Source organism: Flavobacterium araucananum (assembly GCF_002222055.1).
GTDB lineage: Bacteria > Bacteroidota > Bacteroidia > Flavobacteriales > Flavobacteriaceae > Flavobacterium > Flavobacterium araucananum.
Genome location: NZ_MUGS01000015.1, coordinates 230,685 through 275,738, shown reverse-complemented (window position 1 = coordinate 275,738; position 45,054 = coordinate 230,685). Strand labels below are relative to the sequence as shown.

Sequence of the window (45,054 nt, the reverse complement as noted above, 5' to 3'; positions counted from 1 at the left end):
TAAAAATTATTTTCTTTGGATTTAGCACCTTTTAAAGATTTTGTAAGTCTTTCAATAAGTTCTAATTTTTTAGAAAAACTTAGTCCTTCAAATAAATCTGAGTAGCTTTCAAGTATATTTTTATCAGTGACGGTCATTTTATTCCAGTTAAATTAATTTTTAAATATAAGCAAAATTAAGCTATTTTTCCATAATAAACATAAGAACCAACACCAATAAAAAGACATCCAATTTGTAATAGAAATTTAAAACAAAATTACTTTTTATCCAATTTCCCGGATGCTTTTGCTGCATTATAATCCTGTACCATTTTTAAAGTATGCTTTAAAGATCCGGTATCTGTCCAATCTTCGTGACCAGGAATAATATATATTGGATTTTTGAATTTTGCTTGTACTTTTTTGATTGATTTCTCCCATTCTTTTACATCAGAATCTGCAAGATATCCTAAATCTGTTGCGCTTGTACTTTTAATAAAACAGGCTCCGTACAATACTTTTTCCTTATTAAACCAAACTACAATATTATCCTGTGCATGACCTTTGCCCGGGTAAAAAACTTCAAAAGTATGTTGCCCAACAGTAAATGTTGTATCATTTGGAATTATGAATTGGGCTCTTTTTTTATTTTCTTTTTTAAGAATTTCATCCGTTAGTTTTATGGTATATGTTTTTACTCCTTTTTGTCTGTAAAAATCCAACCCTCCGGCTCTGTCATCATGCGAATGTGTTGCAAAACACATTACAACATCCTGATGATGTTTTGCCTTAATGGTATCCAACAAAGGCTGAAATTGTGTCTCATCCCAAGGCGCATCAAACAATACAACTCCTTTATTGGTAACAAGATACAAGGCATTGGCAGAAATCAGGGTACCGTTATAATCATGAAAGGTTTTATAAACATAAAAGTCACCTGTAAGATGACTTATTTGTAATGGCGAATTCTTAGATTGTCCAAAACTATTGGATAATATTCCTAAGAATAAAACTATCGATGCTAATTTTCGCATTTTATTTTTATAAAATTAATTCTTTACTCTCGTCCAATATTGAGTTCTTCCCATAATAGAGATTCCAATATAACCGCGAAGTTTTAGCTTATCGGCAGAATCAAGCGTAATATAACATTTGTATTTTTTTCCGTTTGTAGGGTCTAAAATTGTTCCTCCGCTGTATTCATCACCATCTTTTTTAAGTCCGTTTATGATCACCAGACCTAAAATTGGTTTATTTTTATCGGCACCATCACATTTTACACATACGTCTTTTTTATGATCAGCACGAAGTATCTCTGATACCTTGCCATAAAGTTTTCCTGCTTTTTCGTAAATCTCTACAACTGATTTAGCCTCACCTGTTTCATCATCAATTGTCTTCCATTTTCCAAGAACACTCTGGCTATGAATTGTTCCTAATGTCAGGAAAAAAACACCAATCGTTAACATCCAATTTTTCATAATATTATTTGTTTTTTTGTTTTAATTTTCTGACGGTAGCATTCAATTCGAATCCCAAAAGCAGAATCATACAGTTTATCCAAATATAAAACATTAGAATTAATAATGTTCCAATTGAGCCATAAAGTTCATTATATTTTGAGAATTTTATAACCCAAATCCCAAAAAAGAACGAAGATATAACAATTAAGATGGTCGTAAAAACAGATCCAATGCTAATAAATGATACTTTATTGTACTGTTTTGTACCATAACGCAATAATATAGAACAGGTTACCAAAATCATGGTTACCACAAACAAATAACGACCTAAACTAATGAGCGGAATACGATCACTGAGGACATCCTGAATAATTGTTTTTTGAATAAATACCTCAAAAACTACAATCGTTGCCACTGTTACAAATAATATAATGGTCATGACAAAAGAAATTGCCAGTGCCACTAAATATTGACTAAAAAAACCTCGTTTATCAAACACGTGTTTCGAAGATTCGAAACCACTTAAAATACCATTAATACCATTTGCCATTAAAAAAATAGAAAGCAAAAAACCTGACGATAATAAACCGGAGTGACTATTGTTTAAAATATCACTAATAATTTTACTAATTGCATCATAGGTATTTGGAGGAACACTTTGCTGTACAAACTGCAAAAAATCGCCCTGAAAATTGTCTATAGGAATAAACGGAATTAAGTTTAAAATAAATAATGCAAAGGGAAACAATGCCATAAAAAAACTAAACGAAACGGCACTGGCATGGTACGAAAATGCACCTTCGATAATACCCAGAATATACATTTCGAGTAAATCGTATAACGAAAAACCCTCTAGCCAAGGCAGTTTTATTCTTTTTAAAAACCGGGCTAAATAACGTACTACAGGAATTTTTTCAATCCGGTCTTCTATCTCTTTAGACATATTTATCTTTGATTTTAGATTGTTGAGTTCAGATTTTAGATTCCAAACATACCTTAGTCATTTTTCTAACCCAACTCTTAACTTATAACTTATTAAAAAGCCTTCAAACTCAAATCCATATTATAAACAGAATGTGTCAAAGCTCCTGATGAAATGTAATTTACACCACATAAACCGTATTCGCGAATCGTTTTTTCGTTGATATTTCCGGAAGATTCTGTTTGACACTTACTGCCAATTAATGCAACAGCAGTTTTAGTATCTTCATAATTAAAGTTGTCAATCAGGATTCTATGCACTCCGTCGCTTAAAAGAATTTCACGAATTTCATCCAGATTTCTGGCTTCGACTATAATTTTCAGGTCTAAATTATTCGCTTTCAGATACTCTTTTGTTTTATTGATTGCCAAAGTAATCCCGCCGGCAAAATCAATATGATTGTCCTTTAGCATTACCATATCATAAAGGGCAAAACGATGATTTTCGCCTCCTCCAATTTTTACAGCCCATTTTTCTGCTGCTCTGAAATTTGGGGTTGTTTTGCGCGTATCCAATATCTTAGCACCGGTTCCTTCTAAAAGTTGCACATACTGATCTGTCTTTGTTGCAATGGCAGACATACGTTGCATGGTGTTTAAAACTACTCTTTCTGACTTTAAGATCGACTGAGAGCTTCCTGAAACTTCAAAAACAACATCACCATACTCTACATGCGTTCCATCTTCGATGTAAGTCTTGATTTTTAGTTTTGGATCTACATATTCGAAAATCATTTTTGCAAGCGCAACACCCGCAATAATTCCCTGATCTTTTACTAACAATTTAGCTTGACCGTGTGCCGTTTCCGGAATACATGCCAGTGAACTATAATCGCCTGTGCCTACATCTTCCCGAATTGCGTTGCTAATTAATAGTTGTAATTCCGTTTGAAATTGTACTTCGCTAATCATTTTTATTAAGTTTTATAAGATGCTAAAGTAGGATATATTTTGTGGATTTGAAAGTTAACCATCTCCAAAAAAATATTGAGCCTGGAAATTTCAATTTAAGTTACAGGTAAAACTCATGTTTTTTTAAACACATAGAAACATAGCATTCGAATTCGTTAAATAGGCGTTTCACTAGCATTAATTCACATAGCCAATGCGCTCCGCTATGTGTTAAAAATCTAGATTTTTTTTTGACATCTTTATTATATAATTTTAAATTCTATGTTTCTATGTGTTTAAAATTTCACGTAAAATCTATAATTTTTATTAGAAACATTAAATACCTTTGAGGTTCAATCAAACAAAATCATGGGTTTAATTAAAGATATTTATTCGGTTAGTTTTTACGAAAAATTTGGACAGGCTGTTGCCGAAGTGCATTCAGCTTTTGATAAACAAAAATTTATTAAAGCCATTTACGAAGACGATTTTGCCCAAAAAGAATGGAAAGACCGCATGAAACATACCACAGTTGTATTGCATCAGTTTATGCCTGAAAATTTTCCTGAAGCAGTTGCTACAATTGATAAAATCATCGAAAACCTCAAGAAAAACAAGTTTACTGACGGAAATCTGGCTTTTATATTTTTTGCCGATTATATCGAAACGTATGGTTTAGACGACTTTAAAACTTCTGTAAAAGCCTTTGTTTCGATTACTCAATTTATAAGTTGCGAATTTGCTGTTCGACCTTTCATTTTAAAATATAAAGAAAAAATGATCGATGAAATGGTTCAATGGTCCTTGCACGAAAATCATCATGTACGCCGACTTTCCAGCGAAGGAAGTCGCCCGAGATTACCGTGGGCAATGGCAATTCCGTTCCTCAAAAAAGACCCTGCTTCTATCCTGCCAATTTTAGAAAATCTAAAATATGATCCCTCTGAATATGTACGCCGAAGTGTTGCCAATAACTTAAATGATATTGCCAAAGATAATCCTCAAATCGTACTGGAAATTGCCGGAAAATGGCGCGGTACAAGTCCGGAAACAGACGCAATTATCAAACATGGCGCTCGAACTTTGCTAAAACAAGGACATCCTGAAATTCTAAGTCACTACGGTCTGGAAAGTATCAATATTGAGCTTTCTTCTTTTGAAATTAAAACACCAATAGTCAGAATTGGAGATTATTTGCAATTTCAATTTTACTTGAACAATAAAAACCAAGAAGCCAAAACTGTTCGTTTAGAATACGCCGTTCATTACAAAAAAGCAAAAGGGCATCTGGCTAAAAAAGTCTTTAAAATTAGTGAGAAAAGCTATCAGCCCAATCAGTTCGTTAAGGTCGACAGAAATCAATCTTTCAAAATCATAACTACCCGCGTCTTTCATACCGGTATTCATCAATTGTCAGTTATCATTAACGGAACTGAAAGTGAGGTTCTGGAGTTTGAACTAATCGACTGATAATTTACGAAACATAAAAAAACATATATAACCTAAAAACCACGAAATGATATTTCCTGACTATTTAAAAGAATTTGAAAATGATCTCTTAAAATACAAATTAGATTTCATTAAAATCGATGCTAAACCCTTAAAACCAAAAACTATTTTAAGTTTTACTGAAAGTAAATTTTTAGGAAAACCATACCTGCCAATTGGTGCAGAATATCCAAAAGACACCGCAGGAAAACCAATGATTTTATTGGCTCAGCTTAATTTTTCGGAAATTCCGCCATTAGAAAATTATCCGGATAAAGGCATCTTGCAATTTTATATTTCAGGAGATGAATGGTATAATATGGAGGAATATAAAATACTGTATCATACCGAAATAGAAAATCATGAAACTAATTTTGATTTTTTAACCGAAGAATTATACGAAGACTCTCCTGTTTATTGCGAACATAGTCTGGCTTTTTCAATAGAGGAAGAATATGGCGGCTCGCAGGATTTTCGCTTTGATTTTACTTTTAATGGTTTAGAATATTATGAATTTGAAGAAAAATTAGATAAAAAACAAAAAAAGGAACTTGAAAAATTCTTTGCCAAAGAGGGGCACAAAATTGGAGGTTATGCTTATTTTACCCAATCTGATCCAAGAGAATATGACGAAAAATCAAAAAATGATATTTTACTTCTTCAAATTGATACTGATGACGAAATCATGTTTGGAGATAGTGGTGTTGCCAACTTTTTTATAAACAAAGAGGATTTAATCAATAAAAACTTCGAAAAGGCTTATTTTAACTGGGATTGTTGCTAATAAAAGGAATTAAATCAATGCCATGAAAATTGAGCCGGTGATTTTTCTTATTTTTATAACACGGTAACAAAAAAACAACTTTTCTTAATCTAAATTAAGTTACAGATTTCTATAGCAACTGTAATTTTGTTTTCAAATCAAAACAAACGAATCATGTCAAATATCAGTTTAATAATCGAAGAACGTGCTGCCAATATTGGAAATTTTATGGTGGGCAGGTTATTGCCTTTCCGCGAAAAAAGAGCTGTTGGACCTTTTGTTTTCATAGATCACATGGGACCTGCACATTTAAATGAATATCAAAATATGGATGTTCCGCCGCATCCGCATATCGGACTTTCGACTTTGACTTTTTTGTTTGAAGGAAGCATTATGCACCGCGATAGTTTAGGAACAGAATTAGAGATAAAACCCGGAGCAGTAAACTGGATGACAGCCGGAAAAGGAATTGTACACTCTGAAAGAACACCAGAATATTTAAGACATTCGGATAAAATGCTTCACGGATTGCAGATTTGGGTAGCATTGCCAAAAGAGTTGGAACAAATGGACCCTAACTTTACGCACGTAGAAGCAGATGATATTCCGGCTTGGCAAGAAGATGGTGTTTCATACAAATTGATTGCCGGAGAAGCTTTTGGCAAAAAATCACCCGTTCCCGTTTATAGTCCGCTATATTTTATTGAAATTAAAAGTACCGAAGCTAAAAAAATAAATATCGGAAGTCATTTATTTGGCGAAAGTGGTTTGTATATTCTTGAAGGAAGTATCAAAAGCGGTGAACACATTTATGAGCCTAAACAAATTTTGATTACGAACGATAGTACTTTGTGCGAGTTTGAATTGGCCGAAAACTCTACGGTTTATATCTTTGGAGGAACGCCTTTTCCTGAAGAACATTTTATCTTTTGGAATTTTGTTTCTTCAGACAAAAACTTAATCGAAAAAGCCAAAAAAGACTGGACTGAACAAACTTTCCCGAAAGTTCCGGGCGAAACTGAATTTGTACCATTACCTGAACCTAGAATTAAATAATATATGGATACTATAGCAGCACAAATTGATACACGTTTGTATCGAACGGAAATAAAATCAGCAAGCGGAAATATCCTAATCGCCGATGAACCTCAGGAAATTGGTGGTAAAAATTTAGGACTGAATCCAACCGAACTTTTGGCCGCGTCATTAGCTTCCTGCACAGTAATTACGTTACGAATGTACATCAATCGCAAACAGTGGAATGTGGAGGAAATAAATGTCAAAATTGATTTTGAAAGAGATTCTGATCGAAATGTATCATTATTTACAAGAAAAATTGAAGTCATTGGCGAAATAGACGATACTCAGAGACAACGGTTAGAAACCATTGCCAACAGTTGCCCCATACACAAAGTATTAACCCATTCTATCGAAATTAAAACAACATTAATATAATTTACCATGGATATTACACAAATAAACGATACCAGAAAAGGCTATTTTGAAGCTTTAGAAGACGAAAAACAAGCTGGCTTAATGACGTATACCTGGGCTGGAGATTCTAAATTTATCATAGACCATACTGAAGTAAATGAAGGTTTTAACGGAAAAGGTGTGGGTAAAAAACTAGTTTTAGCTGCTGTAGAATATGCCAGAACTAATAATGTAAAAATTATACCACTTTGCCCTTTTGCAAAAAGCGTTTTTGACAAAACGGAGGATATCCGGGATGTACTTTTTTCTTGAGGCTCAAAGTTAAAAAGGTTCAGAGGTTTTATATAGAGACGCACAGCAGTGCGTCTTTTTTATTTTAATGAGAGATACAAACAATTCTCATAAACTTTGCAACTTTGTCCCTTTGAACCTTTGCTCCTTTTTAACTTTTTAACTTTGAACCTTTGAACCTTAATTAAACAATAATTTTAAAATCTCCTCTAAAACTTGTACATTTGCATGTAATTTAAACTTAGAGTATGACGAGGATAATTACACTTTTCTGTTTTTTCATAGCACAAATCGGCTTTTCTCAAACAGCTGAAAATTATTTAGAAAAAATTAGAAATAACGAAGCTCTCTTAACAGCTTTTTTTCAACAAATGCCTAAGGGCGGAGATTTACACCATCATTTTTCAGGGTCAGTTTATGCAGAACCTCTTTTGGAAAGAGCCATTGCAGAGGATTTTTATTTGAATCTGGAAACGATGGAAGTATCAAAAACAAAACCTTCAAAAGGAAACTGGCAAACTTTTTCGTCTCTTAAAAACGATGGAAAACTTTCGTTTTACGAACAACAAGTCATGCAAACCTGGTCTGCCAAAGATTACAATGGTGTTTCTGTACCTTCTGACGATTTATTTTTTGACTCTTTTCAAAAATTCGAATCTACTATCAAAGGTCATTTTGCCGAAGGTATGCTTGAACTAAAAAAACGCGCACTTGCTGAAAATGTGAGTTATATAGAAACACAATTATCGACAATTCCGTGTGATATGAATGTTTCTGATTTAACAGATTTTAACTCCAAATTGCGTCAGGCAGCTGCTCAAAAAGACGAAAAAGCAGTTCTGAAACTTTTGGACGAATTGTATAAAGCAATTCAACAAAAAGAGGCTAAAAAATATGCTGTAGAATTCAATAACAATTTTATAGCCAAATTGCATAAAGATTTAAAAATTGATGATGACCGTTTTACGATGCGCTATCAAAATTTTGTGCTTCGTTTTATGGATCCCGTTGATTTATTCAAAAACTTAAGCATTGCTTTTATCTCTGCAAACGACAGTAAATTAGTGGCAGGCGTAAACATCGTTTCTCCGGAACATGGAGAAAATTCGATGAAAGATTATTGGTTACACATGGTCATGTTTAAATATTGCCATTCGAAATTTCCGGATGTAAAATATACGCTTCACGCAGGCGAATTGACTTTAGGATTGGTACAGCCGGAAGAATTAACCTGGCATATAAACGATGCTATTTATGTTGCCGGAGCCAACAGAATTGGCCACGGAGTAGATATTGCTTACGAAGCAAATTCATACGATTTATTGCGCTATATGGCAAAAAACAATATTCCGATTGAGATTAATCTAACCAGCAATGAATTTATTCTGAAAGTAAAAGAAAACAGACATCCGTTTACACTTTATAAAGAATTTAATGTGCCAATCGTAATTAGTACTGATGATGCAGGAATTTTAAGAACCAATATGACGGAACAATATGTTTTATTGGCAAAAAGATATCCTGATGTTTCGTATGCTATCCTAAAAAAATACGTTTACAACAGCATCAATTATAGTTTTATTCAGGATGCGGCGGTAAAGAAACAATTAGTAAAAGATTTGGATGCAAGATTTAAAACTTTTGAAGATAAATTTTCGAAGAACTAAAATGTTTAATCGTTGCGAAGGCTGCACGCAGATTTAAACAGATTAAAGCGGATTGCCACAGATTTTTTATTTCTGAATACTTAAAATAAAATCTGCCTAATATGCTAAATCTGCGAGAAAAAATTATCTCACGCAGATTTAGCAGATCACCCAGATAAAAAATCAATACTTTATATGATTTTAGAAGCCGCTTTTCTTTACGTAAAACCAAATTTAGCAACTCAATTTGAAGCTGATTTTGCAAAAGCAAGTCTATATATTTCGTCAATTGAGGGTTATTTAGCACATCGTTTAGAGAAATGTCTTGAAGTCGAAAACAAGTATCTTTTATTGGTAGAATGGAATACCCTTGAAGATCATACCGTAGGTTTCAGAACTTCTGAAGCTTATCTGGAATGGAAAAAAATGCTGCATCATTATTACGAACCGTTTCCTGTTGTAGAACATTTTGAAACTGTTTTCATCAATAACAAATAGAGATTTATTTTGCCACAGATTAGAAAGATTTTCACAGATTAATTTAAAAACAAACTAAAAAAAATCCTTTTAATCCTTTTAATCTGTGGCAAAAAAATAATTAGTGCAAATTCGTGCAATTTGTGGCAAAAAAACTAACCAATGAATATCAAACTTATCGCAATAGGCAAAACAGATAACAAATCGCTTCAAACTTTGATTGACGATTATACCAAACGTTTGTCTTTTTATATCAAATTTGATCTGGAGATTATTCCGGATATCAAAAACGTAAAGAATTTATCTGAAAGCCAGCAAAAAGAAAAAGAGGGCGAGTTGATTTTGTCCAAATTAACGCCTACAGATCAGTTGATTTTATTGGACGAAAACGGAAAAAACTTTTCAAGCGTTAGTTTTTCTGAAGAATTACAGAAGAAAATGAATTCCGGAATCAAAACGCTGGTTTTTGTAATTGGCGGACCCTACGGATTCTCTGATACCGTTTACAACAAAGCACAAGGAAAAATTTCGCTTTCGCTAATGACATTTTCTCATCAGATGGTGCGTTTGTTTTTTATCGAACAATTGTATCGCGGGTTTACTATTTTAAGAAACGAACCGTATCATCATCAGTAAAAAAGTATTCTGTCGCAGTTTTTAGTATTCAGTTTAAAAGATATACTCTTCGGTAACTCCAGCAAATGATTCTAATTTTTGAACTAAAATCCTATCCTGAATATAAACATCAAAAATCATGTTTTTATCAAAACAAAATTGCACTTTAGGTTTAACTGCAAAATCAAGACTTGCAATATAATTTAATAGTTCTTCTTTTTTAAGCATTTGTTTGTTTACTTCAACTGTTTGATTCTTCTTAAAAAATATAACCAATCCTTCTGACTTAGGTCTCTCTGTTTTATAATACACTTTTGTAAAAGGTAAAAAAGCTAAATTTTTTCCAATAGAATCTGCATAAGAATAATAGTTTTCGGCTTTTTCGTTTTTATGGGCTTTTTCTGCTCGCTTTTTTTCCTGTAATTTCAGAACTTCCGGAATCACCAGTTTTAAAGGTAAACGCTTGTCGATATTAAAAATCCAATTGGTCGAGATAATACTGTTTTTTCTATTTACATCGGCAATAGTATCTTTTCCTTCGGTTTTAAAAAAGATGTAAATTGGTGAATGATCCTGAACATCTTTCACAACAGAAACATTTGTTTTTGGCAATAGGACATCTTCTTTTTTTCCGCATGAAAAAAGAAGGAAAGCTAAAATTAGAGTGATGTATTTCATGTTTATTATTGTTTATTATTGTTTTTCCAGCATCTAATTTGTCATTCCGATCCTGAATCGGGATCGAAATGAAAATGATTGTGGTTATTTGGTGTAAAACTAAAGTTCCTTACAGTCTTGGTTTAAAACTTTGACAAAGATATAGAGCATTATTTTAAAAGCATAGCCCACGGTTTCAACCTTGGGAACGCAATGCAAATCCGCAATACATATCCGTAAGCAAATTTCCTTCACGATGTCTCCCAAGGTTGAAACCTTGGGCTATGTTGAAATATGTCCACAATCTTGTCATTTCCAACGAGTAATCTTCGCAATCCCGAAGCTTCGGAACACAAACAAAAGTAAATCTTTGTCGATTTAGCAACGGAGATTTCTCGTTCGGAATGACAAATCTGTCGTTTAATTTTTTAATTTCTCAAACAAAGTAATACATTCCATAGCTTCTTTTACATCATGAACACGCAATATTTTGGCCCCTTTTGTTACTGCAATCGTATTAAGAACCGTTGTACCGTTTAAGGCTTCCTGTGCTGTATTATTAAGCGTTTTGTAAACCATCGATTTTCTGGAAACACCAGCCAGAATTGGTAATTCTAACAAATTAAAAAGTTCCATTTTTTGTAAAACTTCATAATTCTGATCGGTTGTTTTAGCAAATCCAAAACCGGGATCCAAGATCAAATCATTGATGCCCAGGCTTCTTGCTTTTTTTACTTTTTCTGAAAAATAAAAAAGCATTTCTTTTACAATATCATCATATTGGGTCAGACTTTGCATCGTTTGCGGATTTCCACGCATGTGCATCATAATATACGGAACATTGTAATCTGCCACAACATCAAACATTTTATCGTCTAATTCTCCCGCTGCAATATCATTTATAAGTGCCGCACCACTTTCTATGCTTGCTTTTGCAACTTTGGCCCTAAAAGTATCTATCGACAATAAAGTCGACGGAAAGTGCTTTAAAATTAATTCTATTGCCGGGACAATTCGATCAATCTCCTCTTGTTCAGTTACAAATTCGGCACTTGGTTTACTTGAGTAAGCACCTATATCTATAAATGTAGCGCCCTGAGACAGCATTTTATCTACTTGTAAGATAATTTCTTCTTCCTTTTTATATTTTCCTCCGTCAAAAAAGGAGTTTGGCGTAACATTCAAAATTCCCATTACTTTAGGAATCGACAAATCGATAAGTTGCCCTTTGCAGTTAATTAACATTTTGTTTGAAATTTTTATTTGTTTCAGGTTTAAAGTTTCACGAATTTTGTTTCAAGTTTTTTTGTTTCCTGTTTCCTGTTACTGAGCTTAACCAATCTGCTTAAACCTGAAACCTGACACGAGGCTGAAAGCCGAACTGGCGAAGCAAACTAGAAACTTTTTTCGTAAACTCGTTAATTTTATCCTTATTTTTGAGGAAATTTTAGCAAATATACAGCAATAAATGAAGAATACTTCCCTTGAATATGATAATGTAATTACGGTTTGCCGTACTTTATTTATAAATAAAATGAAAGATTATGGTAGTGCATGGCGTATTTTGAGACTGCCTTCACTAACGGATCAAATTTTTATAAAAGCGCAAAGAATCAGAAGCTTGCAAGAAAATGAAGTTCGTAAAGTTGACGAAGATGAAAAAGGAGAATTCATCGCAATTATCAATTATTCGATTATGGCTTTAATACAATTAGAACTAGGTGTTGTTGATCAGCCTGATTTGGATCTTGAAAAAGCAACTGAACTATATGATGCCAAAATTAAATTGACAAAGGAGTTAATGGAAGCTAAAAACCATGATTATGGCGAGGCTTGGCGCGATATGCGTGTAAGTTCATTGACTGATTTAATCTTGCAAAAATTACTTCGCGTAAAACAAATTGAAGATAATAAAGGCAAAACTTTAGTTTCTGAAGGCATTGATGCCAATTATCAGGATATGATCAATTATTCGGTTTTTGCACTCATCCTAAATCCATTAAAATAATATTCCGCCACGAATTACACCAATTTTCACAAATTAATTAGTCAAATTGGTGTAATTCGTGGCAAATAAAAACATTTTAAAATAAATTCCATGAAAAACATCATTACCCAATTCTCAAGATTATTTGTCGGCGTTCTTTTTATAATTTCAGGATTAATTAAACTAAATGACCCGGTTGGTTTCTCATATAAATTAGCAGAATACTTTAGCGAACCGGTTTTTAATATGCCGTTTTTAGAGCCATTGGCTTTAGGATTGGCGATCTTTTTGGTAATTCTTGAAGTAGTTTTAGGCGTTATGTTATTGGTAGGTTACAAATCAAAACTTACGATTTGGTTTTTATTACTTCTCATTGTTTTCTTCACATTCCTTACTTTCTACTCTGCTTATTTTGATGTAGTAAAAGATTGTGGCTGTTTTGGAGATGCATTACACTTAACTCCTTGGCAATCTTTTACAAAAGATGTTGTCTTAGTTTTCTTTATTGTGATTTTATTTATCAATAAAAAGTTAGTAAAACCTTTGTTTTCAAATGCTGTAACAAACATCCTTACTTTTGCAAGTGTTGTTTTAAGCATTTTTATGGCAGTTTGGGTTTTAAATCATAATCCTATTAAAGATTTCCGTCCTTATAAAGTAGGAACAAATATTGAGAAAGGAATGGAAATTCCGGAAGGGGCACCAAAATCTGTAGTCGAAATGATTTTTATCTACAAAGTAAAAGGTGTTGACAAAGAATTTACAGAAAAAGATCTGGCAAACATCCCTGAAGGTGCAACGTTTGTTGATCGTAAAGACAAAGTAATTACAGAAGGTTATGTACCCCCAATTCATGATTTTACAATGGTAAAAGAAGATTCTGACTATAAGGAAGAATTATTGAAAGAACCAAAATTATTGGTTTTTGTAACGTATGACCTGGCTTTATCTAATCCTGACGGAATGAAAAAATTAGAAGGTTTAAGCAAGGATGCCAAAACAAAAGGTTACAAAGTAATTGCAATGACGGCTTCCGGAGCTGAAGAAATTGCAAAAGCCAAAAAACAATATGGCTTAGATATTGACTTTTACTTTTGTGATGCAACGGCTTTAAAAACTATCGAAAGAGCGAATCCTAGTATTGTAGTTTTACAAAATGGAACAGTAATCCAGAAAGTACATTATAACGATATTGATGATTTGAAACTGTAAAATTTTTCTATAAAGTATAAAAAATCGGTAAATTATAATAGCATAATTTACCGATTTTTTTTATCCAAATCTGACGTTTTTTTGCTTCTAAAATTCACTTTTCAATAAAAAAATATCCCTTTTTTCATCTCTGCCAAAAATCATTTCTTGAAATTTTCTAAAAAATCAAGTTTTCTGACCCTACTATTACGATTTCATTCCGCTTTTTTTAACCTAAAAATCTTGTTTTGTGATAAAATAAAGTGCTCTTCAAATTTTGTTAATCTCCATTTCTCATTCGATTTGTTTGTTTAACTTTGTTCGGAATCTTTTATTTTTTGAAATCGTTCTGATTCGAAATTATAAAAATAATAGATTAGAGACCGTACCAAAATTCAAATTAAAAAAGCAAATAGTACCTACTTATGAAACAAATAGCCTTAATTGTAATTGCATTTATTACTTTTTCATGCTCACAAGCTCAGAAAACAAGTTTTTCTAAAGAAGCATTATCTGAAAAATTATTAACCGTTGATGGAGGTCAGACTTCTTTCAAGGACATTTTAAAAAAATACAAAGGAAAAACTTTGGTTATCGAAGTTTGGGCTTCGTGGTGTGGTGATTGTGTAAAAGCAATGCCAAAAGTAAAAGAATTACAAGCAAACAATCCAGATGTTTCCTATTTATTTCTTTCGGCAGATAAAACGGCAGATAAATGGAAAATTGGAATTGAGAAACACGAATTAAAAGGGGATCATTTTATGATGAATGATGGCATGAAAGGTGTTTTTGGAAAAGCAATAGATTTAGACTGGATTCCGAGATACATTATCGTTGATAAAAAAGGAAAAATAGTATTGTACCGTGCCATTGAAACGGATTTTGACAAAATCAATGAAACTCTTAAAAGCCTGAAATAAAATTCGATATCAGGACAAGAATAAAAACAAAAAAAAGAATAAAATAAAAACTACTAAAATGAGAAAAAAGATTGTTGCAGGAAACTGGAAAATGCATAAAAATGCAGAACAAACTGAAGAATTATTAAACGAATTAATCGCTAAAATACCAGCTCAAACTACTGCTCAGGTAATTGTTGCTCCAACATTTGTAAACTTACAAGCGGCAGTTGCTAAATTAAAAAACACAACTATTGCTGTTTCTGCTCAAAACGTTCACCAAGCAGAAGGTGGTGCTTTTACCGGAGAGATTTCTGCTGATATGCTGACTAGTATTGGTGTTAAAACCGTAATTCTTGGGCACTCTGAGCGTAGAGCTATTTTTCATGAAACAGATGCTTTAATCGCGAATAAAGTTGATACTGCATTGAAACATGACCTGACAGTAATCTTTTGTTTTGGAGAAGAATTAAAAGACCGTCAATCAGACAATCATTTTAATATTGTTGAAAACCAATTACGTGACGGATTATTTCATATTGCAAAAGAATCGTGGGCTAATGTTGTTTTAGCATACGAGCCTGTTTGGGCAATTGGAACAGGAGAAACTGCTTCGCCGGAACAAGCACAAGATATGCACGAATTCATCAGAGAAACAGTACGTAAAGCTTTTGGAGCTCAAATTGCCGACCAAGTTTCTATCTTATATGGTGGTTCTGTAAAACCGGATAATGCTAAAGAAATCTTTGGTAAACCAGACGTAGACGGTGGTTTAATTGGAGGTGCTGCATTAAAAGCAGATGATTTCTTAGCTATTGTAACGGCTATCTAGATTTTAAATTTATTATCTGCTCAATTATAAAAGCGTTCGTAAACCGAACGCTTTTTTTGTGCCTTTTTTAACCATATAAGTCCTGTAAGAGAATTTAAGCCCGACTTTGAGCAAAAACTTTAAATGAACTTATATCATTACATGGTTTAAAAATTTAATTTATAAACGCCTTCAATAGCGGACAATTGTATTTTTTGAAAGTGGGTGTCACTTTATAAACCGAATAAAAATTAACCAACTCCTGCCCTGCCTTAAACGGATTTTTTTCTTCTTCTTCTGCCGAAACTATATTTGCATAATGATTGTAATAATTACATTCGAATATCATTAAACTCGCCAGAGCTTTTTCGTTATTATTTTTAGACATTTTCAATGCTTTTTCATAATACATTTTGGCCATCGTTAAGCTGTAATAATTGCCATTTTGATACGTTTTTTCATTTTCAGAGTTGTCTCCGTAAACATAATCTACATACGATTCGCCTGATGTCCAATCGTAGGCCACCATCATCCAGGAATTTCCTAAATAAGAAACATTAAAATAAGCATGTGCCAATTGTAAATTACTTGCTGCTGTATTTTGTTTTTTTAACTGAATTAGTTTAGCAATAAATTCTGTTTTATTAAAACGATAATCAAATTTGCGTTCACTATCTTTTTGCAGAATTTTAGGGCTAAAGGGATCTTCGTTCAAATAATCTTTAAACGCATAGTTCTTCTCCCAGAAATCATTTGGCATACTCGAAAAGGTTTTATAAGCCAGCTCTAAATTATTGTTTCTAAAAGCAATTGTTCCTTTCAGATCTTTGTAATAATTTATATTTGGAGCAATCGTTCCCGAGCAAATATATTTTTCGAAAGGGGTTTTATCTTTTTTCTGCTGTAGGGCTATTAAACGATCTACATCTTCTGTCGTGGCATTTCGATCAAAATAGCCAACATAATTGTAAAAATAAGGATTATCATAAGCCGAGTATTCTCCTTCGTTTTTAAGGTCTGATTTCATCATCAATAATCCTGCTGTAACCCTATCGTTTTGTTTGGCAAAATCTGCACTTGCAATTCGGTACAAACTGTATAGATTTTTAAACAATCCTAAATCTGTTTCTACTAAACTCTCTACAGAATCAAAGTACTTAAAAAGTTGGTTTTGAACCTTCTCACTTTTCAAATCATCTTGTTTTAAGGAAACTAAAGCCAATTGAATATTTTTTTGCATCCGGATCGATGCATTGGCTTTATCAGAGATCATATTGGTATATTTTTTTCCTGACTCAATATCATCATCCATGAAACAAAGCTGTGCAATTGCTGCTGTAATATATGCTTTCTGATCGTCTGAAGTTTGCTCGCGAATAGAAATCAAAAAGTACTCTAATGACCTTAAATACAAGATATCTTTACTTAAATTTTCCTCTTTTGCTTTAGCATAATCTCCGTACCAGTCAGTGCCTTCAAATACAACTGATGGACTTCCGTTATTGGTGTATTGTGGTGTAAAAATCCAATCTTCCAGTTTATTGATCTCTCTTCCAATCAAAAAACTCAAATTAATACTGTTAGGACTCAACTTATAAACTTCTTCAATTGTTTTTAAATCCGGTGCAGGATTGCGAAAACTTTCAATTGACAAAATCACACTTCTTTCTTCGTCATTTTGTGCAAGAGCCAAAGTTTCTGTAGTTAATTTCCAATTGTAATGCTGTAGAACTGCAAAAGATTTTTCTTCGCAAGTCGCAAAAACTTTGCTCAACAAATAATTCTGCAAAGTAAAATCATTAATGCATAAAGCTTTATAATACAAAGCCCAAGGCTCTAAAATAGTATTTTTATTGTCTGCAAAATAAGTGTCATACAAACGAATTACTTCCTTTTTATCCTCTGCATAAAAACTATATCTCAAAATCAGAAAAGCATATCGCTGTTTTAAAAAAGCATCTTTTGCCGATTTTATTTTGTTTTCAAAATCACCTAACTCTGCTGGTTTATGATCCTTGCTTCCATATCCAACCTGGTTCCAGGATTCCCACTTTACATCTGTATTACTATTATATTCCAGCTTTTTAGCAAATACGATATAGTTTAAAAAAGCTTTGTTTTTTGACTTTAATAAAGCTTCGACAAAAGTATTTTTTTCAAATACTTTTTTGAGTGATTTCGTTTCGTAAGCGGTTTCAAATTGTTCTCCGTCTGTTTCGTACAAAATAGTATGCACATCTTTAAGATCAATCGTGTTTCCTAATTTTTTCTTCCATTCTAAACAATTCAGTTCCTGATCGACACCGGAAATAGTATTGGTCGAATAGTAATAATCTGCCGCATAATAAAAAGGCGTTAATTTAAAAAAGCCTTCTCTTTGTGCTTTAAACAAAACTAACCTGCTGGTTTCCGGCGAAACACTCCAACCACAGGCAAAAGAAACCTGAAAGCTTAAAACTAAAAGTAAACTGCTAAAAACGCGCATAATAGCGGGATATATTTTGGGTTCCATAATCGTTGATGTATTTTTTATCAAAAGAGAAAAAGGTAACTTTGGTTTGATTGTCAATCTTAATTTTACTTTTTACAATGTCAATCATTTTCTCAAGTTCCTCCTCAGAAATTTTTTCGATCCTGATTTCATCACCATTTCTCAAATACGTTTGTCCTACCAGAATGTCGTCTTGCAAAACATATTTAGTATCTGATGCTTTTTTTAATTTAATGCTATCACTTCTTAGCTGATCATAATCTGATAAAATTCCTTTAAACTGATTTCCTCTAAAAACAACTGCCCAACTATAAAGCGGTAAAGCAATATCCAATTTCAATTTATATTTATCGTGGGTAATATATTGCGCTAGTTCTTCGCTGGTTCCTATAGAGTTTTTGGTATTAAAATCTTCCGGTTTTGTCAAATTATAACACATTAGCAAACCTTTATCCACTGGTGGAGTTCCTGCTTTATCGGCGTATTTATATTGCCAGAGTCGAATTGTTGCCGAAACTTGTGCCGTTGGAAATCCTTTTTTGATTTGCGTTAATAAATAAAAATAATTCTTTTTGGACTTCTCTGTCCAATCGCAATCAATTAAAATCTCTTTAAAATCAACTTTCAATTTTGCCAGTTCAAGTGATTTCACCGAGTCATAATTCAGGCGTTTATAGTCTTTATTTTTATAATAATCCTTAGGATATACAATTGCATTGGCACTATTATCTGCTTTTGTTTCATTTATTTTTACGCCAATTTGTTGTACGCGCTGCGCAATTCTGGCCGCCAAACTGTCTAATTGTTTCGTATTAGCCTGCAAAACAACTTCATTTGTTATAAAAATACTTGGTGTTATTTGAGGGTTGCTCTCGTTTAATCTTATATCACGAATGGTTGCAACCGGCAAAGGTTCTTTGGCATACGGATTCCAATCGACATCAAAAAAGCGCACATACAGGTGTTTTACCTCCAAATTCTTCATCAATGAATCTTCTTCTTTCTGGAAACTCATATCGGTTTTCCAATAACAAAAAGAGCGTATAACCTCGTGTTCATTCTCGCAACTTCCTGAACTTAACACCACAAAAAGCAAAATAAAAATGATATTCTTCATATTTTAAAACCGTTCAATTTTCAATCAAAATTAACATTAATCTTCGTGAGAATATGATTTATTTATAAACAACTTCTACTTTCGATTCTTACCTTTGCAAAAAAATTATTTATGTCGAATATATATTTAGGATACCATTTTACAATTGAACCAAAAGAACCGGGTTCAGAAATTTTAATTGCTGAATTAGGCGAAAAAGCTTTTGAAACTTTTACAGAAACTGAAAATGGGATTTCGGCTTTTGTAAAGAAAGATTTATGGGACGAGAACATCTTAGATGACATATATATTTTAGAATCAGAAGAGTTTAAAATTGAATATACGATTGAAGAAATCGATCAGGTAAACTGGAACGAAGAATGGGAAAAGAATTTTGAAGCGATTGACGTTGACGGAAAATGCCATGTTCGTGCTCCTTTTCATCCAAAAACAGCTGCTGAATTTGATATCGTAATTGAACCAAAAATGAGTTTTGGTACCGGTCACCATGAAACAACACACATGATGATTCAGCATTTGCTTGAAATTGATCTTGAGGGTTTAAAAACTCTTGACATGGGTTGCGGAACAGCTATTTTGGCTATTTTGGCCGAAATGAAAGGGGCTCAGCCAATTGATGCAATCGATATTGATAACTGGTGTTATTTGAACTCTATTGAAAATGCAGAACGCAATAATTGTAAACACATTACCGTTTACGAAGGTGATGCAGCTTTGTTGGCAGGCAAAAAATATGACTTGATTATTGCAAACATCAACAGAAATATTTTGTTGAACGATATGCAAAGTTATGTTGATTGTTTAAATCCAAAAGGAACTTTATTATTAAGTGGTTTCTACGAAGAAGATATTCCTTTTATCGATGCATCATGTACGGAAAAAGGTTTAACGTATGTTAAAAAATTTCAAAGAAACAACTGGGTTGCATTAAAATACGTAAATTAGATAGTTGATTATCTGTTTATTAAATTGCCACAGATTAAAGGATTAAAATGATTTTGTTTCCCGCAAATTGAACACATTAAAGTAGATTTGGTTAGATTTTATTAAATTTGATTTACTGAAATCTGCATAAATATTTTTAAACCTGCGTGAAATTTGTATTAATAAAAATTTGTTCGAATCTTTTTAATCCGGCAAAAAAATTAGTAATTACAACAGTACAAAAACTTAAAAAAATGAGTACTAAAGAAAAAGTAAGAGAAAGAGTTCGCGAGAAGGAAGCAACAAGTTTCAATAACGAAATCATTGTTTACAACGACGATGTAAACACTTTTGATCACGTAATTGATACTTTAATGCGTGTTTGCAGTCATACGCCTGAACAAGCAGAACAATGTTCCCTAATTGTACATTACAACGGAAAATGTACCGTAAAAACAGGTCCAATGGACAAATTAAAACCTCAATGTACACAACTTTTGGAAGCCGGATTAAGCGCCGAAATTGTTTAATTACAAATAATTTAAAAAACATTCTATTTTATTCTATATTTGAATAAAATAGAATGTTTTTTTTATGGAAGAATACGGAAAGATATTAATTATCGCTACGCCTATTTTTTTAGTATTAATTATAATCGAAAAAATATATGGCATTTACAAAAAGGACGATACCGCTCCTTTGATCGATAGCGTATCGAGTATAAGTTCCGGTATTACCAACTCTGTAAAAGATGTTCTGGGATTAAGCCTGACTTTTATTTCTTATGAATGGATTGTTTCTAAAATTGCCATCTATCATCTCGAAGCGAATATTCTCTCTTATTGCATCGCTTTTTTTGTCATTGACTTTTATGGCTATTGGAGCCATCGATGGGCGCATCAAATTAATCTTTTCTGGAACAAACATGCTATTCACCATAGTAGCGAAGAATTTAATCTTGCGTGTGCTTTACGTCAGCCAATTGCCAGTCTGGTCAATTTGTTTACTTTTTTATTGATTCCGGCTGCTCTATTGGGCGTTCCCGCAACAGTAATTGCGATTACTTTACCGCTGCATTTATTTTTGCAATTTTGGTATCATACCAAACACATCAAAAAAATGGGTTTCGTAGAATATATCTTAGTCACACCTTCGCATCACAGGGTGCATCATGCCATAAATCCGGAATACTTAGACAAAAATCATTCGCAAATTTTTATTTTTTGGGACAAACTTTTTGGTACTTTTCAAGCTGAATTAAAAGATGTTCCTCCAGTATTTGGAATCACAAGACCTGCAAATACCTGGAACCCAATCCGAATTAATTTTCAGCATTTGAGCTTATTAATTAAAGATGCCTGGAGAGCCGAAAACTGGAAAGATAAACTCACCATTTGGTTTAAACCAACGGGGTGGAGACCTGAAAATTTTGATGAAAAATATCCGGTAAACAAAATCGACAATGTTTTTGATTTTGAGAAATACGGCACGCAAAACTCACAAAAACTAATTTACTGGTCTGTAACACAAGTTTTAATTACTCTTTTATTTGTTACTTACTTATTCGATAATATTGCTAAAATTGGGCTGCCAAATATCTTTATTTACGGATCATTCATTTTCGTAACAATTTATAGTTACAGCGAGTTGATGGACAAAAGCAAATATGCTGTTTTTTGGGAAGGTTTACGTCTTATTATTGCAATTGCAATTATAGCGCATTATGGAGATTGGTTTGGCTTAAACCATGCTTTTTCAATGAGCAATTATATTATTTTAAGTTACCTTAGTATGTCATTTTTAATTGCGATTTACTTTGTGACAATTGATTTTAAAACCACTCAAAACCAAATAATAAATTCATAAAAACCGCTTATGAAAAACACCATTTTTTTTAAAATCTATATTATTTTTAGTATCGTTTATTTACTTATTTTATCTTCCGGATATGAAAGTTTAGATTTATTTTTAAAACCGGCTTTGATCCCGTTATTAGGTTTTGGAGTTTATTTTCATCAAAAATTTCCATCTCGAAAAACACTTTTAATCGCTTTACTATTTTCCTGGATTGGAGATGTCATTTTACTTTTTGCAGATATAGCCGAAATCTATTTTATTTTGGGTCTCGTTTCTTTTTTAATTTCGCATATTGGTTATTGTGTGCTCTTTAACAAGCAAATTACAGGAGAAATCCAGATTAACAAAGCTCTTTTTGGAATTGGTAGTCTGATAATCGCTTTTTATTTAATAGGAATGGTTTTAGTTTTAATGCCCAATTTAGGCGATTTAAAAATACCTGTAATTATTTATGCTGCCGTAATTTCGACAATGCTTTTATTCGCCTTCAATGGCTATTTGATCTGGAAAAAACCCGGAGGATTATATGTTTTTCTGGGAGCTGTTTCATTTGTTGTTTCTGATAGTATATTGGCAATCAATAAATTTGACACCCCAATTATAAAAAGTTCATTTTTTATCATGTTAACCTATCTTGTGGCACAATATCTGATTGTAGTTGGTATTTTAAAACTGAATTCAAAAAAACAGAATAAAACAGATTTGTAATGATTTTTTCATCACAGATTTAGCTTATTTCTAATTCACTTTTATTAGTAGAAACTATAACAAAAATAGCATTCACACCAATTATAGCCTATTATCGATGATGTTGTAATAATTAAAATCATCATAATTTGTAAAATTCATATCAAAAAGAAAAAACACTTTTACATTTGTATTACCAATATTGAAACCATGAAAAAAATTGCTCTTATTATCATTTTATTAATTACTGCAACTTCTTGCGTGAGTACTAGATCGACTTTGAAAAATGTTGACGATAATGCTCCTGATTTAGTTTTGAAGAAAGATAATACATTTGCAATTACACTTTTTAGTACCGATAAAAAATACGGTTACGATCCTGATTATCCCGTAAATATCTTTTTTAGAAATACAAAAGATGAAGCTTTAAACGAAACTCGTTTTCTAAATGCTTTAGCAGGACCAAAAGGAGAAAAAATTACTTATACACGTTTAGAGACCTGTTGTCCTTTTCCTACCAAAAGAAGCGACATGGGCGCTGGCTTTCTAAATGTCTACGAGCTAAAATGGGACGGACAAAAAAAACCGATTATCCTATATCTTAATATCTATGAAAAAGGAATTTTGATGGTTCCTCTGGGATTAAGCTTAAAACAGTAATGGTTTTATTAATGCGAAAATAAAAATTACAAAAAAATGAATTGGATCATGGAATGTTTTTTTTATGCTAAACCCTTTGAAGACTTGTAGTAAAAATAAGGTATTCGGCAGATTGGCTGTAATTGTATGTTTAGGTTTTTAGTTTACCTGTCTTATTTTGATAGTTTTTAATACATATTATGTCTTACAGAGGCTGTTTTAATTGAGTCTAAAATTTACTTTTGAAACTATTAATTACAAGCCTTGACAAAAGCACGGTAATCATTTTTTAAGAAAGGCTGTTTTTACTGGTTCTTGCAGAGATAATTCCTTAGACGTTTGGAGAGATTTTTATAGCAACTAAGAAAAAAATAAAGATCTAAAGTAAAATAATCAGGTAGCACTTTCGATAAGGATAGCTTCTTAAAAAAAACTTAAATCTTAATCTGCTATTCATAAATCATAACTACCTTTGCACTGTCAAAAAATCATATTATGAACATACAACATATTCCACAAATTAAGCATACTGATAGCGGGAACTTCTTTTTATTGGCGGGGCCTTGCGCTATTGAAGGAGAAGAAATGGCACTCAGAATTGCTGAAAAATTAGTTGGTATTACCGACAAACTTCAGATTCCTTATGTATTTAAAGGATCGTTTAAAAAAGCCAACCGTTCCCGAATTGACAGTTTTTCAGGAATTGGTGACGAAAAAGCATTAAAAATATTAAGAAAAGTTTCAGAAACTTTTCACATTCCAACGGTAACAGATATTCATACAAATGAAGATGCTGATATGGCGGCACAATACGTAGATGTTTTGCAAATTCCTGCATTTCTGGTACGTCAAACTGACTTAGTAGTAGCTGCAGCTAATACAGGGAAAGTGGTAAACTTGAAAAAAGGACAATTTATGAGTCCTGAAAGCATGAAACATGCCGTACAAAAAGTATTGGATTGCCATAACGAAAATGTAATCGTTACAGATCGTGGCAGTATGTTTGGATATCAGGACATGATTGTTGATTTTAGAGGAATTCCTACTATGCAACAATATGCTTCTACAGTTCTGGATGTTACACACTCTTTGCAACAACCTAATCAAACTGCCGGTGTTACGGGCGGAAGACCGGACATGATCGAAACAGTTGCCAAAGCTGGTATTGCTGTAGGTGTTGACGGTATTTTTATCGAAACCCATTTTGATCCTGCAAATGCAAAAAGCGATGGTGCTAACATGTTACATTTAGATTATTTTGAAGGCTTAATGACCAAGTTGGTGGCTATTAGAAAAACAGTTAACTCATTTTAAATTTTTAATACTATTTTCATTGAAAACAAAAATTTTATTTTTCTTCTTATTGTGTTTCTCGATAAACACTTTTGCTCAGGAAGAAATAGCAGTACAAAAATACACGGCACATAACAAAGGGAAATTTTTTATTTCCTGGGGAGGAAACAGAGACAGTTATACTAAATCTGATGTTAATTTCAGAGGTAAGGATTACGACTTTACAGTTTCGGATATGAAAGCTCATGATAAACCAAAAGGATGGCATGTTGATTATGTTAATCCGGCAAACATGACGATTCCGCAAACTAATTTCAGAATGGGATATTTCATTAGCGACCACTACAGCGTTGCTATTGGCTGGGATCACATGAAGTATGTAATGACCCAAAATCAAACGGCTAATGTTACTGGTAATATTAATTTACCTGCTGATCAGGCTGGATCTTACTACAACGGAAATTATAATAATACACCCGTAGATATGTCTCAGCATGGTGCTATCGAAGGTGGTTATGATAAAGGTGTTGCTCAGGGAAATCCTCCTGCTTTTTTAATGTACGAACATACAGATGGTTTGAACTATATTAATACAGAGGTTTCCAGACATGATGATATTTCTAAATGGTTTGGTTTGCCAAATACAGATAAAGTTCAGATTAACTTAACTGAAGGTTTAGGTGCAGGACTTTTATATCCTAAAACAAATACAAGTCTTTTAGGAAAAGAACGTCATGACGATTTTCACGTTTCAGGATATGGTTTATCTGCAAAAGCGGGGATAAACTTTACCTTCTTCAAATATTTCTATATTCAGGGTGAGCTAAAAGGCGGTTACATCAATATGCAGGATATTAGAACTACAACAAGTAGTGATGATAAAGCTTCGCAAGATTTTTTCTTTTTACAAAGAATTATTGCAGTTGGTGGAATTTTTAGAATCTAATATTTCTTAAAAAAATATTATACAAAAATAGTTGTCATTTTATTTGGCAACTATTTTTTTTATCTATTACTTTGTACTTCAAAGTACTTTTGAATTGTTTGTAATGCTTTAAATAATTAACTATTTTGGTCAGCATAATAAAGTACTTTTGGAATTCAAAAATAAAAACATGAAAAAACAAAAATATCTATTTCTGGGAGTTACTTTTCTGCTAAGTTTTGGTCTTGCACTATTTGTAGCAATATCTGTTTTTCCTAACAATCCGTTTTCTAAGAAAACATCAGAAAATGTACTTGCCAATAAAATTCAGGATGGAGATCTTATTTTTCAGACTTCAGAATCTAAGCAATGTGAAGCGGTACGAATTGCTACAAATTCAAAATTTTCGCATTGTGGTATTGTTTTTTTTGTTAACGGAGGACAATTTGTTCTTGAAGCTGTTCAGCCTGTCAAAATTACACCTGTTGAGGAATGGATAGCACGTGGAAAAGGTCATAAGTATGTAATTAAAAGATTAAAAAATGCCGAAAAAGTTTTAAATGAAGAAACTCTTGAAAAAATGAAAACATACGGCAAGCACTTTTTAGGTAAGGAATATGATGCTTATTTTGAATGGACGGATAACCGCATTTATTGTTCTGAATTGGTCTGGAAAATCTATAAAAATGGTGCCGGAATTGAATTGTGTACTTTAAAAGAACTCAAAGATTTTAATCTGGGCGATGCAAGAGTTCAAAAAATATTAAAGGAAAGATATGGAAACGATATTCCGCTAGAGGAAAAAGTTGTTGCCCCATCTGACCTGGTTGATTCAAATTTATTAAAGACTGTTATAGACAATTATTAAGATTGTCAGGAATTACAAAAAAGCTGATGCACTATAATTGGCTTTTTTATTTATCATTTAACTTTGAGTTTCAAAGAACTTTTAAAAACACTTTATGAAAGATATTCTTCTCGAAAAAATATATGAATGGACTAGTAAACCATATCAAAAATATGTCAAAAAAAATACGCCGTGGGAAATTGATCAGGCGCAATTACTGCAATTTCCTAAAGACAGCTTAGGATTTGGCTTAGGTGTTTTTTTGGAGAGAAATCATTTTGACATTCAGCCAAAACTTGAAGATCATGATATAATCCATGTTTTAACGAACACAGGTGTTTCGGTAACAGAAGAAATAGGAATGCAATATTATCTTTTGGGGAATGGAAAAAAAAGCATCTACCTGTTTCTGGTCATGCTTTCCGGAACACCTTTTTATCCCGCACAGTTTTTTTATTTTTTAGAACAATATAAAAAAGGGAAACGAGCGCTTCCTTTTTACTATCTGGATTTTTCAAAAATGTTATTAACCCCTATTCCTGCTATCAGGGCATCTTTTAAAATTTAAACTTATGAAAAATAGTATTCACGAACCATTTGAAGAAACAAATTCAATTGAATTAGCTATTGGGAGCTTTATTATAAGCACATTTTTTTTTACACTTTACATGATTACAAACGAAAACCCGAACATATTAATTATTTCGTGGCCTTTTGTTGCATCAGCAATTGTACTAAACACAATTATGTTGATTCATTTAACGGATAGATTTATTCACTTGACGGAATTTCGCAAAAATATCGCGTTTAAGATCCTTATTTTACTTTCTAACATTCCGATAACGTTTTTATATTATTTGGCTGTAATGAAGCTTTAAGTTTAAAAAAAATAATCACTTCAAGAAATCACTGCTTCGGAATTTTTAGTTATTTCAAACACAAAAACATTCTTTTTTAAGTCTGTAAACAAAAAAAGCTACAAGTTTGTACTTGTAGCTTTTAGGTATTTTTACTTTATAATTTTAATTTGCTGTTGGAAGCACAATTCCGTTTTGATCTATTAAATACATTAATGTTGTCATTGTTGCAGCACCAAGTTCTAATTCTCTTTTATTAATGGCATCAAATTTATCGTTTGCTGCATGATGATAATCAAAATAACGTTGTGAATCTGGTTTTAAACCTGCTTTAACAATCGCTTTAGAAGTTAAATGTCCGATATCTGAACCTGCGTGACCAATTGTAAAACTGTGTACTAAATAAGGCTCAAAAAGATCTCTGAAATCTTTAATCTTTTTATAATTCGTATCATCAGCTTCTATAGAAAATCCTCTTGGGCTAAATCCTCCTGAATCGCTTTCTAAAGCAAAAATATGATTTTCTTTATTTTGTTTTGAAACCTCTTCATATTTAGCACCACCTTTGCCACCGTTTTCTTCATTCATAAACAAAACAACACGAATTGTATTTTTAGGTTTGTAGTTTAGGTTTTTCAAAATACGAACTACTTCCATACTTTGCACCACTCCTGCTCCATCATCATGCGAACCATCTGCTAAATCCCAAGAATCTAAATGTCCCCCAACAACCATAATGTTTGATGGATTAACAGTTCCTGTCATTTCACCAATTACGTTATAAGACAAAACATCCGGCAAAGTCTCGCAAGATTGTTTGAAATAAAATTTCAGAGCCGGATTTACTTTTAATGATTTGCTCAACAATTCTGCACCATTTGTACTAATTGCAGCCGTTGGAATATATTGTTCTTTTGGCAAATCGCCATAACTCTGAGCTCCAGTATGTGGGAAATCATCTAAACGTAAATTCATCGAACGTACAATAGTCCCAACAGCGCCAAATTTAGCTGCTTCTTTGGCACCGGCAAATCTTTGATCTACACAAGCTCCGTATGAAACAAAAGTTTCGATATTTTCAGGATTCATTGGTCTGTTAAAGAACACAATTTTACCTTTTACTTTTTCTCCTAAAGTCTTTAATTCATCAATACCCTGTACTTCTACAATTTCTGCAGTAAGACCTGTTTTTGCTGTTGCAACTGATCCTCCTAAAGCACAAATTGGCACAGTCGTTTTTACTTTTCCGTCTAAAATATAAGCCGTTTCTTTTTCGCCACGAACCCAATGCGGAACCATTACTTCCTGCAAATAAACTTTATCAAGCCCTAATGTTTCAAGTTGTCTTTTTGTATACTGCACTGCTTCTTCGGCACTTTTTGAACCTGATAAACGACTTCCGATATCGTTAGACAAATATTCTAACCAAGTATAACACTTCGCTTCTGTTAGCGCTTTTTTATAGAATAATTTAATGTTCTTTTCGTCATTTGACTGTGCTGACTGTGCAAAAGACGTTAATCCGTTTACTATTAAAACGGTTAAAAGAATGGTTTTTTTCATAGGGTTTATAGCATTTTGGGTTGTTACGCAAAGGAACAAAATTCTTTATAACTGCCACAGGTTTTATTTAACGATTTCTAAAAATAAAATTAAAAATTATTTTACCTCTAGTAATTCATTTTTTATACCAATTCCGTTTTCATTAAAAGCTTCAATCGTAAAATAATATTTTGTTCCTTTATCTAAACCTCTAAAATCATACGAGCTTTCATCATAAACCATAATACTGTTGTATAATTTGTCAGGCGTAATTCCGTAATAAATATTATAACCAATTGCAGCTGCTTGTTTTTTCCATGAAATCATCGCATTACGAGGATCTGATGTATTTCTGTCGACTTTAAAATCAGAAACTACAGTTGGTTTTTCTGATAATCCGTTTCCAAAAACCCTAAAGTCCGATACAGCAAATAATCCTGACGCGTTATGGATATTTTCCATTTTAATGTAACGTGCTTTAATTGCTTTTGTTAATTCAAGATAATCATGCGGAACATCCTTTGCGTTTCTGGATTTATCGACTACCAATTTCCAGTTTACAGCATCATCAGACATGTAGATTTTATACTGATAATAAATATCCATTGCTTTGTTGTACTGCGTTGCTTTATGATCTGCATAGTTAATCTGCAAGGCATTTATTTGCATTTGTCTCCCTAAGTCAAGTTGCAGCCATTCACCGGGATGATCTGTTTTTGCAGACCAATAGGTCTGAATATTTTCATCGGTTAAATTCGAAGCACCATAACAAAACTTCTCGTATACTTTTTTACCACCGTTGTCTACTCTGTGCGTTTCAACTTCCATACATTCTTCTGAAGAAGAAACTGTAACCGGTTTTTTATACGAAAGTAACATCCATCCTGATGAAGCACCTTTTTCCTGATTGCGCTTTTTGGTGGATAATAGTATTGGAAAATCGCCATAAGAAGTGATAGAATACATCACATCGTCTTTGTCAAATCCTGCGGGAAACATATCAATACGACGCTCAAAACGATCTTTTATCGAAATTTTGCACGTTCCGGTATTCCAATAATTTCCGTAATTATCTGCAAAAGTATTTCCATGTCCTGCCCCAATTACAAATCCACCGGGTTTATAGGACATTGGGTTGTGTTTTTGATATTCAAACGGTCCCAGGGGACTGTTTCCAACATGAACTCCATTGGCATATCCTTTATATTCTGTTGCCGGAGCACCGTATTGCATATAATATTTGCCATTGTGTTTGGTCATCCAGGCTCCTTCAATAAAATTTCCCCAGGGAGCAGGTTCCATATCATTATTTGGACCAAAACGTTCCCATCCGTGAGAGGAAGGATCAAGACCAACTACTTCTTTTATTTGGCCATACGGACGCTGAATATCTTCGACTTCTGTTGCTTTGTATAATTTTTCATAATCTGCCTGATTTCCTTTTGGAAGCCAGGTTTTATAATCTACTTCTACACCCACAAGTGGCAATTTTCCGCTTGAGCCGTAGTACATATATACTTTTTTATCATCATCCTGAAAAATAGCAGGATCCCAGGTTGGCAGCATTGCCTTATCAACATGTCGCAACCATTGTCCTGATTTTGGATCTGCCGTTTTCCAGATTGGGTGATCTCTTTTCCAGGTAGACCCAACATAGAATAAAGTATCATTTACAACCCAGGCAGCAGGTGCACACTGATCATCATCTGCAGGTTTTCTTTGAAAACTTCCGTATACAAATTTCCAATCAGACAGGTCTTTACTCCAGAAATATCCAGCCTGATTGGTCGCAAATAAATAATATTCGCCTTTGTAAGTAATAATTACAGGATCTGCACTCGAACGTCTGGATTCCGGAATACCATTATGATTTTCGGTCGTGTAATTGTACCCAATGTTTACAGGATTACAATATGTTGATGCTTTTTTATTAGGATCAAACCATTCCGTTTTTCCGGGGATCGTAGTCTTTTGTGCCCATACAGATGTATTGCAAACCAATAAAAGCAACAGAAGCGGTACTAACGATAGTTTATAAATTTTTTCCATTTTTATTTTTTGATTTTTATTCGTTGTTTGAGCAATTCGGGTTCGTTGGTGGTGATGTAGTCAAAATTATTTTCGATAATCCAATTCATTTCATGAGCATCATTAACCGTCCAGACATTTAGGGTCATCCATTTTTTTAAAATTAAATTTTATAAATTATAACTATTTACTGTAATTTTTCAGAATAAAAAGCTAAAAAAAGCCCTTCGCTAACCAAAGACGAAGGGCAATTAACTAATTAACAAACCAATTATTATTTAGCCAATTCAAAACTAACTTTCTTATCGGCATTTGAGTTTCCTCCAACGAAAACATCAAATTGACCTGGTTCTGCTACGAATTGTAAATCAGAATTATAAAATTTTAAATCTTCAACTGTGATATCAAAAGTCACTGTTTGTTTTTCACCTTTTTTAAGTGCTATTTTTTGGAAATTTTTTAGTTCTCTCACGGGTCTTGTTACAGATCCAACTAAATCCCTAAGGTATAATTGTACAGTTTCTTTTCCGTCATAATTTCCTGTATTGGCAACATCAATTGTTACTTTTAGTTTTCCGTCAGCATTCATTTTATCTGATGAAATTTTCAGGTTCGAATAATCAAAAGATGTATAGCTTAAACCAAATCCAAATGGAAATAATGGTTCGTTTCTTTCGTCTATATAATTAGATCTGAATTTTTCGAATTTACCTTCTGTATTCGAAAGTGGTCTTCCTGTATTTTTGTGTGCGTAATAAATTGGCAACTGACCAACGCTTCTTGGAAAAGTTGATGTTAGTTTTCCTGAAGGATTTACATCTCCAAATAAAACATCGGCAATAGCATAACCTGCTTCGCTACCAGCAAACCAAACATTTAAAATAGCAGGAACCGTTTCGTTTTCATCTTTTAAAACTAATGGACGTCCGTCGAATAAAACCAAAACAACTGGTTTTCCTGTTTTTAATAAGGCATTCAGTAAATCTTTTTGTGCTTGTGGAATTTCTAAATTTGTACGGCTGCTTGATTCTCCACTCATTTCTGCAGATTCTCCAAGTGCAGCAACAATTACATCTGATTGATTGGCTACTTTAAGAGCTTCTGCCAATAATTCTTCTTTTGAACGTCCGTCGCGGTGTAATGTTTTTCCAAACATTGTTGCATTGGTTTCAAAAGTTTCATCATAATCTAAGTTACTTCCTTTTGCATATAATACTTTTGTAGCTGTTCCTGCTACTTCCTTAATTCCGGCTAAAAGGGAAATCGCATTTTCCATTTTTGTAGCAACACTCCATGTTCCCGGCATGTTTTCTTTTGCATCAGCCAATGGCCCTATTAGAGCAATTGTTCCTGACTTTTTTAGTGGCAATACCTGATTCTGATTTTTTAATAAAACCAATGATTGAGCCGAAATTGATCTGGCTTCTTTTCTGCTGCTTGCCGTAAAGATTTCCGTTTTTGCTCTTTTTTCATCACAATATTTATAAGGATCCTGGAACAATCCTAAATCATATTTAGCTTCCAGAATAAGTTTAACAGCATTGTCAATTGTTTCTATTGTTACTTTTTTCTGATCCAGAGATTTTTTCAAAGTTCCTAAGAAGCCTTCTCCTACCATATCCATTTCTACACCTGCATTTAGAGATAAAGCCGAAACAGCTTGTAAATCTCCCATCCCGTGTTCGATCATTTCGGGAATTCCGGTAAAGTCAGTTACTACAAAACCTTTAAAACCCCATTGTTTTCTTAAAACATCAGTCATCAACCATTTGTTTCCGGTTGCAGGAATCCCGTCAACTTCATTAAAAGAAGCCATAACTGAACCTACTCCGGCATCGACAGCGGCTTTGTAAGGAGGAAAATAATCATTAAACATTCTGAGATGACTCATGTCTACCGTATTGTAATCACGTCCTGCTTCTGGTGCACCATATAAAGCAAAGTGTTTTACACATGCCATGATAGAATTGTTTTTAGAAAGATCATGTTGTTGGTAACCATTTACCATTGCTTTTGCAATTTGGCTTCCTAAATAAGGATCTTCACCAGAACCTTCAGAAACTCGTCCCCAACGCGGATCACGAGAAACATCGACCATTGGAGAAAATGTCCAGTTTATACCATCTGCACTTGCTTCCTGAGCTGCAATTTGTGCACTTCTTTCGATAAGGTTCATATCCCAGGTGCATGATAATCCCAGCGGAATTGGAAAAGTTGTTTCGTAACCATGAATAACATCCATACCAAAAATCAACGGAATTTTTAAACGGCTTTCTTCTACTGCAATTCTTTGTACTTCCTTAATCTTTTGAACAGATTTAATATTGAATAAACCTCCAACTTTACCTTCAGCAATTTTTTTAGCCACATCAGAACTGTTTGCCTGTCCTGTAGTAATATCTCCAGATGTTGGTAAATTAAGCTGACCTAATTTTTCATCTAATGTCATTTTCGACAATAACTCCGCTACAAACTCCGATTTTGGTTTAATTTTTACTGTACTTTTAGTATTCTTTTTCTGGGCATAACCCAAAACAGCACATCCTAAAAATAACAAGACTAATTTGTTTTTCATGTGTATTTAATATTTGATTTTTTATGGAACATGGAATCGCTTTTCTTCATTTTATTTCTAATTTGGACTCATAACGATTTCATTCTATATTCTATATTCTATATTCTATATTCTATATTCTATATTCTATATTCTATATTCTTTATTTACCCGTATTTGCTTTTTTCTGTTTAAACAACCAGTCATAAATTTCAGGATTGTCATAAACTCGTGACCAACTGTCGTGACCTGCATCATCAAAAATGGTCAACTGAACATCCTTGGCATTGCATTTTTTTAATTCTTTATAAATCGTTATTGCATAATCTACTTTTACCACATCGTCTAATAATCCGTGAAAAATTCTGGTAGGAATATTGGCAATTTTACAGGCACTTTCTAGCTCTATCAAATCAACAAAACCAGAAATAGGTATTAATGCGGCAAATTTATCCGGATATGAAAGTGCCAGATTCCATGCTGCCCAACCTCCGGAACTCAAACCTGTAACATATATTCTGTCCGGATCGATTTTGTTTTCTTTTTGAATTTTTAAAATCAATTCATGAATAGATTCAATATTCCAGTTTTCATCTTCTTTGCATTGTGGTGCCAGAATATAAGCATCGACCGGATGCGTTTTTAGATACTTTAAGGGACCATGAATTTTTACTTTTTCAATGTCTGTTCCTTTTTCTCCATCTCCTGAAATAAAAACTATCAATGGCTTTTTATCTTTTGTATTGGCTGGTTTGTGCAATGCATAACCTAATTCATAATTGGTTACTACAATCGTTTTTATTTTTCCATTTGTTTCGCTTTGCGCAAAACCTAATACAGAAAACAAGAGAAATATTAAAGCTAGTTTGTACTTCATTTTAAATTATGTTAAAGTCCATATTTTCCGGAATGAAAACCAAGTTTTGTTAAACCTTGCTTTACTTCGGGTGCATTCATGAATAATTTCCATAATAAACCTGTACGGTAATTTTCGATCATAACTACTTCCGGTCCCTGATCGATTGCCAAATAGCGTTTTACAACCCAATTGTTGTTTTGCAGACTTAATGCATCATAAAAACCTGCATCTCCCCAAGTTTCTTTTTTATGATTATCATATAGATTACGAATTACAGCCATAGATTCTTTTGGTGTATAGACAATCGAACTTATTGCAGCCGTAGGCGACATAACACCCTGATCATTACTCGGCATATGGGCATTGTACCCTATTGATCCATCAGGATTTCTGGAATACGAAGCGCTTAATCCCCAATAATTGGCACTATAACCCTTCTTAGGATTTTGTATACAATATTCATAATTGATTTTGGTCTGATTCACGTTCAGATCCCAATAATTTGCATACTTATCTGTTAATTGATTTGGATCAAGTCCTACATAAGAATAGTGCGCCCAAAACAGGGGTCCGCCAAATTCTTCTGCTCCGTTATGTTTTAAGACTAACGGAATATTATATTTTGTTTTAGCACTAACAATTGCACCACTTCTTGCCCAGCCTTCATGATAAACTTTTGCGTCGATTGTATGGGTTGGCGAAGATGCTGCCATTACATACGTAATCAAACATTCGTTATATCCCTCAAGCGGAAAATTCATTTGCCAGTCATAAGTAGGCGACCAATGCCAGTACAACACCTTTTTATTGTTTGTATACCATTGCCAGTCAACACCTTTCCAAAGTGCATCATATTTCTGAGCTACCGCTTTTTCGTTCTCAGAACCCTCTTTCAGATATTCACGAACTGTAATCATTCCCGCAACCAAAAATGATGTTTCGACTAAGTCTCCACCATTATCCTTGGTTCCAAAAGGCTTTACTTTTCCTGTATTTCCGTCGATCCAATGTGACCATGCGCCATGAAAACGATCTGCTTTGCCTAAAAAATCTGCAATTTTGTTTAGTCTCTCTGTACCTTGCTCTTTAGTGATAAATCCTTGAGACATACCGGAAACAATTGCCATAAGTCCAAAACCTGAACCTCCGGTTGTTACAATATTACTATCATTATCAGGATAAACTCCGTCCGGATGATAACGCTCTCTTGCTAATCCAGAATTTGGCTCAGCATAATCCCAAAAATATTTAAAAGTTTGTTTTTGAACTGTAGCCAAAAGTTGTTCATCTGTTAATTTTACAGCAACTGCATTTTCTCCTTCTTTTTCTTTTGATTTATCTGAATTTGATCCGCAACCAAAAAATGTAAAAACTAATAATAAAACTGAAATTTTAACCATCATAAAAAATTTAAAAACAATTAATAAAAATCACTCCTTTCAAAATAAGGAAAGGAGTGATTTTGAAATTTTAATTAGTAACCAGGATTTTGTTGAGATAATCCGTTGGCTTGTATTATGAATGTTGCCGGAATTGGGAACAATTCATTTTTACCTTCTGTGAATGTTCTTCCGTTAGGAAAAAATTCATTTTTATCTGCTGCAAAAGCTGCTTTAGCTTGTCCTGTTCTAACAAGATCAAAAAATCTGTCGAACTCAAAGGCTAACTCTACTCTTCTTTCTTTCCATATTGCAGTTCTAACAGCTGCCTGTGTAGTTGCAGGAGTATCTCCTAAACCAGCTCTGTGTCTGATTTGGTTTAATAACGGAATAGCGTCAGAAGTTTGACCTAATTCGTTTAATGCTTCAGCTTTCATCAACAATACTTCACCATATCTTAAACATTTGATATTTGCATCAGTTTCCCATGCATCAGTAAATGCTGAAGAATATGCTTTGAAATTGTACATAGCATTTTCTACTGTTGCCGGAACTACTCTGCCATCGTATAAAGTTGAGTTTCTAAAAATAATAGTAGCCTCTTTTCTAACATCACCTGCTTCGTAAGCGTTAAGCAAGCTTTCTGACGGAGTATTGAATCCCCATCCCCATCCACCGGCACCACGAGCACCCTGAACGTTAGAATATCCTTGAATTCCTCTAGTTGGTACTGCACCATTTCCGTTGATTTCAAACAAAGATTCAATATCATTTTCACCTTCTAATCTGAACATTTTAGCGTAGCTTGGGTTTAATGCATATCCTGTAATCAAATTACAGTTGTCAACAACTTGTTGCCATTTCTTTTGGTACAAACTAACTTTGGCCAACAAAGCATAAGCTGCTCCTTTTGAAGCTCTCTCTTTCTCATCAGATGAATATGCTGTTCTTAATGGTAATACTGCAATTGCATCTGCTAAATCTTTTTCAATAAAAGCATATACTTCAGCAACTGGCTTACGCGTAAGCAACATTTTTTTATCTTCTTCAGAAGTTGGGTTTTGTAAACGGTCAACAATTGGAACTCCTCCGTAACATTTTACTAAAGTAAAATACATGTAAGCTCTTAAAAATTTAGCTTCTCCCATTAATCTTTCTCTTAAAGCCGAATCTGCTTTATCTAATTTAGGAAGTATCACTAATGCCTGGTTACATCTGTTGATTCCATCATATTGAGCAGTAAAAGTACTTTCTGCAGATGGGTTTGATGAGTTATAACTTAATGCATCCAAAACATCTTTATCTGTTCCTCCGTCTCCTGGTGATGATCCTTTGTCAGCATCATCAGATGTAATACTGGCTAAACCAATCCAGCCAAATGAGCTCATGTCCCAATCCAGAAACTTGCTGTAAATTGAAGTGACAAATGTTTTTGCTCCATTGTCAGTGTTATACAATTCAACATCTGTTGTAGGTATAGCCTGTGTTGGATTAACATCTAAAAAGTCGTCTTGGCAACCTGCAAAAAACAATGCTGACAGCACGAACATTGATATATATATCTTTTTCATAATATTAAAATTTTAAATTAGCACCAAGAACGAAAGATCTTAGAGTAGGATAAGCATCAAGCTCGATTCCTTGAGTTCCGTAAGGATTACCATCACCATTTAACTCAGGAGAAAATCCAGAGAATTTTTGAGTAATAAATGGATTAATTGCGTTTACGTAAATTCTGCAATAGTTTACAAAACTTGTGTCATTTAAAGGAAGTTTATATCCTAAAGTGATGTTATTGATTCTAAAGAAATCACCTGATTCTAAATAGTATGTAGAAGCATAAGGAACTTCATTAAATGGTTTAGGATTAGCTGCAGTTGTATTGGTTGGAGTCCAGTAATTGTTTGTTAAAGAAGCCTCAACATTTTCGCCTGTAAAACGTTGCGCTTTTTTACCATTATAAACTTTAGCACCACCTGTACCGTATCCGTCAACAGAGAAATCAATATTTTTATAGTTTAATCCTAATGATACACCGTAATTGCTTTTTGGCAAAATCGAACCTACATATTTTTTATCTTTAGTAGCATCCAAAGCAGTTTGAACTACTTTATCACCAGCTGCATTATAGTACAACATTTTACCATTTGTCTGATCAATTCCTGCATACTCGTAGAGATAGAAACTACCTAATGGCTGACCAACAGAAGTTTTGTTTAATATTTTGGTATCCTGACCATTTCCTAAATTTCCTCCAATAATTGGCGAAATATCAAAATCTTTTAAAGCAGAAAGCTTATTTTGGTTTTGAGAAAAGTTTCCACCAACCCAGTAGCTTAAATCTTCACTAATTTTATCATCCCAACGTAACGAAAGTTCGTAACCTTTGTTAGAAACTTCTCCAACGTGAGCAGGACTTGCTATTGTCAATCCTGAAGGGATATAAGGTTTTGTATTTAAAATTACGTTACTTGTATTTTTGTCATAATAATCAACACTACCTTTTAATCTGCTGTTTAATAATTCGAAATCAAGACCTACAGAAGCTTCTTCTGTAATTTCCCAAGATAAACTTGGATCGATTTGTGAATTAATTGTAGTTCCCGGATACAAGATTGAACCGCCTAAATAACCGTCTAATCCTGAAGCATAAGCCTGACTGTTTAATGGTACATTTTGGTTACCCAATTTACCCCAGCTACCTCTTAATTTAATTAAATCAACACCTTTAATATTCGATAAGAAACTTTCTTTTGTCATGATCCAACCCAGACCAAAAGATGGAAAAGTTCCCCAACGGTAATCTTTTGCAAAATTTGAAGATCCGTCACGTCTAATAGTTCCGGTCAATAAATACCTGTCCATTAACTTATATTGAAAACGACCAAAATAGGATGCTAACCTGCTTTCGTTATACGTTACGTCATATAAACTTGTAATATCTGATACATACTCTACACCATGCGCATCTTTAGAATTATACAAAGACCAATAGTTAGAATTTGTACTTACGTTTTTTCTTGCAATAGACAAAGTTTCTCTGGGTCCTTTTACAGAAGCCTCCATACCTGCAGTTAACTCAAGATCATGAATACCTCCAAAAAGTTTATTATAAGTAAAGTAGTTAGATAAGTTCCAATTAAAGTACTGCTCTCTACCTCTTGTCAATAAATTTACAGGATCACTTTTATGACTTTCTACATAGTCTGCAGCAGTTGTATTAGGGTTTGCTGCCATCCAGATCCCTTGTTTATCTTCATAATTGTATTGTTTCCAGGAATAGTATTCTCCATTAAATTGTGACGTAAATTTTAATCCTTTTACAATTTCATAATCTAATTTTAGACCACCTTGTAATGTTACGCTTCTTTGTTGCTCATTATAAAAATCTAATTGAGCCACAGGATTACCAACATTATTAAATGAAGAACCAATTTGATTCGCTACACCACTTGCATTAACACGTGATACACCATATTGTCCGTCAGAAAAACGTACAGGAACCAAAGGAGATTGTTTGTATGCATTAGTAAAAGCACCTAAAGGTTTTGGAGCAGAATTAGCTGAAGTAAAACTCAAGTTTTGAGTTAATGTTACTTTTTTAGAAATTTTAAATTCATTGTTATTTCTAAAAGTAGTACGGCTGTAGTTTAAACCATTTAAAATAGCTTGTTCTTCATAATTACCAGCACTGAAAAAATACTTCACATTTTCTGAAGCTCCAGAAATAGAGATATTGTTTTGAGTATAAGTTCCGGTTCTTGTAATTGCATCAAACCAATTTGTATTAACCGGTTGATTAGCAGCAAAAGTATTTGTACCTAAAGCCGCATTAGAATATGCTGCATATTGGTTAGAATCTGCCATTTTAACCTTTTTTAGAGGATTTCTAATACCGGCAAAACTTTCAATTTCTACAGATACTTTATCACCTTTACCTTTTTTGGTTGTAATAATGATAACTCCATTCGCTGCTCTGGTACCGTAAATTGCTAAAGATGAAGCATCTTTAAGAATTTCATACGAAGTAATATCGTTTGTATTGATATTATTGATATTCTCCGTTGGCATTCCGTCAACAATATACAAAGGAGATCTTCCTCCTAATGCAGTACCTAAACCTCTAATAACTACAGAAGGTGTACTACCTGGTAAATCAGATGAAATAACCTGAACACCAGCAGCTTTACCCTGAATAGCCTGAGAAGCATTTAAAACTTTTGTTTTTGAAATTTCCTCAGCTTTAATAGATGTAATTGCCGAAGTATTGTCAATTTTCTTTCTGGTACCATATCCAATTACTACGACATCTTTTAGAACAGTATCTCCTGCTTCTTTTAATGTGATGGTCATTGGAGCAGCGGTTGCAGGTATTGATTGAGCTTCAAAACCTAACATTGAGATCTTTAGTATCTCACCCTCTTTGGCGTTTATTGTAAAATTTCCGTCGAAATCAGCATCAGCAGAAGCTCTGGAATTTGAGGCAGCAACAATTGCTCCCGGAATTCCCATTCCACTACTGTCTACTACTTTTCCTTTAATTGCTTGTCCAGACATGTAAGCCGGAAGTAGCAAAAGTGCTAAAAAGCTAAAAATAAAATTTTTCATACAGTTTGTAATCGTTTAAGTTAGTAGAGCCAAATTAAACAATTACAACGTTGTAGTACATCAAATACCACTACTACACAGCTACATCATTATGTTAAATTACAAGTATATAGCAATGATTATCAATACTATAAATGTTAATTTTATTTTATTAACATAACGTTATGATGTAGTAATGATGTATTACAATTATGTAAAAAAAGACAAGTAAAAATATAATATCTTTAAAAATCAAATACAAATCTTACAGACTTAATAAAAATTTTGAGAGGTTTTCGTCCTGTGTGAGGTTTAATTTCTTTCTTAAGCGATATCTGTGCAATTCTACCCCTCTAAAAGAGATATTCATCATAGGTGCAATTTCTTTTGAAGAGAGGTTCATTTTAAGATAAACACAAAGTTTTATATCTTTTGGAGTAAGGTTTGGAAACTTTTTAGAAAGGGTAATTATAAATTCGTTGTGAATTTGATTCAGGTTTGTTTCAAAAATTTCCCATTCATGTTTATTGACTTCATTTATCTTAATTGCTTTTCTAATTTCGCTTTTAAGTTTATTAAAATCTTTTTCAGAATCTAAAATTCCCTGAATGTTATCAATCATTTCGGTTTGCTTTGCAATAGACAATGATTTTCCTGCAACCTCTGATGATTTTGTTTGCAATTCGAGTTCTAGAATATGTTTTTGATATTCCTGAACATTCAGTTCATTTTCAGCTTTAAGTTCCATCTCCAGAATTTCACGCTGATGCTTTAGTTCTTCTGCCTGTAACTTTAGTTTTTGCATATAACGAAGTTTATTCCACTTGTAATAGAAAAACAAGACCGCTCCTATAATCAGGAAATACAATAAGATCATCCAGAATGAAAAATACCAGGGTTCTGCAACTCTAAATTCGAAGCTGGAAACTTTTGTATAAGTGGCTCCATCATGTTTGTAAACCAATACAGAATGATAACCACTGTTTAGATTATTTAATACAATCAGACCATTAGAAATTGGCGTAAAATCTTTACTATCGAGTTTATAAAATAAATTAGGTTTACTGGCACCGTAAATTCCCGATATCACATTAATTTTAAGTTCCGTATTGTATTTAATTTTAGAATCATTAGCAGCCAAATTGCCTTCATTAAATGCTTCTATCTTAACATTAGAATTTTGTTTGTTTTCATATTTTAACTGAAGAGAGATAAAACCATCATCGAGATTTAACAAATAATGATTTTGAGTTTTAAAAATTCTCAAATTATCATTGATTAAGGTCCCTTTATAATATTTTTCCTGAATGATGTTCCAGACAAAAGTATTTCCCTTTGCATAAATGTGATACAAAATTCCGTCCTGAAGAACGACAAAATGATCTTCGTCGATTGAAACTACATCTGTTATATTTTTAAAATTAGAATTAAACTGGTCATTCTCTTCAAGAATATTAGAAATTGAATTATAGGTATACCACAAATTATTAATCAGGAAAAGAATCTCGTTCCTGAATTCAAAAATCTTGACTCCAAAGTCATTCTTGATTTTACTTTGTTGTGTAATATTTTCGACTTTTTTTGTTTTAAAATCATCATCGTAGACCACACGATATAAACCACGATAATTATCGGCAGCCCAAATTTCATTTTTTTTATTCTGGGCAACGTATTTTATAGGCTTCGAAAGATCTTTTATAACTCTGCTTTGCGTAAGCTTCGACATATCATCGTAAACCAGAACACCACTGTAAGTAGACTGAAAAAAAGTATTATTAATACTGCTCTTAGATAAATTCCATCCTCCGTTTATATTATTGATCTTAGACAATGAACCATTTTCATAACAAAAAGTTCCGTCATTATGACCTATAATATATTTATTCCCAATTTTACTAATATTCCATGCCTGTCCCTGTGTATTAGGTAACATTTTAAATTTGCCCGAAACAAATTCAAATATGCCGTGGTTCGAAGCAATCAAATAGCCTTTATCAATTGCTGCAACTGAATAAACTGAGCCTAAAATTCCCGAATTATCATAAAAAAAAGAGATTGGAGAATTTACTTCTACATGAGCAATTCCGTTATCCAAACCAAGCCATAAATCATTTTCTTTATCCAATCCAATACTCAGAATCGAGTTGTTCATTAACACATTATTCCTATCGATGTTTTTATAGGTATCCGTATTAAAATCATAAATAAAAACCCCTCTGTTTCCTGAACCTACAACCAGTTTATTGTCTTTAATAAATTTGGCTACATTAATTGTTGCCGCTTTTAAAGTTTCATTCAATGGATTATTCCAAGGTCTTAAACCTTCTTTTTCGACAATAAAAATTCCTTTTTTCTGGGTAAAAATATACGTCTTGTTTTGATATTTTTCGATCGCATGAACAACAGTATTCTTTAATACATTCCAGCCTTTTGGATTTGTTATTTTGGAACCATCCATTCTAAAAAGACCTTTTTCGACAGAGGCAACATAAACATTGTTATTGACTACGAAACAATAGGAAATTAAGAACGGAAATTTAATTTTTTGAATGTGTTTTCCATCATAAATAAAAACATCATTAAAAGATTGAAAATAGATCGAATCCTTAAACCTGAAAATTTTCCAGATTTCTTCATTGTCTTTTTCATCAAATAAACGCAGGTTTTTTGTAATCGAGACATAATGCATCTTACCATCTTCCCTGTACCAATAGCCAAACTCTTTGTAAGATCCGGAATATATTTTATCGCCTTCGATCATGATCGATCTGATAATAGTTTTATTAGGCAACGCATATTTTTCCCAAATTACACCATCGTATCGCAATAAATAATGATTATTGGCAAAATACATGGCGTCATCTTTACCCTGAACAACATTCCAGATCTGATTATCGCCCTGATAATCTGATTTATTATAATTTTCGACAAAAGGAAGTAATTCTTGCGCTTGAATTTGAGTAGCAATGAAAAAGAAGAAAAGTAGTTTTAAAAGTATCGATTTCAAAATAAGGTATTTTATATTCAAAGATACTGACAAATATTTAATCTGAAAATATAAAAAAGCTCCTCAATTAAGGAGCTCTTTTAGTTCTGTTTTGTACTTAAAAACAAATTATTGCTATATCTACTGTTTAAAAAAAAGTAGCCCGGTTTTAAAATCAATATTTTCTTTTTCTAATTTAAAAACTAAGCCTGAGTTTGCAGCTTGTTCAACATAAAATTCATCACCTTTATTTATTTTATTCCAATGTTCTTTTTTAAATGATTTCTCTCCTATTCTCCAATCATCAAAGATAATTATATGTGATTCGCTATTATCCTCACTATCAAAGAAATATTCTTTCTTCTTTACCTTTACTAAACCAACGTATTTTTGCTTCTCATTTAAATCATTGTAAAAATTAGTATCTGTAAGTGACCCTAATAAAAGAAAGGCATGTATTACAATTACAACTATTTTAAAAAACTCAAAAGTTGAATTAGAAGTATCAAAACCTACGCTTAAATAAACGATTAACAGAATTAAAAATGAAACAATCGAAATCCAGATTCTGAATTTTGACTTATTCTTTTTTTTGCTTTTTACAGCTTCTATATCAGCCTTTGTAAGCGGAATTTTGGTTAAGGGCATTTACAAGGTTTATTATTTTTTAGCACAACTTATAATAAAAAATTAGTTTTGAAGTAAATTATAAACCTGATTTGCAATTTCATACTCTTCATCTGTAGGTATCACCAAAACTTTTGTTTTTGAGTTTGGAGTATTAATTTCCCGAAGTGTTTTAGAACGAATTTCATTTTTCTCGTTATCCAATTCAATTCCAAAATAATCTAAATCAGTACAAACCAATTTACGCATAAACGATGAATTTTCGCCAATTCCTGCTGTAAAAACAATGGCATCCAAGCCGTTTAAAGCCGCTGCATAAGCACCAATGAATTTTTTAATACGATAAGCGTTCATCAATAAAGCAAGCTCACAATCTTTATTTCCTTTTGCTGCTTCTGACTCAATATCACGTAAATCACTATATCCCGTAAGACCAAGCATTCCGCTTTGTTTTAGCAAAATTGAGTTGACATCTTCTGCTGAATATCCCAGATTTTTGACCATATAAAAAATTACTGACTGATCGATATCTCCGGCACGGGTTCCCATTATTAAGCCATTTGCAGGCGAAAATCCCATTGTATGATCGATACTCTTTCCGTCTTTAATTGCAGTCATACTAGAGCCATTTCCTAAATGGATGGTAATGATTTTAGAACTTTTTTCTAAATATTCGATCGCCTTTTCAGACACATATTTATGACTTGTTCCATGAAAACCATAAACTCTGACTTTATTCTCTGTTAAGAGATAATTTGGAATCGCATATTTATGTGCTTCAACGGGAATCGTCTGATGAAAAGCCGTATCAAAAACAGCGACTTGTTTTGCTGATCCAAAAATTTCTTCGGCTACATTAATTCCTACCAAATGCGCTGGATTATGCAAAGGAGCCAATTCTGACAGTTCTTTTATTTTATCCTTAACTTCATCTGTAATGATGGTTGTGTCTGAAAAATAACTTCCTCCATGCACTACACGATGACCTACTGCACCAATTTCTGATGTTGATTTGATAACTCCTTTTTCCGGATTTAAAAGCAAATCAGCTACTTTTTGTAAACCTACTTTATGGTTAGGAATTGGAAGCAATTCTTCTAATGAATCCACAGAAGTTTTAAACGTTACATTTGAAGTCTCTAAACCAATTCTATCAATCATACCGGAACAAATTACTTCGTTTGTGGGCATAACCATTAATTGATATTTTATTGAGGAACTTCCTGAGTTGATAATTAATATTTTCATTTTTTTTATTTTTAGCCGCTAAGACACTAAGTCGC

At 32.9% G+C, this 45,054-nt stretch carries 41 protein-coding genes; 22 read left to right on the top strand and 19 right to left on the bottom strand.

The genetic code is table 11. From position 1 onward, the window contains the following. Nucleotides 1-256: 256 nt before the first annotated feature. The 4 genes from bla-B1-FLAV to nadC all read right to left on the bottom strand — a co-directional run bounded on the left by bla-B1-FLAV (nt 257) and on the right by nadC (nt 3,334). A complete protein-coding gene (gene bla-B1-FLAV / locus B0A64_RS11195; RefSeq protein ID WP_089479602.1) occupies nt 257-1,012 on the bottom strand; it encodes a subclass B1 metallo-beta-lactamase in 756 nt (251 codons plus the stop codon). Between the two features lie 15 nt (nt 1,013-1,027). Next, nucleotides 1,028-1,459 (bottom strand): DUF2147 domain-containing protein, encoded by a 432-nt coding sequence (locus B0A64_RS11190; RefSeq protein WP_089479601.1) that lies wholly within the window; start codon nt 1,457-1,459, stop codon nt 1,028-1,030. Between the two features lie 4 nt (nt 1,460-1,463). Then, entirely contained in the window at nt 1,464-2,384 is a 921-nt protein-coding gene (locus B0A64_RS11185; RefSeq protein ID WP_089479600.1) for a YihY/virulence factor BrkB family protein, read from the bottom strand. Nucleotides 2,385-2,476: 92 nt separating this feature from the next. Beyond that, the gene (gene nadC / locus B0A64_RS11180) at nt 2,477-3,334 is read right to left on the bottom strand and encodes a carboxylating nicotinate-nucleotide diphosphorylase (RefSeq protein ID WP_089479599.1); all 858 of its coding nucleotides are present in this window, start codon (nt 3,332-3,334) and stop codon (nt 2,477-2,479) included. A 348-nt stretch (nt 3,335-3,682) separates the two neighbouring features. Between nadC and B0A64_RS11175 the strand changes: the two genes are divergently transcribed. The 8 genes from B0A64_RS11175 (at nt 3,683) to rlmH (ending at nt 10,048) form a co-directional block, all read left to right on the top strand. Then, a complete protein-coding gene (locus tag B0A64_RS11175) occupies nt 3,683-4,783 on the top strand; it encodes a DNA alkylation repair protein (RefSeq protein ID WP_089479598.1) in 1,101 nt (366 codons plus the stop codon). A gap of 46 nt (nt 4,784-4,829) precedes the next feature. Beyond that, entirely contained in the window at nt 4,830-5,585 is a 756-nt protein-coding gene (locus B0A64_RS11170) for a YwqG family protein (RefSeq protein WP_089479597.1), read from the top strand. 153 nt (nt 5,586-5,738) lie between these two features. Continuing rightward, nucleotides 5,739-6,620, top strand: a complete 882-nt coding sequence (locus B0A64_RS11165) for a pirin family protein (protein ID WP_089479596.1) — start codon at nt 5,739-5,741, stop codon at nt 6,618-6,620. A 3-nt stretch (nt 6,621-6,623) separates the two neighbouring features. Next, on the top strand, nt 6,624-7,019 hold the full coding sequence (locus B0A64_RS11160) for an OsmC family protein (protein ID WP_089479595.1): 396 nt from the start codon (nt 6,624-6,626) through the stop codon (nt 7,017-7,019). Nucleotides 7,020-7,025: 6 nt separating this feature from the next. After that, the gene (locus B0A64_RS11155) at nt 7,026-7,310 is read left to right on the top strand and encodes a GNAT family N-acetyltransferase (RefSeq protein WP_089479594.1); all 285 of its coding nucleotides are present in this window, start codon (nt 7,026-7,028) and stop codon (nt 7,308-7,310) included. A gap of 227 nt (nt 7,311-7,537) precedes the next feature. Further along, entirely contained in the window at nt 7,538-8,956 is a 1,419-nt protein-coding gene (locus tag B0A64_RS11150; RefSeq protein WP_089479593.1) for an amidohydrolase family protein, read from the top strand. A 174-nt stretch (nt 8,957-9,130) separates the two neighbouring features. Then, a complete protein-coding gene (locus tag B0A64_RS11145; RefSeq protein WP_089479592.1) occupies nt 9,131-9,433 on the top strand; it encodes an antibiotic biosynthesis monooxygenase family protein in 303 nt (100 codons plus the stop codon). Nucleotides 9,434-9,574: 141 nt separating this feature from the next. Then, on the top strand, nt 9,575-10,048 hold the full coding sequence (rlmH, locus tag B0A64_RS11140) for a 23S rRNA (pseudouridine(1915)-N(3))-methyltransferase RlmH (protein ID WP_089479591.1): 474 nt from the start codon (nt 9,575-9,577) through the stop codon (nt 10,046-10,048). Between the two features lie 33 nt (nt 10,049-10,081). Here rlmH and B0A64_RS11135 read toward each other — a convergent pair whose 3' ends face one another. Beyond that, on the bottom strand, nt 10,082-10,705 hold the full coding sequence (locus B0A64_RS11135) for a hypothetical protein (protein ID WP_089479590.1): 624 nt from the start codon (nt 10,703-10,705) through the stop codon (nt 10,082-10,084). 399 nt (nt 10,706-11,104) lie between these two features. Next, on the bottom strand, nt 11,105-11,929 hold the full coding sequence (gene folP / locus B0A64_RS11130; RefSeq protein WP_089479589.1) for a dihydropteroate synthase: 825 nt from the start codon (nt 11,927-11,929) through the stop codon (nt 11,105-11,107). A gap of 223 nt (nt 11,930-12,152) precedes the next feature. Between folP and B0A64_RS11125 the strand changes: the two genes are divergently transcribed. The 4 genes from B0A64_RS11125 to tpiA all read left to right on the top strand — a co-directional run bounded on the left by B0A64_RS11125 (nt 12,153) and on the right by tpiA (nt 15,593). Further along, a complete protein-coding gene (locus tag B0A64_RS11125) occupies nt 12,153-12,692 on the top strand; it encodes a DUF1599 domain-containing protein (protein ID WP_089479588.1) in 540 nt (179 codons plus the stop codon). A gap of 90 nt (nt 12,693-12,782) precedes the next feature. Then, a complete protein-coding gene (locus B0A64_RS11120) occupies nt 12,783-13,883 on the top strand; it encodes a BT_3928 family protein (RefSeq protein ID WP_089479587.1) in 1,101 nt (366 codons plus the stop codon). 404 nt (nt 13,884-14,287) lie between these two features. Further along, nucleotides 14,288-14,782 carry a TlpA family protein disulfide reductase gene (locus B0A64_RS11115; RefSeq protein WP_089479586.1) on the top strand — a complete coding sequence of 165 codons (495 nt, stop codon included), beginning with the start codon at nt 14,288-14,290 and terminating at the stop codon, nt 14,780-14,782. Between the two features lie 58 nt (nt 14,783-14,840). Further along, on the top strand, nt 14,841-15,593 hold the full coding sequence (tpiA, locus tag B0A64_RS11110) for a triose-phosphate isomerase (RefSeq protein ID WP_089479585.1): 753 nt from the start codon (nt 14,841-14,843) through the stop codon (nt 15,591-15,593). Nucleotides 15,594-15,747: 154 nt separating this feature from the next. Here the strand turns inward: tpiA and B0A64_RS11105 are convergent, their stop codons facing one another. Together B0A64_RS11105 and B0A64_RS11100 are read right to left on the bottom strand one after the other, a co-directional pair. Next, on the bottom strand, nt 15,748-18,084 hold the full coding sequence (locus B0A64_RS11105) for a hypothetical protein (protein ID WP_089479584.1): 2,337 nt from the start codon (nt 18,082-18,084) through the stop codon (nt 15,748-15,750). Next, nucleotides 18,044-19,180 carry a hypothetical protein gene (locus B0A64_RS11100; RefSeq protein WP_089479583.1) on the bottom strand — a complete coding sequence of 379 codons (1,137 nt, stop codon included), beginning with the start codon at nt 19,178-19,180 and terminating at the stop codon, nt 18,044-18,046. The genes B0A64_RS11105 and B0A64_RS11100 overlap by 41 nt, the downstream gene beginning before the upstream one ends. A 111-nt stretch (nt 19,181-19,291) precedes the next feature. Here B0A64_RS11100 and prmA point away from each other — a divergent pair, with 111 nt between their 5' ends. The 10 genes from prmA to B0A64_RS11050 all read left to right on the top strand — a co-directional run bounded on the left by prmA (nt 19,292) and on the right by B0A64_RS11050 (nt 27,230). Continuing rightward, nucleotides 19,292-20,125 carry a 50S ribosomal protein L11 methyltransferase gene (gene prmA, locus B0A64_RS11095; protein WP_089479582.1) on the top strand — a complete coding sequence of 278 codons (834 nt, stop codon included), beginning with the start codon at nt 19,292-19,294 and terminating at the stop codon, nt 20,123-20,125. 233 nt (nt 20,126-20,358) lie between these two features. Continuing rightward, nucleotides 20,359-20,634 carry an ATP-dependent Clp protease adaptor ClpS gene (locus B0A64_RS11090; RefSeq protein ID WP_041517785.1) on the top strand — a complete coding sequence of 92 codons (276 nt, stop codon included), beginning with the start codon at nt 20,359-20,361 and terminating at the stop codon, nt 20,632-20,634. A 64-nt stretch (nt 20,635-20,698) separates the two neighbouring features. Further along, nucleotides 20,699-21,970: a sterol desaturase family protein gene (locus B0A64_RS11085; RefSeq protein ID WP_089479581.1), complete on the top strand. Its 1,272-nt coding sequence runs from the start codon at nt 20,699-20,701 to the stop codon at nt 21,968-21,970. Between the two features lie 9 nt (nt 21,971-21,979). Beyond that, a complete protein-coding gene (locus B0A64_RS11080) occupies nt 21,980-22,669 on the top strand; it encodes a lysoplasmalogenase (protein WP_089479580.1) in 690 nt (229 codons plus the stop codon). A gap of 189 nt (nt 22,670-22,858) precedes the next feature. Continuing rightward, the gene (locus B0A64_RS11075) at nt 22,859-23,308 is read left to right on the top strand and encodes a 2-dehydro-3-deoxyphosphooctonate aldolase (RefSeq protein WP_089479579.1); all 450 of its coding nucleotides are present in this window, start codon (nt 22,859-22,861) and stop codon (nt 23,306-23,308) included. Between the two features lie 474 nt (nt 23,309-23,782). Beyond that, nucleotides 23,783-24,601, top strand: coding sequence for a 3-deoxy-8-phosphooctulonate synthase (kdsA, locus tag B0A64_RS11070; protein ID WP_089479578.1), 819 nt, complete (start codon nt 23,783-23,785; stop codon nt 24,599-24,601). 19 nt (nt 24,602-24,620) lie between these two features. Continuing rightward, on the top strand, nt 24,621-25,526 hold the full coding sequence (locus tag B0A64_RS11065) for a hypothetical protein (RefSeq protein ID WP_089479577.1): 906 nt from the start codon (nt 24,621-24,623) through the stop codon (nt 25,524-25,526). Nucleotides 25,527-25,695: 169 nt separating this feature from the next. Continuing rightward, on the top strand, nt 25,696-26,373 hold the full coding sequence (locus B0A64_RS11060; protein WP_089479576.1) for a YiiX family permuted papain-like enzyme: 678 nt from the start codon (nt 25,696-25,698) through the stop codon (nt 26,371-26,373). A gap of 94 nt (nt 26,374-26,467) precedes the next feature. Beyond that, nucleotides 26,468-26,920, top strand: coding sequence for a hypothetical protein (locus tag B0A64_RS11055; protein ID WP_089479575.1), 453 nt, complete (start codon nt 26,468-26,470; stop codon nt 26,918-26,920). Between the two features lie 4 nt (nt 26,921-26,924). After that, nucleotides 26,925-27,230 carry a hypothetical protein gene (locus B0A64_RS11050; protein WP_089479574.1) on the top strand — a complete coding sequence of 102 codons (306 nt, stop codon included), beginning with the start codon at nt 26,925-26,927 and terminating at the stop codon, nt 27,228-27,230. 144 nt (nt 27,231-27,374) lie between these two features. Here the strand turns inward: B0A64_RS11050 and B0A64_RS11045 are convergent, their stop codons facing one another. From B0A64_RS11045 to B0A64_RS11000, 11 genes are all read right to left on the bottom strand, one after another. Continuing rightward, nucleotides 27,375-28,772, bottom strand: a complete 1,398-nt coding sequence (locus B0A64_RS11045; RefSeq protein WP_089479573.1) for a M20/M25/M40 family metallo-hydrolase — start codon at nt 28,770-28,772, stop codon at nt 27,375-27,377. 96 nt (nt 28,773-28,868) lie between these two features. Beyond that, complete coding sequence (locus B0A64_RS11040) at nt 28,869-30,800, bottom strand: family 43 glycosylhydrolase (protein ID WP_089479572.1); 1,932 nt, start codon at nt 30,798-30,800, stop codon at nt 28,869-28,871. Nucleotides 30,801-30,802: 2 nt separating this feature from the next. Continuing rightward, entirely contained in the window at nt 30,803-30,928 is a 126-nt protein-coding gene (locus B0A64_RS25715; RefSeq protein WP_262495536.1) for a hypothetical protein, read from the bottom strand. Nucleotides 30,929-31,053: 125 nt separating this feature from the next. Then, complete coding sequence (gene bglX / locus B0A64_RS11035) at nt 31,054-33,354, bottom strand: beta-glucosidase BglX (protein ID WP_089479571.1); 2,301 nt, start codon at nt 33,352-33,354, stop codon at nt 31,054-31,056. A 142-nt stretch (nt 33,355-33,496) separates the two neighbouring features. After that, on the bottom strand, nt 33,497-34,210 hold the full coding sequence (locus B0A64_RS11030) for a carboxylesterase family protein (RefSeq protein WP_089479570.1): 714 nt from the start codon (nt 34,208-34,210) through the stop codon (nt 33,497-33,499). Nucleotides 34,211-34,221: 11 nt separating this feature from the next. Further along, complete coding sequence (locus B0A64_RS11025; protein WP_208863534.1) at nt 34,222-35,592, bottom strand: glucoamylase family protein; 1,371 nt, start codon at nt 35,590-35,592, stop codon at nt 34,222-34,224. Nucleotides 35,593-35,666: 74 nt separating this feature from the next. After that, on the bottom strand, nt 35,667-37,142 hold the full coding sequence (locus tag B0A64_RS11020) for a RagB/SusD family nutrient uptake outer membrane protein (RefSeq protein WP_089479568.1): 1,476 nt from the start codon (nt 37,140-37,142) through the stop codon (nt 35,667-35,669). A 4-nt stretch (nt 37,143-37,146) separates the two neighbouring features. Further along, nucleotides 37,147-40,179, bottom strand: a complete 3,033-nt coding sequence (locus B0A64_RS11015; RefSeq protein ID WP_089479567.1) for a SusC/RagA family TonB-linked outer membrane protein — start codon at nt 40,177-40,179, stop codon at nt 37,147-37,149. A gap of 244 nt (nt 40,180-40,423) precedes the next feature. Continuing rightward, the gene (locus tag B0A64_RS11010) at nt 40,424-43,165 is read right to left on the bottom strand and encodes a helix-turn-helix and ligand-binding sensor domain-containing protein (protein ID WP_089479566.1); all 2,742 of its coding nucleotides are present in this window, start codon (nt 43,163-43,165) and stop codon (nt 40,424-40,426) included. 120 nt (nt 43,166-43,285) lie between these two features. After that, complete coding sequence (locus tag B0A64_RS11005) at nt 43,286-43,792, bottom strand: hypothetical protein (RefSeq protein WP_089479565.1); 507 nt, start codon at nt 43,790-43,792, stop codon at nt 43,286-43,288. A 42-nt stretch (nt 43,793-43,834) separates the two neighbouring features. Then, nucleotides 43,835-45,019, bottom strand: a complete 1,185-nt coding sequence (locus tag B0A64_RS11000; protein WP_089479564.1) for an acetate/propionate family kinase — start codon at nt 45,017-45,019, stop codon at nt 43,835-43,837. Nucleotides 45,020-45,054 lie beyond the last annotated feature (35 nt).

What these genes read in the sequence shown, in the direction of transcription:
- B0A64_RS11075 (WP_089479579.1), top strand. Translation starts at nt 22,859, where the DNA reads ATGAAAAAAATTGCTCTTATTATCATTTTATTAATTACTGCAACTTCT.
- B0A64_RS11135 (WP_089479590.1), bottom strand. Translation starts at nt 10,705, where the DNA reads ATGAAATACATCACTCTAATTTTAGCTTTCCTTCTTTTTTCATGCGGA.
- B0A64_RS11190 (WP_089479601.1), bottom strand. Translation starts at nt 1,459, where the DNA reads ATGAAAAATTGGATGTTAACGATTGGTGTTTTTTTCCTGACATTAGGA.
- B0A64_RS11120 (WP_089479587.1), top strand. Translation starts at nt 12,783, where the DNA reads ATGAAAAACATCATTACCCAATTCTCAAGATTATTTGTCGGCGTTCTT.
- B0A64_RS11165 (WP_089479596.1), top strand. Translation starts at nt 5,739, where the DNA reads ATGTCAAATATCAGTTTAATAATCGAAGAACGTGCTGCCAATATTGGA.
- B0A64_RS11050 (WP_089479574.1), top strand. Translation starts at nt 26,925, where the DNA reads ATGAAAAATAGTATTCACGAACCATTTGAAGAAACAAATTCAATTGAA.
- B0A64_RS11145 (WP_089479592.1), top strand. Translation starts at nt 9,131, where the DNA reads ATGATTTTAGAAGCCGCTTTTCTTTACGTAAAACCAAATTTAGCAACT.
- B0A64_RS11170 (WP_089479597.1), top strand. Translation starts at nt 4,830, where the DNA reads ATGATATTTCCTGACTATTTAAAAGAATTTGAAAATGATCTCTTAAAA.
- B0A64_RS11030 (WP_089479570.1), bottom strand. Translation starts at nt 34,210, where the DNA reads ATGAAGTACAAACTAGCTTTAATATTTCTCTTGTTTTCTGTATTAGGT.
- B0A64_RS11080 (WP_089479580.1), top strand. Translation starts at nt 21,980, where the DNA reads ATGAAAAACACCATTTTTTTTAAAATCTATATTATTTTTAGTATCGTT.
- tpiA (WP_089479585.1), top strand. Translation starts at nt 14,841, where the DNA reads ATGAGAAAAAAGATTGTTGCAGGAAACTGGAAAATGCATAAAAATGCA.
- bla-B1-FLAV (WP_089479602.1), bottom strand. Translation starts at nt 1,012, where the DNA reads ATGCGAAAATTAGCATCGATAGTTTTATTCTTAGGAATATTATCCAAT.
- B0A64_RS11115 (WP_089479586.1), top strand. Translation starts at nt 14,288, where the DNA reads ATGAAACAAATAGCCTTAATTGTAATTGCATTTATTACTTTTTCATGC.
- B0A64_RS11040 (WP_089479572.1), bottom strand. Translation starts at nt 30,800, where the DNA reads ATGGAAAAAATTTATAAACTATCGTTAGTACCGCTTCTGTTGCTTTTA.
- B0A64_RS25715 (WP_262495536.1), bottom strand. Translation starts at nt 30,928, where the DNA reads ATGACCCTAAATGTCTGGACGGTTAATGATGCTCATGAAATGAATTGG.
- B0A64_RS11005 (WP_089479565.1), bottom strand. Translation starts at nt 43,792, where the DNA reads ATGCCCTTAACCAAAATTCCGCTTACAAAGGCTGATATAGAAGCTGTA.
- B0A64_RS11175 (WP_089479598.1), top strand. Translation starts at nt 3,683, where the DNA reads ATGGGTTTAATTAAAGATATTTATTCGGTTAGTTTTTACGAAAAATTT.
- B0A64_RS11020 (WP_089479568.1), bottom strand. Translation starts at nt 37,142, where the DNA reads ATGAAAAAGATATATATATCAATGTTCGTGCTGTCAGCATTGTTTTTT.
- kdsA (WP_089479578.1), top strand. Translation starts at nt 23,783, where the DNA reads ATGAACATACAACATATTCCACAAATTAAGCATACTGATAGCGGGAAC.
- B0A64_RS11100 (WP_089479583.1), bottom strand. Translation starts at nt 19,180, where the DNA reads ATGAAGAATATCATTTTTATTTTGCTTTTTGTGGTGTTAAGTTCAGGA.
- B0A64_RS11025 (WP_208863534.1), bottom strand. Translation starts at nt 35,592, where the DNA reads ATGGTTAAAATTTCAGTTTTATTATTAGTTTTTACATTTTTTGGTTGC.
- B0A64_RS11160 (WP_089479595.1), top strand. Translation starts at nt 6,624, where the DNA reads ATGGATACTATAGCAGCACAAATTGATACACGTTTGTATCGAACGGAA.
- rlmH (WP_089479591.1), top strand. Translation starts at nt 9,575, where the DNA reads ATGAATATCAAACTTATCGCAATAGGCAAAACAGATAACAAATCGCTT.
- B0A64_RS11105 (WP_089479584.1), bottom strand. Translation starts at nt 18,084, where the DNA reads ATGGAACCCAAAATATATCCCGCTATTATGCGCGTTTTTAGCAGTTTA.
- B0A64_RS11060 (WP_089479576.1), top strand. Translation starts at nt 25,696, where the DNA reads ATGAAAAAACAAAAATATCTATTTCTGGGAGTTACTTTTCTGCTAAGT.
- B0A64_RS11155 (WP_089479594.1), top strand. Translation starts at nt 7,026, where the DNA reads ATGGATATTACACAAATAAACGATACCAGAAAAGGCTATTTTGAAGCT.
- B0A64_RS11150 (WP_089479593.1), top strand. Translation starts at nt 7,538, where the DNA reads ATGACGAGGATAATTACACTTTTCTGTTTTTTCATAGCACAAATCGGC.
- B0A64_RS11045 (WP_089479573.1), bottom strand. Translation starts at nt 28,772, where the DNA reads ATGAAAAAAACCATTCTTTTAACCGTTTTAATAGTAAACGGATTAACG.
- folP (WP_089479589.1), bottom strand. Translation starts at nt 11,929, where the DNA reads ATGTTAATTAACTGCAAAGGGCAACTTATCGATTTGTCGATTCCTAAA.
- B0A64_RS11085 (WP_089479581.1), top strand. Translation starts at nt 20,699, where the DNA reads ATGGAAGAATACGGAAAGATATTAATTATCGCTACGCCTATTTTTTTA.
- B0A64_RS11000 (WP_089479564.1), bottom strand. Translation starts at nt 45,019, where the DNA reads ATGAAAATATTAATTATCAACTCAGGAAGTTCCTCAATAAAATATCAA.
- bglX (WP_089479571.1), bottom strand. Translation starts at nt 33,354, where the DNA reads ATGAAAAACAAATTAGTCTTGTTATTTTTAGGATGTGCTGTTTTGGGT.
- prmA (WP_089479582.1), top strand. Translation starts at nt 19,292, where the DNA reads ATGTCGAATATATATTTAGGATACCATTTTACAATTGAACCAAAAGAA.
- B0A64_RS11185 (WP_089479600.1), bottom strand. Translation starts at nt 2,384, where the DNA reads ATGTCTAAAGAGATAGAAGACCGGATTGAAAAAATTCCTGTAGTACGT.
- nadC (WP_089479599.1), bottom strand. Translation starts at nt 3,334, where the DNA reads ATGATTAGCGAAGTACAATTTCAAACGGAATTACAACTATTAATTAGC.
- B0A64_RS11055 (WP_089479575.1), top strand. Translation starts at nt 26,468, where the DNA reads ATGAAAGATATTCTTCTCGAAAAAATATATGAATGGACTAGTAAACCA.
- B0A64_RS11125 (WP_089479588.1), top strand. Translation starts at nt 12,153, where the DNA reads ATGAAGAATACTTCCCTTGAATATGATAATGTAATTACGGTTTGCCGT.
- B0A64_RS11090 (WP_041517785.1), top strand. Translation starts at nt 20,359, where the DNA reads ATGAGTACTAAAGAAAAAGTAAGAGAAAGAGTTCGCGAGAAGGAAGCA.
- B0A64_RS11015 (WP_089479567.1), bottom strand. Translation starts at nt 40,179, where the DNA reads ATGAAAAATTTTATTTTTAGCTTTTTAGCACTTTTGCTACTTCCGGCT.